The organism is Arcicella aurantiaca (genome assembly GCF_003148625.1).
Taxonomy (GTDB): domain Bacteria; phylum Bacteroidota; class Bacteroidia; order Cytophagales; family Spirosomataceae; genus Arcicella; species Arcicella aurantiaca.
Genome location: NZ_QGGO01000009.1, coordinates 115,344 through 173,014, shown reverse-complemented (window position 1 = coordinate 173,014; position 57,671 = coordinate 115,344). Strand labels below are relative to the sequence as shown.

The 57,671-nt window shown below is 35.6% G+C and carries 38 protein-coding genes (2 of these 38 cut by a window edge); 18 read left to right on the top strand and 20 right to left on the bottom strand.

The genetic code is table 11. The features are described from left to right. From LV89_RS10650 to LV89_RS10640, 3 genes are all read left to right on the top strand, one after another. Window positions 1-130, top strand: partial view of a vanadium-dependent haloperoxidase gene (locus LV89_RS10650; RefSeq protein ID WP_109742875.1) — the 3' portion only. 1,208 nt of this gene lie to the left of the window's left edge; 130 of the gene's 1,338 nt are visible here — the last part of the coding sequence; the start codon falls outside the window, past its left edge; the stop codon is at window positions 128-130. Beyond that, window positions 127-1,962: a CRTAC1 family protein gene (locus LV89_RS10645; RefSeq protein ID WP_109742874.1), complete on the top strand. Its 1,836-nt coding sequence runs from the start codon at window positions 127-129 to the stop codon at window positions 1,960-1,962. Before LV89_RS10650 ends, LV89_RS10645 begins: the two co-directional genes overlap by 4 nt. Before the next feature lie 82 nt (window positions 1,963-2,044). Next, window positions 2,045-5,371, top strand: a complete 3,327-nt coding sequence (locus LV89_RS10640; protein WP_109742873.1) for a VCBS repeat-containing protein — start codon at window positions 2,045-2,047, stop codon at window positions 5,369-5,371. 87 nt (window positions 5,372-5,458) lie between these two features. On the opposite strand, the gene LV89_RS10635 is transcribed toward LV89_RS10640, so the two are convergent. After that, complete coding sequence (locus LV89_RS10635) at window positions 5,459-6,709, bottom strand: hypothetical protein (protein ID WP_109742872.1); 1,251 nt, start codon at window positions 6,707-6,709, stop codon at window positions 5,459-5,461. A gap of 61 nt (window positions 6,710-6,770) precedes the next feature. Next, window positions 6,771-7,898 carry an acyltransferase family protein gene (locus LV89_RS10630; RefSeq protein WP_109742871.1) on the bottom strand — a complete coding sequence of 376 codons (1,128 nt, stop codon included), beginning with the start codon at window positions 7,896-7,898 and terminating at the stop codon, window positions 6,771-6,773. Between the two features lie 400 nt (window positions 7,899-8,298). Between LV89_RS10630 and LV89_RS10625 the strand changes: the two genes are divergently transcribed. The 3 genes from LV89_RS10625 (at window position 8,299) to LV89_RS10615 (ending at window position 11,327) form a co-directional block, all read left to right on the top strand. After that, a complete protein-coding gene (locus tag LV89_RS10625) occupies window positions 8,299-9,963 on the top strand; it encodes a dihydrolipoyl dehydrogenase family protein (protein ID WP_109742870.1) in 1,665 nt (554 codons plus the stop codon). 217 nt (window positions 9,964-10,180) lie between these two features. Continuing rightward, on the top strand, window positions 10,181-10,966 hold the full coding sequence (locus tag LV89_RS10620; RefSeq protein ID WP_109742869.1) for a HipA family kinase: 786 nt from the start codon (window positions 10,181-10,183) through the stop codon (window positions 10,964-10,966). Beyond that, window positions 10,944-11,327: a DUF3037 domain-containing protein gene (locus LV89_RS10615; RefSeq protein WP_109742868.1), complete on the top strand. Its 384-nt coding sequence runs from the start codon at window positions 10,944-10,946 to the stop codon at window positions 11,325-11,327. Before LV89_RS10620 ends, LV89_RS10615 begins: the two co-directional genes overlap by 23 nt. Before the next feature lie 74 nt (window positions 11,328-11,401). On the opposite strand, the gene LV89_RS10610 is transcribed toward LV89_RS10615, so the two are convergent. The 3 genes from LV89_RS10610 to LV89_RS10600 all read right to left on the bottom strand — a co-directional run bounded on the left by LV89_RS10610 (window position 11,402) and on the right by LV89_RS10600 (window position 17,325). After that, a complete protein-coding gene (locus tag LV89_RS10610; RefSeq protein ID WP_109742867.1) occupies window positions 11,402-14,521 on the bottom strand; it encodes a DUF1508 domain-containing protein in 3,120 nt (1,039 codons plus the stop codon). A gap of 339 nt (window positions 14,522-14,860) precedes the next feature. Then, complete coding sequence (locus tag LV89_RS10605) at window positions 14,861-16,588, bottom strand: GMC oxidoreductase (RefSeq protein ID WP_109742866.1); 1,728 nt, start codon at window positions 16,586-16,588, stop codon at window positions 14,861-14,863. Window positions 16,589-16,785: 197 nt separating this feature from the next. Next, window positions 16,786-17,325, bottom strand: coding sequence for a gluconate 2-dehydrogenase subunit 3 family protein (locus tag LV89_RS10600; protein WP_109742865.1), 540 nt, complete (start codon window positions 17,323-17,325; stop codon window positions 16,786-16,788). A 243-nt stretch (window positions 17,326-17,568) separates the two neighbouring features. Between LV89_RS10600 and LV89_RS10595 the strand changes: the two genes are divergently transcribed. Beyond that, a complete protein-coding gene (locus LV89_RS10595; RefSeq protein WP_146199139.1) occupies window positions 17,569-18,504 on the top strand; it encodes a hypothetical protein in 936 nt (311 codons plus the stop codon). Between the two features lie 135 nt (window positions 18,505-18,639). On the opposite strand, the gene LV89_RS10590 is transcribed toward LV89_RS10595, so the two are convergent. Further along, window positions 18,640-19,350, bottom strand: a complete 711-nt coding sequence (locus LV89_RS10590; RefSeq protein ID WP_109742863.1) for an SDR family oxidoreductase — start codon at window positions 19,348-19,350, stop codon at window positions 18,640-18,642. Between the two features lie 101 nt (window positions 19,351-19,451). On the opposite strand from LV89_RS10590, the gene LV89_RS10585 reads away from it, so the two are divergent. The 3 genes from LV89_RS10585 to LV89_RS10575 all read left to right on the top strand — a co-directional run bounded on the left by LV89_RS10585 (window position 19,452) and on the right by LV89_RS10575 (window position 21,538). Then, window positions 19,452-19,748 carry a hypothetical protein gene (locus LV89_RS10585; RefSeq protein WP_109742862.1) on the top strand — a complete coding sequence of 99 codons (297 nt, stop codon included), beginning with the start codon at window positions 19,452-19,454 and terminating at the stop codon, window positions 19,746-19,748. A 397-nt stretch (window positions 19,749-20,145) separates the two neighbouring features. Continuing rightward, window positions 20,146-20,730: a Crp/Fnr family transcriptional regulator gene (locus LV89_RS10580; protein WP_109742861.1), complete on the top strand. Its 585-nt coding sequence runs from the start codon at window positions 20,146-20,148 to the stop codon at window positions 20,728-20,730. Between the two features lie 76 nt (window positions 20,731-20,806). Continuing rightward, on the top strand, window positions 20,807-21,538 hold the full coding sequence (locus tag LV89_RS10575; RefSeq protein ID WP_109742860.1) for a DUF8737 domain-containing protein: 732 nt from the start codon (window positions 20,807-20,809) through the stop codon (window positions 21,536-21,538). Between the two features lie 245 nt (window positions 21,539-21,783). Here LV89_RS10575 and LV89_RS10570 read toward each other — a convergent pair whose 3' ends face one another. The 6 genes from LV89_RS10570 to LV89_RS10550 all read right to left on the bottom strand — a co-directional run bounded on the left by LV89_RS10570 (window position 21,784) and on the right by LV89_RS10550 (window position 30,526). After that, complete coding sequence (locus LV89_RS10570) at window positions 21,784-23,244, bottom strand: APC family permease (RefSeq protein WP_109742889.1); 1,461 nt, start codon at window positions 23,242-23,244, stop codon at window positions 21,784-21,786. A gap of 173 nt (window positions 23,245-23,417) precedes the next feature. Further along, complete coding sequence (locus LV89_RS10565) at window positions 23,418-24,050, bottom strand: Uma2 family endonuclease (protein WP_109742859.1); 633 nt, start codon at window positions 24,048-24,050, stop codon at window positions 23,418-23,420. Between the two features lie 32 nt (window positions 24,051-24,082). After that, the gene (locus tag LV89_RS25160) at window positions 24,083-24,250 is read right to left on the bottom strand and encodes a hypothetical protein (RefSeq protein ID WP_158279563.1); all 168 of its coding nucleotides are present in this window, start codon (window positions 24,248-24,250) and stop codon (window positions 24,083-24,085) included. A 143-nt stretch (window positions 24,251-24,393) separates the two neighbouring features. Then, on the bottom strand, window positions 24,394-25,674 hold the full coding sequence (locus LV89_RS10560; protein ID WP_109742858.1) for a hypothetical protein: 1,281 nt from the start codon (window positions 25,672-25,674) through the stop codon (window positions 24,394-24,396). Window positions 25,675-25,692: 18 nt separating this feature from the next. Further along, complete coding sequence (locus LV89_RS10555) at window positions 25,693-27,747, bottom strand: M10 family metallopeptidase domain-containing protein (protein ID WP_109742857.1); 2,055 nt, start codon at window positions 27,745-27,747, stop codon at window positions 25,693-25,695. Window positions 27,748-28,099: 352 nt separating this feature from the next. Then, window positions 28,100-30,526 carry a zinc-dependent metalloprotease gene (locus LV89_RS10550; RefSeq protein ID WP_109742856.1) on the bottom strand — a complete coding sequence of 809 codons (2,427 nt, stop codon included), beginning with the start codon at window positions 30,524-30,526 and terminating at the stop codon, window positions 28,100-28,102. A gap of 467 nt (window positions 30,527-30,993) precedes the next feature. Here LV89_RS10550 and LV89_RS10545 point away from each other — a divergent pair, with 467 nt between their 5' ends. The 4 genes from LV89_RS10545 to LV89_RS10530 all read left to right on the top strand — a co-directional run bounded on the left by LV89_RS10545 (window position 30,994) and on the right by LV89_RS10530 (window position 34,004). Beyond that, window positions 30,994-31,605, top strand: coding sequence for a hypothetical protein (locus tag LV89_RS10545; protein ID WP_146199138.1), 612 nt, complete (start codon window positions 30,994-30,996; stop codon window positions 31,603-31,605). 129 nt (window positions 31,606-31,734) lie between these two features. Further along, the gene (locus LV89_RS10540) at window positions 31,735-32,268 is read left to right on the top strand and encodes a hypothetical protein (protein ID WP_146199137.1); all 534 of its coding nucleotides are present in this window, start codon (window positions 31,735-31,737) and stop codon (window positions 32,266-32,268) included. Between the two features lie 223 nt (window positions 32,269-32,491). After that, window positions 32,492-32,764, top strand: coding sequence for a hypothetical protein (locus LV89_RS10535; RefSeq protein WP_109742853.1), 273 nt, complete (start codon window positions 32,492-32,494; stop codon window positions 32,762-32,764). Between the two features lie 328 nt (window positions 32,765-33,092). Further along, on the top strand, window positions 33,093-34,004 hold the full coding sequence (locus LV89_RS10530) for a DMT family transporter (protein ID WP_109742852.1): 912 nt from the start codon (window positions 33,093-33,095) through the stop codon (window positions 34,002-34,004). Window positions 34,005-34,209: 205 nt separating this feature from the next. On the opposite strand, the gene LV89_RS10525 is transcribed toward LV89_RS10530, so the two are convergent. Next, window positions 34,210-36,609, bottom strand: a complete 2,400-nt coding sequence (locus LV89_RS10525) for an alpha-L-rhamnosidase-related protein (protein WP_109742851.1) — start codon at window positions 36,607-36,609, stop codon at window positions 34,210-34,212. Window positions 36,610-36,826: 217 nt separating this feature from the next. Here LV89_RS10525 and LV89_RS10520 point away from each other — a divergent pair, with 217 nt between their 5' ends. Further along, window positions 36,827-37,582 carry an SGNH/GDSL hydrolase family protein gene (locus tag LV89_RS10520; RefSeq protein ID WP_109742888.1) on the top strand — a complete coding sequence of 252 codons (756 nt, stop codon included), beginning with the start codon at window positions 36,827-36,829 and terminating at the stop codon, window positions 37,580-37,582. Between the two features lie 149 nt (window positions 37,583-37,731). On the opposite strand, the gene LV89_RS10515 is transcribed toward LV89_RS10520, so the two are convergent. Together LV89_RS10515 and LV89_RS10510 are read right to left on the bottom strand one after the other, a co-directional pair. Further along, the gene (locus LV89_RS10515; RefSeq protein ID WP_109742850.1) at window positions 37,732-39,921 is read right to left on the bottom strand and encodes a B12-binding domain-containing radical SAM protein; all 2,190 of its coding nucleotides are present in this window, start codon (window positions 39,919-39,921) and stop codon (window positions 37,732-37,734) included. A 65-nt stretch (window positions 39,922-39,986) separates the two neighbouring features. After that, complete coding sequence (locus LV89_RS10510) at window positions 39,987-41,177, bottom strand: ATP-binding protein (protein ID WP_109742849.1); 1,191 nt, start codon at window positions 41,175-41,177, stop codon at window positions 39,987-39,989. A gap of 292 nt (window positions 41,178-41,469) precedes the next feature. Here LV89_RS10510 and LV89_RS10505 point away from each other — a divergent pair, with 292 nt between their 5' ends. The 3 genes from LV89_RS10505 to LV89_RS10495 all read left to right on the top strand — a co-directional run bounded on the left by LV89_RS10505 (window position 41,470) and on the right by LV89_RS10495 (window position 43,675). Beyond that, entirely contained in the window at window positions 41,470-42,747 is a 1,278-nt protein-coding gene (locus LV89_RS10505; protein ID WP_109742848.1) for an asparagine synthetase B, read from the top strand. A 71-nt stretch (window positions 42,748-42,818) separates the two neighbouring features. After that, window positions 42,819-43,139 carry a hypothetical protein gene (locus tag LV89_RS10500; RefSeq protein WP_109742847.1) on the top strand — a complete coding sequence of 107 codons (321 nt, stop codon included), beginning with the start codon at window positions 42,819-42,821 and terminating at the stop codon, window positions 43,137-43,139. An 89-nt stretch (window positions 43,140-43,228) separates the two neighbouring features. Beyond that, on the top strand, window positions 43,229-43,675 hold the full coding sequence (locus tag LV89_RS10495; protein WP_109742846.1) for a hypothetical protein: 447 nt from the start codon (window positions 43,229-43,231) through the stop codon (window positions 43,673-43,675). A 115-nt stretch (window positions 43,676-43,790) separates the two neighbouring features. Here LV89_RS10495 and LV89_RS10490 read toward each other — a convergent pair whose 3' ends face one another. From LV89_RS10490 to LV89_RS10470, 5 genes are all read right to left on the bottom strand, one after another. After that, window positions 43,791-44,759: a PorP/SprF family type IX secretion system membrane protein gene (locus tag LV89_RS10490; RefSeq protein ID WP_109742845.1), complete on the bottom strand. Its 969-nt coding sequence runs from the start codon at window positions 44,757-44,759 to the stop codon at window positions 43,791-43,793. Window positions 44,760-44,904: 145 nt separating this feature from the next. Further along, window positions 44,905-47,037, bottom strand: a complete 2,133-nt coding sequence (locus LV89_RS10485; RefSeq protein ID WP_109742844.1) for an Ig-like domain-containing protein — start codon at window positions 47,035-47,037, stop codon at window positions 44,905-44,907. Window positions 47,038-47,191: 154 nt separating this feature from the next. Next, the gene (locus LV89_RS10480; protein WP_158279562.1) at window positions 47,192-48,109 is read right to left on the bottom strand and encodes a T9SS type B sorting domain-containing protein; all 918 of its coding nucleotides are present in this window, start codon (window positions 48,107-48,109) and stop codon (window positions 47,192-47,194) included. A 184-nt stretch (window positions 48,110-48,293) separates the two neighbouring features. Continuing rightward, window positions 48,294-54,794, bottom strand: a complete 6,501-nt coding sequence (locus tag LV89_RS10475; RefSeq protein ID WP_109742842.1) for an Ig-like domain-containing protein — start codon at window positions 54,792-54,794, stop codon at window positions 48,294-48,296. Between the two features lie 283 nt (window positions 54,795-55,077). Next, window positions 55,078-57,671 carry the 3' portion of an Ig-like domain-containing protein gene (locus tag LV89_RS10470; RefSeq protein ID WP_158279561.1) on the bottom strand. 1,855 nt of this gene lie beyond the right edge of the window, so the window shows 2,594 of its 4,449 coding nt (coding positions 1,856-4,449); its start codon lies beyond the right edge, outside the window; the stop codon is at window positions 55,078-55,080.

Below are 57,671 nucleotides of genomic sequence, written 5' to 3'. Positions count from 1 at the left end.
GGAAGTGGCACAAGAAACAGCTAATTCACGGTTTTACGGAGGAATTCACATTCCGCAAGACAATGAGCGAGGCTTAGAAAAAGGCAAAGAAGTAGGCGAAAATATTAACCACTTAATTTGGAAAAAATGAGATTTTTAGAGAATTTATTACAAAAAATATTATTGTTTAATTTTAAAAAACCTCACCCCCAACCCCTCTCCGATAAAGAGGGGAGCATTTGCCTCATTTTTACTCCCCTCTCTTTTGGAGAGGGGTTGGGGGTGAGGTTTTCATTAAAGTTATCACTGTTTATAACATCATTAATAATATCGTTAAATATAGAATTATCCGCCCAAAACAGCCTACCAACTGCTTTTAAAGACATCACAAAAGAATCTGGCATTAAACATCAATTTCAAGTCTATGAAGGTTTTTTAGGTGGAGGAGCTTGCGTTTTTGACTTTAATAATGATGGCTTCGACGACCTTTTTTTAACAGGTGGAATGGCAGACGATATTCTGTATCTGAACAATAAAAACGGAACATTTACCAATATTTATCAAAAATCAGGGCTAACAGGAACAAAGAATTTTGTGACACAAGGAGCAGTTTCGGCAGATGTAAATCGTGATGGATTTGTAGATTTATACATTACGACAATTACCTCAAAAGGTGCAAAAAAACTGATTCCAAGAGCGATAAATTTATTGTATCTAAATAACGGAAACAACACTTTTAGAGATGTTACCAAAGAATTTGGCTTAGATAAATTAAATTCTTTCAGCACAGGAGCGTGTTTCGGAGATTTTAATGCAGATGGTTTTCCAGACCTTTATGTAGGAAATTATTTTACGGAATATCCGGGAGATTTAAGCACAATAAATGATGCCATGATTGCGAGTGCTAACCAAATTACGGAAGGATATTTATTGATAAATGAAAAAGGAAAAGCCTTCAAAAATGTTTATCAAGATTATGGACTAAGCCACAAAGGATTCGGTTTTGGCGGTGTTTTTACAGATTTTGACAACGATGGCGACCAAGACCTTTTTGTAAATCATGATTTTGGCTATAAACGCACGCCAGACTTATTATTAGAAAATCAATCGCCTTGGAATTCTTTCAAAGATGTGGCTCCGCAGTTGGGTATGGATTTGAAAATAAATTCAATGGGAACTGCCGTTGGAGATTATAACAATGACGGTTTGATGGACTATTTTGTGACGAATATCCGTTTCAATAAATTTATGGTTAATCAGGGAGTTGGTAAGCCTTTTTTAGAAAAATCGCAAGAATTGGGATTGGGAATGATGACGATTAGTTGGGGGGCAAATTTTGCCGATTTCGACCACGATGGCGACCTTGATTTATTTGTAGCCAACGGAGATTTAAACCCAAATTGTACGCCCATTGCAGATTATCTTTTCGATAATGTCAACGGAAAATTCATTGACAAAGCACGTGAAAAAGGCTTAAATGATTATGGAATAGCTCGTGGTTCAGTAACGTTGGATATTGATAATGACGGAGATTTAGATTTATTGGTTGTGAACCAAAAACCTGTTTTAGATTTTCCAACTGTTTCAGAAACACATCTGTACCGCAATGATTCGGCACATGGGAATTGGATTAAAATTGCGTTGAAAGGTCTCGAAGCGGAAACAAGAGGTTTGGGTTCAAAGGTGGAAATTGTCGTAAATGGCAAACATTATTTTCAAGAAATTGACGGAGGAGGTTCAAGTCATTTATCGCAAAACGCTCCGTATGCACATTTTGGTTTAGGCAATGCTAACAAAATCGACGAAATCATTATTCATTGGACAGGAGGCAATACGCAAACGCTTAAAAATCAAAAAGTTAATCAATTGATTACGATTACAGAAGAAAAATCAAATACCAATAGTTCAATCATACCTTGGATTGCTATTGGGGTAGCTTTATTGGGTGGAGGTTTATTCTTCCAAAAAAGGACATTAAAGTAAGAGAGGTTTCCAACCTGCTAAAAAAACAAATTGATAGGTCGAAAATCTGTCCTACTAAAACATCAAATTCAGTTTATAATCTATGAAAATTTCTAAACAATATATTCTCTTCATTGCTTTGTTCTTCACGCTGAGTAATTGTAAAAAATCAACTCAAACAGAAGAAAATGATGGTTCTGAGCCATTATTTCAATTACTTCCTGCCGAAAAAACACACGTAGATTTTCAAAACGTTATTCAAGAAGGTTTAAATACGAATGTTTTGATGTACGAATATTTCTACAATGGCGGCGGAGTAGCAGTTGGCGATGTCAATAATGATGGACTTGAAGATTTATATTTTACTTCAAATATGCAGGTCAATCGCCTGTATTTGAACAGAGGAAATATGTCTTTTGAAGACGTTTCGGCACTTTCTGGTGTAAAAGGTCGAGAAGGTCCTTGGAAAACAGGGGCTACAATGGCAGATGTAAATGGAGATGGTTTATTGGATATTTTCGTGTGTTATTCGGGAGCTGTTCGTCCTGAAAACAGAATGAAACAACTGTTTATAAATCAAGGAAATGATGCAAATGGAATTCCACAATTTGCTGATAAAGCCGCTGAATATGGTTTAGACAATGTTTCTACAAGTACGCAAGCCTCCTTTTTTGATTATGACCGTGACGGAGATTTAGATATGTTTCTCTTGAATCATAACATTAAATCATTGCCAGTTCTCAATGTTTTGAACACGACAGAAACTTTAAAAATTGAAGACCCAATTAGTGGCGTTCGCCTTTATAGACACGACAAAGGCAAAGACGGTCAACCCCATTTTACAGACGTAACCAAGCAAGCACATATTTCAAGCTCGCCCCTCTCCTACGGTTTGGGCATCGGAATTGCCGATTTTAACCAAGATGGTTGGCAAGATATGTACATTTCAAACGATTATACCGTGCCTGATTATTTGTACATCAACGACAAAAAAGGTGGTTTCATCAATCAAATCAACGATAAATTGGGGCATAATTCCATGTACTCGATGGGCAATGATGTTTCAGACGTGAATAATGATGGACTGATGGATATTTTCACGCTTGATATGTTGCCAGAAGATAATCGTCGGCAAAAATTATTAATGGCGACAGACAGTTACGAAAAATTCAATTTTAATGTGCAAGTGGGTTTTGGCTATCAATATATGCGAAATATGTTGCAAATAAATGGTGGAAACAATGTTGAAAATGACAAATCTTTTCTATTTAACGAAGTAGGACAATACGCTGGCATTTCCAATACAGATTGGTCGTGGGCTGCCCTTTTTGCCGATTATGATAATGATGGTTGGAAAGATTTATACATCACCAATGGATATTTGAGAGACTATACAAATCTTGATTTTATTAAATACATGAATGATTTTACGGCTCAAAATCAAGGAAATATGAACCGTGAAAGAGCCTTAGAATTGGTAAATCAAATGCCTTCGAGTAATGTAACCAATTATCTTTTCAGAAATAATGGAGATTTAACATTTTCCGACAAAGTTACCTCATGGGGAACAAATCAAACCTCAAATAGTCACGGTGCGGCTTACGCAGATTTGGACAACGATGGCGATTTAGATTTAGTTGTGAATAACGTAAATCAACCTGCTTTTATCTACCAAAATCAGTCGAATAATAAAAACAATTACCTCAAACTGAAATTAGAGGGTGACGGCATGAATCGTCAGGGAATTGGAGCAAAAGTTACGGTTTATAGTCAGGGTAAAATACAATTTCAAGAAAAAATGCCCACGCATGGCTATCAATCAAGTGTTACTAATTTTCTTCATTTCGGACTTGGTAAAAACACGCAAATAGACTCTTTAAAAGTAGTTTGGCTTACAGGAAAATCCGAAACGCTAAAAGCTGTCAAAGCCAATCAAACGCTAACGATTTCGGAGAAAAATGCAAAAAATAGTGCTTCAAAAAATATAGAATCAAAAAGTAATTTTCAAGAAATACAAACGCTTGTTTTTGAGCATAGAAAGGATACAATTAATGACTTCAAACGTCAATCGTTAATGACTAACCCAATGTCTTTCCAAGGTCCTTGTATGGCAAAAGGTGATGTAAATGGTGACGGTTTAGAAGATATTTTTGTGGGCGGAGCAAGCAATCAAGCAGGAGAAATTTATCTTCAAAACAAGACAGGTAATTTCACAAAACAAGTTCAAAAAGCCTTTGAAATTGACAAAGCAAGCTACGATACTGACGCACTTTTCTTCGATGCTAATGGTGATAAATTCTTAGATTTATACGTTTGTAGCGGCGGATATGGCAATTATCAAGCGAACGACAAAGCTCTGCAAGACCGACTTTATCTAAATGACGGCAAAGGGAATTTCAATAAAACAGCTTTACCGCAAATGTTTACAAGTACGAGTTGTGTACGTGCAGGCGATGCAAACGGCGATGGGAAATTAGATTTATTCGTAGGCGGGCGAGTTGTCATTGGAAGTTATCCAACTGCTCCCAATAGTTATGTTTTAATCAATAATGGGCAAGGAAAGTTTACCAATCAAACGCCCGAAGAAATTAAGCAAATCGGCATGGTAACAGATGCTGCTTGGCACGATTTGGACGGTGATAAAAAGAATGAGTTAATCATTATAGGTGAATTTATGCCAATAACCGTTTTCAAAGTTGAAAAAGGTCAATTTGAAAATGTAACGGATAAATATTTCGAGAAAACTTACTCAGGACTTTGGAATAAATTATTGATTGATGACTTCAACGGTGATGGTAAAGCGGATTTAATTGTAGGAAATTTAGGACAAAACTCGCAACTGAAAGTTACAGAAAATCAGCCCTTAGACCTCTATTTCAAAGATTTTGACGAAAATGGTTCGGTTGAGCCAATTCTTTGTTCATATATTCAAGGTAAAAGTTATCCGTATCTCACTCGTGATGAATTATTGGAACAAACGCCAGTTTACAAAAAAATATTCACGGATTATAAAACCTATTCAGAAGCAACGATTGAGGATATTTTCAAAAATGGAGAATTGGATAAAGCAGGACATTTAACTGCGAACTACTTGAAAACGATGTATTTTGTAGGAAATTCTTCTGGAAAATTTGAAGAAAAATCTTTACCAAAAGAAGTTCAATACGCACCGATTTTCACGATTAGTGTACTTGATTTTGACCATGATGGCAAAAAAGATTTAGTTTTAGCAGGAAACATTCACCATGCAAGATTAAGATTTGGAAATTATGATGCCAACAAAGGATTTGTTTTCAAAAATGATGGAAAAGGGAACTTCAATTATAATACTTCTTTAGGCGTAAAAGGTGATGTAAGAAGTGGATTAGTAATCAATAATGTGCTATTCTTAGGGTTGAATCAGGGAAAGGTTAAGGCTTTTAAGTTTTAAATTATTAAGAGTTGCCTCAGGTAGGGACGAATAGCATTCGTCCAACTGCACAACGATAGACGAATGCTATTCGTCCCTACCTAAAATTTACTTTATTTCACTTCTCAACACCTTTATTAACCAATAAATCACTCCTACAAAAACAACCATTTCTAAAGTATATTCTACGGCAAACTTTGCACCTAAAAGGTTATCAAATCTTAAAAATGGTTTTCCAATTCTAAACCAAAATGAAGGTTGTACTGTTGCAAAAGATTGAACTAAAAACGTGATAATCAGGAATGTTTTATTCTTGAAGAAGTTAAAACCGAAAATCAAAGGCATAGCAAAAATGAAAATATAATTGGCATAAGCTCCAATTTGCACAACCATCATCACGCCAAAAATTAGCATCCAAATTTTAGGCATAAATTGCTGAATATCAAGCGATTTATCTTTCATTGTTTGCCAAATCGCAATGGATAAAATAACGAAAAGTCCTATCCAATTCAACAGTTTAATATCCGATGTAATGCCATAATTCCAAATCAAAGGATTAATCACCGACCACATATTTACCGCCATTGGTTCTTGTGCCAAACGAATAGGCATTAAAAATGAAGTGCTACTCAATACATACAAAAACAACAAAACAGGCAACCCGACGACGGCATTTCCAAGCACAAATTGTACTTTGTTTTTCAGTTTTAAGAATAATAAAGGAAGCAACAAAACGAAAAACGCCTTCGTGACCAATAAGCCCAAACCTGTAATAATTCCCAAAACGAAATCTGACTTTTTTCTTTGCCAAGCATAAACCACCAAGCAAGCAAAACCCCACATCCAAATATCTTCTTGTCCACCCAAAACACAAAAAATGTAAGGTGCGGGCAATAACAAATAAATCAATCCTTTAAACAAAGTTGAAGCCGAACTTCTATCAGGATACGTTTTCATGGTAAGCCATAAAACTGCCATTTCAATTAAAATCATCAATAGCGTTACGGCACGAGCAGTATCCCACAAAAACAAAGGTAAAGCAGTTATGTAAGCAAAAAAAGGAGAATATAACGATTCAAAATCACGATAAACCAATTTTAATTTGGCGGCTTGTTGAGCTGATTTCCAAAAAATTTGAACATCCGACTGGGCATCGTAGCCATAATACACGTAAACAATCAAAAATGGAAGAATACGCAAACAAAAAGTTATCAAAAAGAAAGATTTTCCTTTTCCAAAACGAGCAAAAAAACTTTCAATTTCACTTCTAAAACGAAATGCGATAACTGCCAACAAACACAGAGTAGCAGAAATATATGCTTTATTGTAAACTACTTCGTAAAGTTCGTAATCTGTCATATTTATAAGTCACCAAGGTTAAATACTCTTAGTCTTAAATAATTAAAAAATTAAGGATTAGTTATTTTCCACTTTTAACAGTCGTGAATTTATCTTTGAGCGTTAAAAATGGTTTTTCAAAAAATTCGTAAGAAATAGCAGAAATAATAATTGTCAAAACGTAAGTAATCGGATAACTCACCCAATTACTTTGATTGTAAGCCATTGAAATTTTTACGCCAATAACCACCGCAATCGTATGATACATATACATTCCGTATGTTATTTTCCCTAAATAATCAAAAACAGGATTTTCCAAATTCAGAATATTGTCTGGGTTTTTAGCCAAATTCATCAAAATAAGCGTAAAAATAAAAGCATAAACTTCTTGATTCACTCCCGGTAAATAAACGCCAATGATGAGCATTCCAAGTAGAAGTGCATATAATCCGATTTGAAAATATCTGTGAAATATCAGTTTAACTAATTTTGATTCAAGATGATAATAGGTAAAATATGCTCCAATTGCACCCAAAATCATACAGGTCAATCGTAAAGATTTTATAAATTCATTCAAATACTTCCACAACCCAACTTCTGGCATATACAAAACCGTAAGCGAACGAACGATGTAAATAGTAACCAAGAAAAAAACCATCACTACTAATAGACGTTTGGGTTTAGTCTGACGAATCACCCAAGGCCAAAAGTAATAAAATTGTTCCTCCACTCCTATCGACCAATTTTGAGACAAATATGGAATGTGCTTAAAAACACCTGTAACAACATTTGGAAGAATTAAAACATAGAGAATTATTTTCTCCGTAAAATCAATGCCAATACTTGCCGTTTCATCTGGAATATCAAGAAAAGGTATTTGGGGTAATACAAAAAGTCCTAAGATAACCGTCAAAAAATATAAAGGCCAAATTCTAAGCACTCGTCTCATATAAAAGCTTTTTATATCAATGGTATTCGTTCGTTCTTTTTCAACAAATAATAAAGATGTAATCAAGAAACCGCTTAAAACAAAAAATAAGAAAACGCTTAAAGGACCAATCATTCTTATAAATCGTGTATAAAATATATGATTGGCAAAACCGAACTTATCTTTAAATTGTTCTATATGATGTATAATAACCCAAAAAGCCGCAATAAAACGAACGCCATTGAGATTAGGAAAAAATAAAGAGTTTTTGGTTGAAGACATTGAGGTCTGTTTTTTCAGAACTACAAAATTAAACGCTTTGTGGTCGTTTACCAAGATATTCTCTTGGGATTTAGGTAACGGTATAAAATATCGGAAGGCGTTTTGAGAAAATTACACTTTAAATTTATGTGGTTTTGAGTATAATTTGTCACGATTATTTCTTTGTCAATTGACAAAACAAAATTGGGAAGTGCGAATAATTTTATAATATTTAGAGAACATAAAAACATTCTGAACATCAAAAAACAGGAAAATTTCAAGAAATTATCAAGACAAATTTATATTTTTTCAAGATAGCTTTTGAAAGCAATGGTTTAGCCTTATTTTTGAATTTTAAATCGAACAATATACTCAAAAGGCAAATATTTTGCTGAAAGATTAAATTCCTATACAAAGAAAAATGGTAGAAATTATAACCATGCCCAAAATGAGCGACACCATGACTGAAGGTGTTGTGGCAGAATGGCTCAAAAAAGTTGGTGATGTCTTAAAACCAGGTGACGGATTATTAGCTGAAATCGAAACAGATAAAGCTACAATGGAACTTGACTTAGACGAAAGAATGGATTTGAGCAATTTTAAAGATTGCCGTCTATTATACATAGGTTTAGAAAAAGGTAAAGCAGTACCTGTTGATAGTATCATTGCTATCATTGGTGAAAATGGAGAAGCATTTGAACACCTTATCGGAGGTGGTTCTGCCACTTCAGCTCCTGCACCAGCAGCAGTTGAAACTCCCGCAGCAGCACCTGCACCAGTGGCAAGTACACCTGCGGTTGATACATCTTCAATCAAAGCTGAAATCATCGGAATGCCAAAAATGAGCGATACGATGGAAGAAGGAACTTTGGTAGCATGGGTTAAAAAAGTAGGTGACGTTATCAAACCTGGTGATACATTATTAGCTGAAATCGAAACTGATAAAGCTACAATGGAATTTGAGTTAGATAATTTCTTAGATGTAACAAAATATAATCCTTGTACGCTTTTATATATTGGTATCGAAGCAGGTAAAACCGTTGCAGTTGACCAAGTAATTGCAATTATCGGTGAACCTGGGGCTGATTTCCAAGCATTATTAAGTGGAGGTACTCCTGCGGCAGCTCCAGTAGCAGCTCCTGCTCCTGTACAAGCGGCGGCAGCTCCTGCACCAGCGGTTGAAGCAGTTGCAGTAAGTGATGCAGATGGACGTGTAAAAGCATCTCCATTGGCTAAAGCTTTAGCAAAAGACAAAGGCATTAACATTGCTCAAGTAAAAGGAACTGGAGAAAATGGACGTATCGTTAAAGCGGATATTGATAATTTTGTTCCTGCTGCAAAATCGGCTGAAGCTCCTACAAAAGCAGCTTCAAGTTCAGTTCCTGCTGTTAGCGGTGTAGAAAGTTTTGAAGAGATTCCATTAACGCAAATGCGTAAGGCAATTGCAAGAAGTTTAGCTGATTCTCAATCTACTGCTGTTGATTTCCAATTAACCATGGAAATCTGTATGGACAAAGCCATGCAAGCAAGAGAAGTAATGAACAGTGCTTCTCCAGTGAAAATTTCATTCAACGACATGATTTTGAAAGCTTGTGGCGTTGCTTTGAAAAAACATCCAAACGTAAATTCTTCATGGAGAGAAGACCACATCAGACGTAATAGCCATGTACATATCGGTATGGCGGTTGCTATCGCTGAAGGTTTGGTTGTTCCTGTAATTCGTTTTGCTGATACTTTACCATTATCTGTTTTAGCAGCAACTACAAAAGATTTGGGCGGAAAAGCGAAAAACGGAAAACTTCAACCAAAAGATTGGGAAGGTAACACTTTCACAGTAAGTAACTTAGGAATGTTTGGTATTGAACAATTTACTTCAATCATCAACAATCCTAAAAACGAATCTTGTATTTTATCAGTAGGTGGAATTAAAGAAACGGTTGCCGTGAAAAATGGTCAATTCTATGCAACAAATATTATGAAAATCACGCTTACTTGCGACCATAGAGTAGTTGATGGTGCAAGCGGTGCGGCTTTCTTGGTATCATTAAAAGAATTACTTGAAGAACCTTATAAATTATTAGTTTAATTTAAGGTGTTAGGTTTTAGGAGTTGGGTATTAGAAAATGACCTTAGTGTATTTTCTAACTTGACATATTTCCTTAAATAATATTCTCAAAAAAGGGTGACGGGTAAATTTATCGTCACCCTTTTTTGTTTAATAAAGACAAGTGTTTATGAGTATGGGCAACCAATCCGCTTTATCGCAAATCGCTTTTCCTTAGAATATTAATCCAAATCAACAAATGATAAATCCAGAATTAAGAACTGTCAATGTAACTCGCTACGTAACGCCCTTGCGTGAAGGTGGTTCATTGCCTGCCATCGTTGAAGCAGACGACGGTTTTCTATATGTTTTAAAATTTAGAGGAGCAGGACAAGGCGTAAAAGCTCTTATTGCTGAAATTATTGGAGGGGAATTGGCTCGTGCCTTAGGCTTAAAAATGCCAGAAATCGTATATGCTAACTTAGATGACTCTTTTAGTAAAACCGAACCTGATGAAGAAATCCAAGACCTCCTCAAAGCAAGTGTTGGCTTAAATTTAGCGGTTCATTATCTTTCGGGAGCAATCACCTTCGACCCTATCGTAACAACCATTGATGCAAAGACTGCTTCAAAAATTGTTTGGTTAGATTGTCTCTTAACAAACGTTGACCGCACGGCAAGAAATACCAATATGCTGATGTGGCACAAAGAATTGTGGCTTATCGACCACGGAGCATCTCTATATTTTCATCATAACTGGGAAAATTGGGAATCACAATCTTTACGTCCCTTTGCACAAGTAAAAGACCATGTTTTGTTAGCACAAGCCACAGAACTCGAAGCCATAAACACAGAAGCAAAAGCAATTATTACCCCAAAACTTATCAAGCAAATTCTTTCGATAATTCCAGATGAATGGTTAGAAAATCGTGAAGAATCAGCCGAAGAAGTGAGAAATGTATATGCAAAATTTTTAGAAAATAGAATTTCAATATCAGATTTATTGGTAAAAGAGGCTAACCATGCAAGACAAACAAATATATGAATATGCCGTCATTCGGGTAGTACCGAGAGTAGAACGTGAAGAGTTTTTGAACGTTGGTATTATTCTCTATTGCTCGAAGCAAGGCTTTTTACAAGCAAAATATCTTTTAGACAAAGAAAGAATTTCCAGTTTTTCAAAACTCATAGATTTGGAAGAATTAGAGAAATATCTCCAAACTTGGGAAAAAATCTGCAAAGGAGGAAAAAATGGAGGTTCAATTGGAGCATTACCAATTGCATCACGGTTCAGATGGTTAACCGCCACCCGAAGCACCATTGTACAAACCTCAAAAGTTCATCCCGGACTTTGTGAAAATGCAGAACAAACTATGGATTGTTTGTTTCAAGAGTTAGTTGCTTGAATATAAAAAGAGTCTTATAATACAAAAAAGCCGTCTCGATGAGACGGCTTTTGGCTATAATATAACGAGCAAGATTATTCTTTTACAAAACGTACATCTACAATTTCAACACGTCTTTCTTTTGAAGGTGCTAAATCATAAACTGAAAGTTTTACATTTTTATTATCATCGCTCAAACCTGAAACAGAAGAATCTTCTCCATTCGCTTGTTGAGTAATTGAGATTTTATCCATGTGTTTTTTCAAAATACCATCTTCATAACTTTCTAAGTAATTCTGAATACTACTTACACGACGTTTTGTCAAGTTAATATTATAATCATTTTGTGCCAATGGACTTGCAAAGCCTTTCACGGTAATGGTCACTTTCTCTCCTTTCTGAACTGCTTCTGCAATTTTGGCTGTCAAAGCTTTTAAGTCTTCATAACCTTTTTTAACGTTATTATCGAAGAATCCTTCAACCGCAGTTTTTGCTTCTGGCGTATCTTGTTCTTTGGCAAAAGTATTTTTCAATCTCATATATTTCTCAAAAGTTTGAGTATAAGTCAATTGAGTGCTTTCAGCCTTAGAGTTTTTATTTGGTTGGTCGTTATCAAAGTATAAAACCACAGGAGCAAATCCTTCCATTTGCTCTCCAACTGGTGCAGGAGTAGCTGCGACTTTTACAGTATCAGTTGTAACTGCTGACGAATCTACCATAGCAGGAACTTCCGTTGTAGCCGCAACGGGTTCTTTCTGACAACCACGCATTAACCACCAAAGTAAAGCTCCCAATAAAGCAATTCCCAATATAGGCAATAACCATTTTGGTAAACCTCCACCTGCTACTGCTCCATCAATATCTCCATCAGCCATTGCTAAAGGGGCAACTTTTGGCGTTTCTACCACAGGTAAAACTTTTGCATCTGCATCAGGCATTAACGCCGAAGCTCCTAAAGCTGCTGCACCCGCTAAACCTGCTCCAATTACACCCGCTCCGATACCATCATTATCTTTTTTAATATCTTCAATCTTTGCGTCGGCATCACCAGATAATCCGCCTGCGAGTGCCGCTGCACCTGCTAAACCTGCTCCAATTACACCTGCTCCGATACCTTCACTTTCTTTTTCAACTTCAGTTGCCAAAGCCGATGCCCCTGCAATTTCTCCTGTTCCTGCGGAAGCTCCAAAACCAAGTCCTGCTAAACCTAAGCCTAAAATTGGGAACAATGCCCAAAGTCCTGCTTTGTCTTTTGAAGGACAACTTCTTGCAATTTCTTGATGATTTCCTGCTTTTAGAATAATATAATGTAAGCCATCTTCTTCAATTTCGGCATAACGTTCTTTAATCTCACGGTTTTTGATAACTGAGGCTACGCCATTATCTCTTGCACCTTTGGTTGGATAACCTTCACTTCTCATGATTACGTCACCATCGTTATTGACTACTGAGAAATAATATTCACCGTCTTTTTCGTTTTGAAAAGTACGAATTCCCTCCGCAGGAGACTCTTCATGTCCTTTGTAAGCATCACATGGCAAATAATCGTCAATTTCTCTATCTGAAGAATTATCACTAACGGTATCGTCAAATGAAATAGCAGCGGTTGAACCTGCTACCATAAATGGATACAAACCAAATAATTCATCTTGAATATCAAATGGGCAACTTCTGGCAATTTCTTGATGATTACCTGCTTTAAGAATTAAGAAATATTTTCCACCATCTTCAACAACACTGTAACGTTCTCTCAACTCTCTGTTTTTAGTTACAGAAGCAATACCATTGTCACGAGCAGCAGTTGTTGGATAGCCTTCACTTCTAAAAACTACTTTTCCAGATTTACTTAACATTGTAAAATAATGTTCTTTGTTTTCTGGATTTTGAAAAATTCTAAAATCTTCGGCTGGAGATTCTGTATGTCCTGCATAAGATTCACAAGGTAAATAGCTGTCAATTTGCATATTTGTATTGGTTTTGGTTTCTGAGTTTGCTTCCCCCGAAATGGGTGTTGGCATATCAATGGTAAAAGATTCGGTATTTTCAGTTACAATTTTTTGAGTTTCGTAAACTACGCCATATTGTTCAGCGTAAGAACGAGCATTTGCTAATAACCACGCTAAAGCGGTATCTCGTTGTTCAATTGTTTCAAAATCGGGGCTTTTCGCAATTTCTTGACGGTTGCCTGCACGGAGTATAAACGAGAATTTTCCGTTTTGGTCACTTTTTTCGTATCTCGTTTCCTCAATACTATTCTTAATTACTGTTTTGATACCATTGTCTCTTGCATTGCCAGAACCATAACTTTGTGAAAACAACACAGGTAAACCTGAATCGTCTTTCACAACAAAATAGTTTTGTTTGTCTTCTCCTTTGATTGAGTCAAAACCAGCGTTGGCGGACAACGGTTTTATATCAAAATTATAATGATTTACACTTTTTCGTTTTGTAGGCTCTGGATGTTCAGAAGCATACGTTGGTGCATTCGTCTGAACGAATTGTAATTGGGTTTCTGCTTCTTCTCGTGTAGTAAATTTTCTACTTCTTACAATTTCAAGATTATTTCTTTCTTTTAAAATAAAATAAAAAGCTCCCCCTTCCTCTTTTATCTCATAACGTTGTACTTTTTCAGAAGCCGCAATAACTTGTCGAATTCGTTTTTCTTTCTTAGCATTTGTGTCAAAACCTTTGCTGAATAAAAGTGCTTTCCCATTTTCATCGTTAAAATGAAAGTAGTGAGCATTTTTATCTTCACGATTAAAACTTTCAAAACCAGCTTTACCAGTTGGTGAAGCATAATCTAAATCGTAAAGCGAATCAAAATCAATTTCATTCAATGAGGGCAATACTACTTGTTCTCGTTTTACATTGGTTGTTTCAGTTGAAAAAGTATGGACTTCAACTGAATATTGAGGTTCATCGGAAGTATCTTCACTTAAAGCATCTGCGGCATCTGAAGCAGATGCATCATCAGCAAAATTTGGACTGCTCGCTACTGTTTGTCCAGCTACTAAAACATTAAAGTTTGATTGCCCTTCATTTGAAACTACTTGATAATTTGCCCGATTGGGTAAAACTTGTGTAAGCCCACGAATTGCCTCAATACAGGCATCACGGTCATTGAAGAGAATACTCGACAATACAAAACTGGCTTCATTGTCGGTAAGATTGAACGAGAACTTTCCGTCCTCTTGCTGAGTAACTAAAAATTTCATTGAACGTTATTTAGGAAGGTATGGGGGGATTTGAAAATCAAGAAAAGCACTTTCAGCCTATAAAAAAGTATAAATCTTAATTTTACAACCAAAATAACGATAAGGTTCTCATTTACAAAGGATTATTAGAAAAATTTATATTTTAAAATACAATTTTCTATGTTTATTCCTAAATGAGAATGTTTTTGAAGTTTTGGTATAAGTAGGTACAACCGTCGCTCGGTTAGGATTTAAGATGCTAATGAAAACAAACACCTTACAAAATTTCAAAATTAGTTTATAAAAGAAAAGCCCTCATTCAGAAATTGAATAAGGGCTTTTCTAATTTATTAAAAACTATTACGCTTTCAAATCACCTTTTTTCAAAGCATTTACTGCAAAATCAGCGGCACGAGCTGTTAAAGCCATGTACGTTAACGATGGATTCACACATGAAGCCGAAGCCATTGCTGCACCATCAGTTACAAATACGTTTTCAGCACCCCAAACTTGGTTGTTTTTATTCAAACAAGAGTTTTTAGCATCAGTACCCATACGAGCTGTTCCCATTTCGTGAATCCCAATTCCTAAGTGTTTTGTTTCGTCATCAAATGTTGAAACGTTTTTCAATCCTGCTTTTTCTAACATTTCCGCAGCGTCATTTTTCATGTCGATACGCATTTTCTTTTCATTATCTCCGTATTCGGCATCAAATGTTAAAAGAGGCATTCCCCACTTATCTTTCTGTGTTCCATCAAGATACATACGGTTATTTGGATTTGGAATAACTTCTCCAAAGCCCATAATATTGAAATTCCACTTGCCAGGATAGCTCAAAGAATCTTTGAAGTCGGCACCAATACCTTCTTGTCCTGCACCACGTCCCCAATCTTCACGAGAACCTCCTCCTTGATAACCAAAACCACGAGTGTAATCACGTTTGTCATCACCCCAGTTACGGTAACGTGGAATATAAATACCATTGGCACGACGACCATAATAATATTCATCTTCCAAACCATCAAAATCACCTCTTGCCCCTACGCCTAAGTGGTGGTCCATGATATTACGCCCTAATTGGTCAGACTCATTACCTAAACCATTCGGGTGACGTTGAGATTTTGAGTTCAACATAATACCTGTACTACCAAAAGCAGAAGCATTTAAGAAAATAACTTTGGCAAAATATTCAATTGATTGTAAAGTATTTTGGTCAACAATTCTTACACCAACTGCTTTCCCTAATTTATCGTCATAGATAACTTCTTGAACGATTGCATCTGGACGAAGGGTTAAATTACCCGTTTTTACAGCCGCAGGAAGTGTTGAAGATTGTGTTGAGAAATATCCACCGTAAGGGCAACCCATCATACAGCGGTTACGGAATTGACATTGAGAACGTCCTAAATCGTAAGCAATTTTAGATTCACCAGTCAAGTGAGCAGTACGTCCCATGATAAAGTGACGACTTGGAAATTCTTTTTCGATACGCTTCTTTAAATCTTTTTCTAAAGCGTTCATATTCATAGCTGGCAAATAATGGTCTCCGTGTGGTAAAACATCAAGTCCATCTTTGCTACCGCTAATACCCGCAAATTTCTCTACGTGGTCATACCAAGGAGCAATATCTTTGTAACGAATTGGCCAATCTGTACCGATTCCTTCTTTTCCATTTGCTTCAAAATCGGCTTCATTCCAACGGTACGACTGGCGTCCCCACATTAATGAACGTCCACCCACATGGTATCCACGAATCCAGTCAATTGGTTTCTTTTCAATAATTGGATTTTCAGTATCTTTCTCAAAATGGTCTCTCCAAGGTTCATTTACGGTATAGCCAGTACGGATACCGATGAAATGCTCTTCGGCAGATTTATTATCTACACGCCCACGATGAGGGAAATCCCAAGGGTTTTTAGTAGCATTTGTATAATCTGTAACGTGTTTAATATCACGCCCACGTTCAAGCATGATAACTTTTAATCCTTTCTCACAAAGTTCTTTGGCAGCCCAGCCACCTGATATTCCAGAGCCAACCACGATGGCATCGTAGGTATTAGCTTTTTGTCCTGTTCCTGTAATTTCCATTATCTTTATTATATAGTATAGTAAGCGAAAAGCGATTTGCGAAAAGCGAATATACCAACTCATTTATTGGTTTCTTTCCTCACAATCAAAATGGCGAACCATTTTGAATCTTTTCAGACTAAATCTTTTAAGTAATTTTAAAATGAATAGTTATCAACTGCATTTAATTACTGTTAATTGATAACTGTTAACTGAATCTATGACATTGCCCAAGCTTTTTGCCCTTTCTGCAATTTGATACCTTCATATTTTCCAGGTACTTCTAAATATTCCAATGCTTTTGTTGCACCGGGTTCAGAAGTAAAGTAACCTAAAACAGTTAAATCCTTCATTGTACTCCAGAATTCAGATTTTTCTTTGGCAGAATCTTCCGCTTTAATCAAAGCTAATTTTTCTTCAGCAGTAGCTTTCATAAAACTACCTTTTGCACCTTCATTCAATTTATCTAATCCTGCAAAGAAAGCTTTTTGTTGTTCATCTTTATAGCATTCTTTCAACATAAACTGGATAAACTCAGGCACTTTTGCTTCTTTCGCACCAGCAGTAGATGTTTTTGGCAAAATAATCTCAGCAATCTCAGCAATCATCTCACCGTGTTCAGGGGTAATGGCAAAATCTTTACCAACAGTTGACCCTCCGCCAGACTTACAACCTTCTAAAACAGTTGCCAAAGTACCAGCAGATAGCATTCCTCCCATTAGTAGAGCTACTCGGGATATTGCGTCTCTTCTTTTCATATATTTGTTTTTGTTTATTTTCTAAAGATAGCTTCTAAAGCGTTTTGATTCGCTTTTAGGATAATTAATATACTTGTAAAATTACACTTAAATTGTAAAATTTTGCACTATTTGCCTACATTCTCACAAAAATATACATACAAAACATCACAGATAATTTTACCGATAACGAATTCATCAAAATATTATTTGGTCGTTTTCGTTTTCTGTGCCTAATTGCGAAAATTTTAATTAAAAAGACAAATGAAAGTTAAACTATTGACACTTCTGTGTGTATTATGTTGTTTCACAACGATGGCACAAAAGAAGAAACCCACTAAGAAAACGCCTCCAACAAAGAAAATTGCTGTTGATTCAACTGAATTACTAAATAGAAATCAGCTTAAAACAGGGCAGTTACAGGCACAAGATGAGATTGAAGCAAGTCTTACAGGAAAAGATTTAACGGCATCACAAAACGGAGAAAAAAGATTTTACGATTCTTACAAATTATTCTTACACGCAGGTGAAGAATTAACGCTTGAACACTCTTCTGATAATTTCAGAGTAATGTTGAGTTTAAAAACCCCTACGAAGGATAAACAAGAAATGAGTTATGACTCAAAACCGTTTGCAGGTGGAAGTTATAACAAGTTTTTTTATGTTGCTCCTGCTACTGGAACTTATACTTTGTTAGCTACGTCAATGGATGCAGGGCAAACTGGGAAATACAAAATCCAGAAAATGATTACGCCACCAAATGCCGTTGAAGCTCAATTAGACCCTGTTTTCTCAAAACAATTTAAAACATTATTGAATGCTAAACAGGATAATTTCAAAGCAATTACAGGCGAAAAAATCAAAAAAGATAAAAAGGATAAATCAGCAGGACAAGAACGATTTAAGGCAACGTTAGAAATTGTAGTAGGTAAGCCAGCACTTTTGATTCAAGAAAATGCAGGGCAGGCGGTAAATTATAAATCGGTTATTTTTGAATCTGAAAACGAAGAAGAAGCAAAACAGTATTTTGAGAAAATAAAAAAACAACTTCAAGTATTGGCTCGTAGTTGGACTGAACAAAGTAATACTGACAATAATTACAGTGCTTCAACAGATAAAGAAATCGTTACGATGACTATTTCGTCGGAAGAAAGAAAGAAAAAGAAAATGGCATATTTGGTTAATTTCGTTTTCAATTAGAATATGTATAGACCACAGATTTTAGGGATTGAACAGATTTTCACGGATTTTGTTATTACTTTATCTGTTAAATCAGTTCAATCCCTAAAATCTGTGGTCTATTTTTATTGCCGATGCAGAAGCATCAGGATACATTTATGCAGGCATTGTTGGACGAACTTCAATTTTACTTGGTAAAGTACGAGCTGGCATTTTAATTAAATCAGATACAATTTGTCCAATATCTTCTGGTTGAATTTTCCACGCATCTTTTGCACTTGGCGAATGTCCATTAAAATACGTTGCCACCGAACCTGGCATGATAGTCGTAGCCTTAATTCCATCTTTACGCAAATCCATCATGATTGCTTGTGTAAAACCAACAACGCCAAATTTTGACGCATTATACGCACCTCCGTTCGCAAAGAAATTTGTTCCTGCCAAACTCGAAATCGTAATAAAATAGCCTTGCGTTTCTTTCAATTGTTCGTAAGAAGCCTTGATAGAATTGAAAGTCCCTGTTAGATTAATGTCAATCGTTTCTTGCCATTGCTCAGAAGTTAAATCTTGAATCGGAGCAAAATGTCCAACACCTGCATTAGCAATGACATAATCCAAACGTCCCCAAGCTGACAAAATCGTTTTAACCGCTTTTTCTTGCGAAGCTAAATTTCTAACATCAGATTCTATCCCGATGGCATAGCCTTCTTTAATTTTATTCAATTCAGCGGCAGCTTCATTGGCACTTGCTTGCGTGCGAGAAGTAATCGCTACTTTTATTCCGTCCTTAATTAAAGCCTCTGCAACTCCATAACCAATTCCCTTTGAACCGCCCGTTATTAAAGCTGTTTTTATTGTTGTTGACATGATTTTTTGTTTAGATTTTACTATATTTGAACCGAGTAATACCCTAAATAGTTTCGTAAAATAAATCTCATTTAATCTATAACACTAAAAAATCTACTAAAATGGCTCGTTCTATATTTGAAAAACAAATCAATCAATTAGACATCATTAAGGACAATTTTACACTTCAACACCAACAAGACTACAAGTTTGATTCTCTTGAAAAAACGCTAAAAATTCTTCAAGAAGATAATAATCGAGGACTAATCTCAATCAATATTATGGAGAAAGTCAATCAGATATTCAAATTAATGCCATCTCATGAAAAATACTTTGTTAAAGTAAACCCTCAAAATCATCAAAAATATTTAGGTTTAATCGAAGAATTGGAAAATATTACGGAAATATGTACTTATTGACGCAAGTTAAATTTGAGTCACAAAACCTCACCCCCAACCCCTCTCCGATGGAGAGGGGAGCGTTCGACTCCATTTTTCTCCCCTCTCCATCGGAGAGGGGTCGGGGGTGAGGTTTTGCGTCAATAAGTATATAAGTCCGAAATATTATTTCCATTCCATACCAAAAAGAAGCTATCAAATTTAAAGGCTATCTTAAAAAATTAGTTAGTATTTTGTTTTGGGCAAATTTATGTTTCTATTTCATTAAAGATTTTATTCCAACAAAATATGGCTCATTTGAGGATATTTATCACAATGCTTTCATTGGAATAAATATAGCAAGCATAACTTTACTTATCACTACACAAATAATGTGGCAAGTAAAAAAACATAAAATGACTTCACTAAGAATATCATAATGCCACACGAAAAACTAATCAATTACCTCCAACAAGTTTTACCAATGCCTACTGAAAAGGCAACACAAATTGCTGAAACCTTTAGGATTAAAGAGGTTACCAAGAATACGTTTTTAATTGAAGAAGGGAAAATTTGTAATACTTCGCACTTTATCATTGATGGTTTTGCACGGATGTACACTTTTGATACCAACGGAAATGATGTAACAACGATGATTTTTAGTAATTCTATGTTTGCTAACGACTTTACTTCCTTTTTCAAAAGAATGCCTGCTTCTGAAAGTCTAATCACAATGACGGATTGTTTGACTTGCTATATATCATTTGAGGACTTACAAAAGAATTTCCATACAATTCCCGAATTCAGAGAATTTGGCAGAATGATGCTAATTAATAATTGTATTAACCTGAAACAGAGAATGTTATCCATGATTCAGCATACAGGAGAGCAACGATACACGCATTTAATAGAAACTCATCCAGAAATACTACAAAATATTCCTCTGAAAAATATTGCCTCTTATTTGGGCGTTACGGATACTTCTTTGAGTAGAATTAGAAGGGATTTTGCTACAAAAAACTAAACTTGTCTTATGTCAAGTAGTTTCAATATTTCAGTTGATAATTTTGGCTTAATATTTAACCAAATTATTAATCACGATGGAAAACTACTTTTCAAATCTTCCTGCTTGGGTTTCATTATTGTTTATCCCAACTTTCCCAATAACAATTTATATAATTTCTCAAATAATCAAACGTGGCGGAATTGATGCGGGATTATCTCAAAAACAAGTCAATAATATTCAATTAAGCATTGGGGGATTTTTCACTATTTATCTTTTCTACACGTTTTTACTTTCAACCACAGGGCTTTTAAGCGAAAATACTTTACCGCCAAGAGTGCTACTTTTTACGGCTATTCCACTTTTATTAGTCCTTTTGGGCTTCATTTTCAACAAACCACTTTACTGGAAAATCTTAGATAAAATCCCGTTAGAATCTTTAATCAAAATTCATATTTTTAGATTTGTAGGCGTGTTTTTTCTTATAGGAGTATATTATAAAACCTTACCTGTTCATTTTGCTGTTATTGCAGGTTTTGGAGATATTGTAACGGCTATCGGAGCAATATTTGTTTCAAGATGGGTAAATGAGCAGAAACCTTGGAGTAAAAAAGCGACCTTGATTTGGAATATTTTCGGTTTGGCAGATATTGTTTCTGTCATTATTTCAGCCATTTTAACGACTAAGAATTCCTTAGAAAATAATACGCAAAGTGTTATTGAAATCACAAAATTCCCTTTCGTTTGGATTCCTGCTTTTGCTCCTGCGGTAATTATTTTTTTACATATTTCTGTTTTTAAGAAGTTGAAAAGGGACGCATCTATCTAATCGAGCCTATCTGAACTTAGATTTTTAGGTTTTTTGAATTTTAGGATTAATTATTTAATAAAATTAATGTCATTGATTTGTAGTGGCGTATAGCATACACCAAAAATTGTCAAAACATTGACGTATGCTATACGCCAAACATAATGTCAAATAATTTATTCATAACACTTAAAATCCTAAAAATCACAGTTCAGACAGGGTCGCTCAGACAGGGACGCTTACTCAGGCTCGCTTAGAAAAACTTCTTACGCTTCTTTCTTTTTCCAAAAATAATAAACAGGAATACCCAAAGCAACAATACCTACACCAATCCAAGACGGTACAGGCTTGTAAATCAGCAAATTAACACAAAGTGCTGTGGCGAAAAGTAAATAAATAGCAGGTATGATTGGATAACCAAAAGCTTTGTATGGACGTGGCGTAGTTGGTTGTTTTTTACGCAAAATGAAAACGCCTGCAATCGTTAAAATGTAAAATACCAAAATGGCAAAAACTGTGTAGTCTAATAAATCACCGTAAGTACCTGACAAACAAAGCAATGAAGCCCAAACACACTGCATTATCAACGACGAAGCAGGTACGCCTTTCTCATTCAATTCTCCTGCTTTTTTGAAGAACAGTTTATCTTTTGCCATGGCATAATATACTCTCGCTCCCGATAAAATGATTCCGTTGTTACAACCAAAAGTAGAAATCATGATGAAAATTGCCATGATTATCGTAGCAGGATTACCAAAAATCATTTCTGCAGCTGCCGTTCCTACACGGTCGTTGGTTGCCCACATAATACCACGCCCCAAAGTATCGACGGCATTCGGATGTCCTTGCACGGGTAATAACATTAAATACGCAATATTTGCCAAAATATACAGAAAACTAACCGTCAATGTTCCGTACAATAAACTCAAAGGAATATCTCTTTTTGGATTTTTCATTTCGCCTGCGGTGTAGGTTACATTGTTCCAAGCTGACGATGAAAATAATGGACCAATCAAAGCTAAACCCATTGCCGACCACAATCCGATTCCCGAAAGGTATTCATAATCAATGATTTTTCCTTTTTCCCAAATAATTTTCACAGGACTCCAAAAATCAATGCTATTAATTGCCCACATTCCTTTTTGGGGATTCAAACCGACAATTATTCCAACAACTGCCAAACCTAATAAAGCTCCAATTTTAGTAACTGTAAAAATCAACTGTACCAATTTGGCATTTTTTACGCCTTGAATATTGATAAAAGTAAGCAAGACAATCAAGGCAATGGCTAATATTTGTTGCGTATTAAAAATCAGAAAACTATGTTCTGTTCCAATATAATCAGGTAAAAGCACCCCTGTATATTTAGCAAAAGCTACTGCAACCGCCGCAATTGTTCCTGTTTCAATTACTAAAAAAGTTGTCCAACCAAATAGAAAACCAACTAAAGGATTATAAGCCTCACGCAAATACACATATTGTCCTCCTGCTTTGGGCATCATTCCTGCCAATTCGCCATAAGAAAGTGCTGAAATTAAAGTAATTATGCCTGTTATTCCCCAAGTGAGCAATAAATATCCGGGAGAACCCAAATTTCGAGTAACGTCTGCCGAAACAATAAAAATTCCAGAGCCAATCATTGAGCCAATTACAATCATGGTGGCATCAATAAGGGATAATTCTTTTTTAAGTTCTGAAGTATTTGATGAAGTAGTTTTTTCCTGCATATTAGGGGTTATTTTTTGTATGTAACAAACATAACGATTTAGGCTTGAAATCCCAAAATTGAGAGGTTTACGTAAATACTCACTCATCAAATTTGGACATACTTAAACGTTATCAAAAAGAATAGCCAACCCTTTGTGAGAGTTGGCTATTATAAGCATAATTTATCTAAAAATTATTGTTCAAAGACTATTTTACGATAAATATCAGTTAAAGAAATACTTGCCCCTTCAACCGTAATCGAATCTTCAAGACTATAAAAATCTTGATTTATCCAAGCATTCGGAGTTTCTGAACGAATGAAAGTAGAAACACTTACTTTTTGTGGATTCACATAAATGACTTGCTGAAGGCTCTCAATTAACTTATATTCTGGTAGTTTTTCCGATAAATCAAAGGCTTTTGTCGCAGGTGAAAGTACCTCCACAATTATGTACGGATTGGTAATAATCGCCGTAGAGTTTTCCTTGAAAACTGGATTTCCTTTAACTATTGTAACATCTGGCATATAGTATCCACCCTCAAATTTGGGAATTTGGACACCTGAGTTACTTCCGAGAACAAGAATCTCGTCATTTCTAAAAAAGAGAACATTCAGAATTCCCCCTAAATTCATTATGATGGCTTCATGCCATAGTGATGCTAAACCCATTGTTACAATTTCATTTTCGTGGTATTCTACCTTGAAAGGTAATTCTTCTGCCAAAGCAAAATAATCTTCTTTCGAGGCAGGAATACGCACTAATTTTTGCGTAGCCACTTCCGACAAAATGGTTTCTTTTATGTTTTTATCAATAACCATAGCCATATTTTTTATTAAATATAGGGAAAATAATTTAATCAATCCTCATTACACCCAATTGGAGCTCCTGGAGGTAATTCTTTGTGAACTGCCACTTTTGCAGCCGAAGGATTTTTCATTCTTTCCAAAGCGTAATCTAAATGTGCTTGATAATCAGCATCTTTGGTGGTTTTCTTGGTTTCGAGTTTCCATAATAATTTGGACAAATTGACGGCTACCTGCCATTCTTTTTTGAAGAATATTTATTTCTGATTTTACAAACATAATATTTTACTCAATGTATTGAGTAAACCTAAATATATAGGTAATTATTTGTGTTCTTGTAAGAACGAAGGTGTTTACAACAATTTTAAAATATCAAAGCAACACTTGCGTTAACCGAATTCATTTTTGTAGATGTAAGTGGATTTTCATTCGTTTTATTTGGGTAATATTGTGATGGAACAAAAAATGAGTTTATTTTATCTACATTCAAAAAACTACCAAAGCCTTTGTTAAATTTTAAAGCAAGTTCCACTTTAAGTTTTTTAAATATTTTCTTCTGATAAGACATCCCTACCATACCACTATACCATGTATTAGCTATATTATCTCCATTATTCAAATATCTATTTTCAAGGTTATTATAATATTTCATTGCTCTTATTTGGTGAATGACTCCACCCAATGAAATAGAAAATACATTAGTCCCAAACAAAGATTTGATTTGATAATTAGTGTAAATAGGAATATCAGTGGTTTCGATATTAAAATCTTCAAGATTTATTTTTCTTTCCGTTGAATAGTAGAAAGTATTAAATTTATATTCAGCTAATCTATATTCAGTTGAAAATGAAAAATGAGAAGTTAATCTACCCAATGTAACTTTAATACCAATAAATCTTGATGGCTGTAAATAAATTCTATCAAAAGTACCATTCAGTGAAGTTAATTCAGGCAATGCATAACCTATTCCTGTTATGACTCCAAAATGAATTATGCCACCTTTTAATTTAACACTGTCTCTACTTAATTGCTTAACAGCATAAGAATAGTTAAGTTTTTCAAGACTATCTATCAGTTTTTTTTCAATAGTAATAGTGTCTTTTTTATTCAAATTGAGTTTACTGAGAATTTTTTCGGTAGTGAGTTTTTTACTATTTACAATTTCTGAAATATATTTAACCTTGTTGAAAGTTGAATCTAATTCTTGAGAATGATTCAAATATTCATTCGCAACTGCGTAGGCTTTATTTCTAATAGCCTGTTTCCTTTTTTTAATGTAATAAGACAAAAGCCTTTTTTTTAATATCTTATTATCTGGAGAAATTTTTAACATTTTCTCCAAAAAAACAACTCCAATATTTTCCCTACCCTCCAACAACGCTGTTCTCGCTTTTTTATCATAATCAATGATAAAATTACAATTAACGATATTATTTTTTAGTATATCAATTGAATCCTTTGAGGTACCTTTTTCTAAAGTAAGAAGGTAAAGTTTTCGTGCTGTATCCCATTTTCCTCTTTTAAAAGCCAAAATAGCTTTTTGATATAGTGTTAATTGTATTGTGACTTTTTTAGGTTTTTGCCCATTTACCGAATAAATAATCAAAGTGGACAAGATTACAACCAAGTATTTCTTAAATGCCATTTTACGAGCAGGTTAGGTTTATGGAATATACTTCCAGATTGTTTTAATTTGATAATTTGACACATTATCAACATATTCAGCAAATCCAGCATAAATAAATTTATCATCGGAAAACATGAAAAATCCAGGGGTATTTACTGGTTTTGATAAAAAATTTCGGCTAATTTGTCTTGGTAAAGGCTTTAATGCTTTACAGGAATTATTATTCAAATCAAACGATAGTAACACTTGCCTATCAAAATTATATATGTTCGACTCAATTGCTTTAAAAATATTAGGAAAATATTCATTAAGATATAGACTATTGTTTCCGTTCGGAATATATTGAACATTTGGTAAATCAAAAAGTAGAGAAATCATTTTATTTTGAAAACTGATATGTGTACTTTCATATCCTCTTGAATAGTAAAAAGATGAAATAGACAGCAAATTATCAGGAAGTAAGGTTTCTGTATTACTAAACGTTTTGTCGTATTCAAACCAAGTATTACTATTAATATCAAACACTGTAGCAGGGATTTTCTCATAAGGTAAAAAAAATAATTGATTATTCTTTCTTGTAGGAATTACCCTATAGTGATTAAGAGAATAGTTGAAGTTGGTAGGAGTATATGATAATGTTTTCCAAGAATTATTTTGAGGAGTGTATTTAAAAAAGTAGTTTTTTTTGTTTTCAATGTTTCCACTTGTCATATAGATTGATTCTCCATCTGAAAAAATAGTTGGAACAACCTTACCTAAGAAAGTTACTCTGTCAGGAGTCATTAATACATCTGTTTTTAGAGTTGTTAAGGATATTCTTACGAATTTATCAACAAATCCAGGAGTATTATACTCTTTCGTATATGAATATTGATAAAGATAGCCATTTAAACAAAAAGAAATTATTGAATAAATACCAGGAGAGAAATAATTATCTGAAAGGCTATTAGTAAATGACTCGGAAAGCAATTGCTGAGAGTTTAAATCTAAAGAAATTAAATTGCTTACTTTAAAATAAGGTCTTGTTACATTCAGATAAATTTTACCATTATATACAAAAGGAATAAAGGAATTATTTTCAATTGATTGTGGAAGTGCTATTTGTACCCATTTATCATGGTCTTGATTAGGTGTTTTAAATGAAATAAACTTATCACTAAAAATGATTCCATTTACATCCACAGAAAATGCCCTTGCATAATATTTAGTTAAAGCATTTAGGCTTTCTACTTTCCCTGTAAAAATTGTGTTATCAGTATTTGGTTTATTGAAAATATAAAATGGATTTCTCTCTAAAGATAAATCTGTAGAATCTTCACTGATGATAATACCACAACTTAATGGCTTAATTTTGGAGTTTTGGTTATCATATTTGATTGAAAAATTAGCAATTCCATCTGAATTTATAGTTGTAGAATTTATGCTTACTGTTGCCTTACCACACTCGGTAGGATGTAGTTTTTTTAAATTTCTAATATCTTCTTCTGTTATTTTACCATCAGTGTCATCCTTTACCAAGTACGGGTACATATAAGAAGACCTATCTTTTGAATCTGGAAGCCCAAGGTATCTACCTACTCTATACATTAGTTCTCTCTTGGCTTGTTTATTTGTAATAAGTGCAGAAAACAGGTTATTTGGAATAAAAATAATAGAACTATTTTTGGTCAATATATTTATTTTATTTGTAGGATAAGTATATGAAGGATTCTGAATATTACCATCAATCCGAATTAAGCCAAACTCATCAGTATTTTTTTGAGGAGGTGGAAAATTATAACTTTGGAAAAGTAAATTACATTTATTTAGTTCTTTTTGAAAGGTAAAGTGAACATTAGACTGTGCAGAATTCCATTCTTCCATTGCCTGAAAGATGGGATTACTTTGCAAACCTCCACTATAAGTAGATGCTGAGTAAAGACTCACTTCAAAATAATTAATTTCGCAAAGTTGATTTAGCATTTGTGAGTCAAAATATGGAGTTGGTTCTAATATTAATGGTTCTTCTGAACCAAACGGTAATAACTCTCCTTGACAACTTGAAGCGTATAAGAAAATGAAAAGTAAAATGCAGTTTAAAAACTGTCTCATAAAGTAGATAAATATTAGAATTGGTGGATATTGCTTTTAAAGATGTTAAATTATGAAAGTCCGAACAGATTAGCAATTTAATATTAACCCTCTCCAATAATTTCCACAACTAAGCTATCAAATAGATTCTTTCGAGAATGTCAGGGAAGGAAAGATTAGAAATCAATTAAAACAATTTGTAATATAAATCATTTAAAAAAGATGTCCATCTTGTCATTGCGAACATAGCGAAGCAATCTGTTGGATTGATGGAAGGGTGTTTGAAATCCTTTTCTCGTAAGCTAACAGATTGCTTCGCTACGCTCGCAATGACAGGGTGGACACATTACTCGCAATTATAGGAGGGTAAAAATCAATCCTCCTCTCCACACCCAATTGGAGCTCCAGGAGGTAATTCTTTGTGAACTGCCACTTTTGCCGCCGAAGGATTTTTCATTCTTTCCAAAGCGTAATCTAAATGAGCCTGATAATCAGCATCTTTGGCGGTTTTCTTGGTTTCTTCCAAATACGCTTTCAATTCTTTAAGAGCCTTTCCACAAACGGCTTTTACTTGATAATTTGCCGCTTCGTTGGTACTCAACGCCATTAAATGCGTTAATACAATTTGCTCGGTTTGAAATTGCACTTTACGATTCAATCCTTGATTTTTAGTCGTTTTGAAGGTTTTATCCAACACTTGTGTAATCATTTCTTCCAAACCTAAACCTCCATTTCTGGCTTCATATTCAATCATGCGAGACGCACGTTCTGGATGAAATAAAAATTGTAAAGGAAAATCCGTCGCCGATTCTGCCGCCGCCAATGGGTCGAATGCTAAACCTGTACGTTTTTTGAATAATTCTCTCGATGACATATATCCCGCAGGACGTGGAGGAATTAAGGAAATAATATTTTCTGGCAAAGTCAAAAAATCCGCCGAAAGACATTTCAAGGCAGTTTCTAAGGCTTTTTGTTGCGTTTCTTTTGAAACGGCTTTGGTAGAAAACTGACCGTCGCCACGCACTGCATAATGATAATCCATCGAACCAACTAATTTCGACACGGCTTCAATTTGATAACGATGAATGTTGTAAAGTGGCACTAAAGCATCTTCTAAAAACGCCATCGGAACGCCCGTTTTAATCGTTTTTTCACCAAAACTTTTTAGTCCTTTTTCTCTCACTTTCATCAAATTTTCTAATTCATCAATCGGATTTTTCCCACCGTCCCACAAATGAGCCGTTGGACTCACAGAACCCGCTGAACGAGCATCTTGGTCGGTCAAAAATAACAATCCTTTATCGTGCGAATCCTTCAAAATTTTGTTTAAAGCCACTTTTTCATCCGTTCCTTTCGGGAAATCTTGATAACCGTAAGCAATTGAAACTTTATCCCATTCGCCAATTCCTACGGCATAAGCATCGCTTAAATCCACTTCGCCTTTGGCATCTAATTTTACAGATGGATGCGGATAGTCCATCACCGAAGCACGACTGTTGATACTTGCCGTATAATTGTGCATCAAACCTAAGGTATGTCCCACTTCATGAGCCGCCAATTGCCGCAAACGAGCCAAAGCCATTTTAAGCATCGGGTCTTTTTCAGGGTCAAGTTTTTGACCATTTTCAAAAGGGGAAAGCAAACCTTGGGCAATCAAATAATCTTGACGAACCCGCAAAGAACCTAAACTCACGTGTCCTTTGATGATTTCGCCCGTGCGTGGGTCAGTTACAGAAGCACCATACGACCACCCACGAGTGGAACGGTGAACCCAATTGATAACATTATAACGACAATCCATCGGGTCGGCATCATCGGGCAATAATTTAACTTGGAAAGCATTTTTATACCCTGCCGCTTCAAAAGCCTGATTCCACCAAGCCGTTCCGTCCATCAAAGCCGAGCGAATTGGTTCGGGCGTTCCGTTGTCCAAATAATAAACAATGGGCTTAACGGCTTCCGAAATTTTAGCCGTTTGGTCTTTTTTCTTCAAGCGGTGACGGATAATAAAATACTTTTCAATCGGTTCGCTCACGGGCGTTGCGTAATCCATGTATCCCAAAGCATTGAAACTTGAACGTGGGTCAAAAACTCGCTTTTCGTATTGATTATCTGGCAATTGCACAAAACTGTGGTGAACACGCAAGGTTATCGCATCTGAACTTGGCGTTACTGATTTTACGAAATTTCCTGCATCGCTTCCGCCCGTGAAAGTCAAGGTAACTTCAAATTCAGAGTTCAATGGAAAGTTTTTGGTACGTGCCAAATACATCGCCGAACGTGACTTATCGGGAGCGTAACTTCCTTGTTTGGAGTCTTTTAAACGGTCAGAAATTCCCATGGGGTCGTTCATTAAAAAATCGGTCGCATCTACCAAATACTTGCCATTTTCTTCGGCTTCAACGGTGAACCCCCAAAGTGTAGATTGTGCAAAAGATTGTTCGATGGCACGTTTTTCATTGGCATCGTTGGTGATGGCACGGTATCTCAAATTAGGTTGGATGAGCATAATTTTGCGTCCAACTTTGTTGAAAAATACTACTTTTTCATCACCCAAAAGTCCACGGTCGAGACCAATATCATTTGAACCCAAACCTGCAGGAAGTGAGGAAACATACAAGAAATCTTGATTAAGAGAAGAAATTTCAAGCCAAATTTTACCCGAATCTTCATCCCAATAAAAAGGCATAAAACCTTCATACTTCTTCAAATTAGCCGTTTTCTCGGAAATGGATGGGAGTTTTTGAGCAAATCCTTGCAAGGAAATTAGTAATACACAGAGGAATAATAGTTTTTTCATAAATGCTGATTTTGTTGATGAAAATTTTCATACAACTTCCCCCTAAATATCGTAAAAAAATCCCAATTTTGTAGCATTGATAATCAATATTAACAAGTTAAAATTTGGGCGAGACTAATTACACTTTATTATACGTTTGTTGGTATATAATTTTTGCAAAAGTGACATCTTACTGTTTTTGCACCAATAACATTTGTGTTAGCATCCTACCAACAACGGCTGAAATAGGTCAAAATAAATTATGAAAAAAATACCTAACAAACTTGATAGACTTTTAGTAAGTGCATTATTATGTACCGGACCATGGATTTTACTTCTGTATGTATGGAATGTGTTAACTGGAGAATCGTCCATAGTACTATGGCTAATTTGTACAATTATATGTTATGCAGTATTTGCACGGCATGATTCTAAAAATGAAAATTGATTAATTTATTTTAACAAAATTTTATAGACAAATACTTATGTTGATAGAACGAATTGAAAAAAAAAATAAGCAAATTGAATATCAGTTTACAGCTCATATTGGATTTGTAGACAATGATATGGTATTATTTAGTCAGTATAATTTTGCCATCAATATAATTATTAAGTTTTTGAAAGAGGAGAGTTTTGGAATAGATGTGGTATCTCATCCTGTATTGTATATGATGAGACACTCACTTGAATTGGGTTATAAAGCAAATTTTGAATATTTGAAAAAGTATAGTAATTTAGAAACTCCTCCGAAGGTTGCTAAAAGTCATAAATTGAATATTCTTCAAAGTCATCTTAAGGAACATTTTGACAAACTTTCATTTACATTAAATTTTGATAACAAAATTAATGATGAGTTTAAAAAACTATTTGTTTCAACGGGTACGCTTATTAAGTATTTGGGTTCTGGTGAAGCATCTGCTTTCAGATATACTCGTGACTTTAACGAAAATTCAATTTTTGAAAAGAAAGAAAAAAGAGATATTGGTAACATTAAAGAACTCTACGACAATGCAGTTACCATGCTTTCTTACACAGCGGATTTAATTGCACCCTATACTGACTACTATGATTTAATGAATTCACAAACGGATAATAATTAATTTAATAATCTTTAATGAAAGTTAAGAAATACTACATAGATTCGATAATATACATACAATAACTTTCTTTTTTAAAGGTAAGAATCCCAAATATAAAATATGATAATTTACATTAACCAAAATACCACTATGAAATTTCTCATTTTAATATTAGCATTTACAAACTCCTTAGTTGCACAGAGAAATAATACTACATTGAAGGAAACAGTCAACTGGATGTCGAGTAAAGTAGAAGGGGAAATAGAATACTTTGGGGATACAGAAATTTATCATTATGTGAATCTTTCTTGGGATGATAAGAGAAATTTATTGAGATTTACCACATATTCTAAAAGTAAAAATCCAAGTCAAGGATTGCAAGGTGGGGGATATTGTGTTGAGTTTGATCCGAAAAATATTGACCCAAAAAGTTTCTCTATTAAAGATGAGGAAACATACATTAAAGTTTTTTTTTATTGTAATTCAGGGAGCGGTTGTGTAACACAATATGATTTAATTAACTATAATAAAGATTGGAAAGATAAAGGAGTTAGTGGATGGAGAGGAGACCATATTGACATATACAAAGGTACTCTCAAGAAGAATGAGAACCTACCTGAACGATTTATTCAGGCTTTTAAACATCTAATTCAGTTAAGAGGAGGAAAAGGAGAAGTATTTTAAATGTGGATATGAACAAATCTTTTTGCCGTTGTCAGTGTCTCCACTGACAACTTTTTTTCGTCTATTAGGATATAGTTAACAGTAAAAATAGTAAAATCATTGGTTTTAAGGCTTTAGTCTTTTGCAAAGGTTCAAGCGAGGACGCTTGAACCAGATTTAAGGCACTTTTTTTGAAAGTAAATTTTCGCAAATCAAATTCTGTTTGAGTATAAATCGTAATATCATGCAAAAAATCTCACAAATTAACTTTACAAAATTGATAGGAATATCTATTTTGATGATAGTTATTACAGAAGTTATCCCAAATCATTTGATTAAAAATCCAGATTGGGGATTTATTTACAAAATAGCTTTTTTAGGTATTTTAACAATCCTAACTCTTGCTTTTGCGATTATGACGTATCGTAAAAAAGATTTTGCAGATATTAATAATACAGCAATTCTTAGCTTATTGAGCTTTTGGACTATTTATTCGTGGATTCAATATTTAAGTTGAAGGGAATATTATTTTCATAACCTTTTTGCCGTTGTCAGTGTCTCCACTGACAACATTTTTTTCGTCTATTAAGATATAGATAATAGTTAAAATAGTTAAATCATTGGTTTTAAGGCATTATTCCAAAGGTTCAAGCGAGGACGCTTGAACCAGATTTAGCGAGGACACTTGAACCAGATTTAGCGAGGACACTTGAACCAGATTTACTTGTTGTGTATTTTACATCAACAATTACAATTAAACCTCAATCCAACTATTTTTCATGAAATTGTAAATTGCTTGTTGATGAAATTCTCTAAATATCGCAAAAAAACGCCAATTTTGTGTCATGAATAATCAAAATCAACATTTAAAAATCTGGGCGGGACTTATTACGCTTTATATTATTTGGGGTTCTACTTATCTCGGTATTCGGTTTGTCGTGGAGAGTTTTCCTCCTATGCTAATTTCTGGATTTCGTTTTTTCTTGGCAGGTTTTACGCTTTTAGTTTTCTCGATATTGACTAAAAAATATCAGAAACCAAGTCGTAAAATGATTGTAACTAACATTTTATCAGGATTCTTTTTACTTACACTTTCAAATGGATTTTTCACGATTGCTGCCAAATGGATGCCTTCGAGTTATTCAGCTTTATTTTCGGCATTAGGTCCTGTTATCTTAGTGATTTTACTTTGGATTTTTGAGGGTGAAAAACCGCAAAAGAAGGTAGTTTTTGGAGCTTTTTTAGGAATTATTGGCGTTGGAATTTTGATGAGTTTAAAATCGTTGGCGATAGATGGTTACGAAAACTATTATGTAAAAGGAATTTTAACCCTTTTCGGAGCAGTGTTATTTTGGAATGTTGGCGTTGTTATTGTCAAAAAAGCCAATATCACAGAATATCATGCTACTCAATTGGCAGGAACTCAAATGATTTTAGGCGGTTTACTTTCGTTGGGAATCAGTTTTATCATTGGTGATTTTGACAAATTAAATCTTCATCAAGTTACGCCAAAAGCGGCATGGGCATTTGCTTATTTGCTGACGTTTGGGTCTATTATCGGCTTTTTAGTTTTTAGTTGGTTATCAAAAGTGGCTTCTCCAACGTTGGTAGCAACTTACACATACGTCAATCCGTTAGTAGCGATGTTTTTAGGTTGGTTATTGGCAGGTGAAAAATTGCATCCTCTTATGATTGTTTCTGGTGCAATTATCATCACGGCGGTGATTTTGATTACTTCGGTGAGTCGTAGGTCATAGCCTTTTTAACCTCTCCCCTTTCAATGCAGGCAGGGTTTGAACCCTGCCTGCGTTAGACGGATAAATTCCTTAATAAGATAAATATGTTCAGCTATACGCCAATACAATTACGTAATATCAACTATATTTATTCTTGATAATTGCTTAAAAAATCCATAAAATCTGTGTTACTTGTATCTGCGTCATCTGCGTGCCAAAACCATTATCAATCTATCGAAACTGTCTGCTTCCCTCCTTTCAATGGTTCGGTTTTCCCATTCCAAACAAAACGTCCTTTTAGATTTTGAGGTAAATTAATTTCTGCTGAAATTCCTGTTTTGCCTTTACGCTTTAAATTCACTTTTATTTCTCCTTGTGGATGTGGCATTTTTCCTTCGGCATCATCTAAAATGCCTAAAGCAGGCTGAATAAGCACTTCTTCAAAAGCTGGTGCATCGGGCATGATGCCACAAATGGTCGCTAAAAAATCATAATTTGGAGAAGCCGACCAAGCATGACAGTCGGAACGAGTGGGTTCTTCTTTTTCTGCAAAAGTGGTTAATCCCATATTTATCATGTCTCGCCAAGGTTGCAAAGTACCATGATAACGGTCTGCCATTCCCACTTTTTTCAAAGCCTGTGTCAAGTAAAATTTAAAATAAAATGTTGCTTGAATAAGTGAATTATCGTTAAGAATTTTATCCATTATTGCCTTTTCATTGGCTTTTGGAACACTATTAGACAACAAAGCCATGATATTGGCGTGCTGACTAAAAGCCTTCTTTTCGGGCGTATCGGCAACTTCTCCTTTTGTGGCATCATAACACAATTCGTAAGTCGATTTTGAGATTAAATCGGCTAAAGTTCTGCAATAAATTGCTTTATCTTTTTGACCATAAGTTTCAAAAATTGCTGCTGCCTGACGAAGAGTATAAGCATATTGAAATGACAAAATGGAAGAATTCCCCTTCGTTGCTCCACTTGGCACGCCACCAATACCTGCCATTTCGTCCCATTGCCAAGGTTTTGCCCAATCTACAAATGGCCACCAATTTACGGGTCCTAACATATTTTTTTGAGCGTCAAATTTGCGTTCGTACCAAGCTAAAACTTTTTCAACATTTGGTAAAAGCGATTTTACAAATTTGTCATCTTTACGGTGCATCCAATAATCATAAGTCATTGACACCCAATACAATGAAAAAGGAGGAATTAATTGAGGCGTATTTGATGGGTACCGACTTTGGGTTAATCCTTCCGAAATCGTTGAATTGTCAAAGTCCGTCAAAGCCTTTCGTACAAGGCGGTCATCTCCCGAAACATACAAAGAAATTAAGGCTTGAATACGAGTATCGCCCGTGTATTGCAACTGCTCATAATACGGACAATCGAAATAATTTTCACCTCCGCAAAGCCTTGCCGTTTGCCAACCAACTTTCCAAATATTACTTAAAGATTGGTCGTCTTTACTTGAAAATGACGCTTTTTCTTCAAAAGGATAACCCGTTTTTAATCCGTAAAAAGAATTAATGGTCAGCGGGTCGGCTTTTGTTTCAATTTCTAATTCGATATACCTAAAAGTTCTAAACCAAAGCGTTTTGAAAGTTCTTTTTATCGCTCCGTCTGGTCTAAAAATATCTGCATTTCCAATCATTTTTCTTCCCGAAATTTCATTTCTATTTCCCTTTTGACGTTTATCATCAATCAAAGCTTCGGCGTACATTAATTGTATCGAAGCACCTTTCCCGCCCGAAACCGTCATTTCTGGATACGCCACTGTTTCAAAATTTTGGTCGAGCAAAATAGTAGTTTTAGTATTAGCAGGAATCGTAATTACACCTGTTCCTTTCAGCCATTTATCAGTCATATTGGCATCAGAAATATTAGAAAAACGACGAATTTCTTTCAATGGTTGGTAAATTTCTTCCATTTGTGGAATCGTTCGTGGCACTAAATACCAACCCGCACCAGAACCACTACCTGTGGCATATCCAGCTTCTAAAGTTTTGGCAATTTCCCAAGATTTATCGTCAAAATCAGTCTTCTCCCAACCAAAAGGATATTTTGAAGCATCAACTTCCTCTCCACAACCCACAACAATATAAGTTTGCAACTTTGCTCCATCAACAGGAATAGGCTTGTAGGCTTTGTTTTGCGTTACTTTCCAAGTTTTATTGGTATTCACAACTGCCTCAATTGTTGAATTTCCTTGCACAATAAAACCTGTTTTATTACTCATTTGAGCCACAGGCATATAGTCGCCAAAATTCCAAACTACGGCGGCAATCGTATTTTTTCCTTGTTGTAAATATTGGGCAATATCGTATGTTTCAAAATTCCAGTGCATCAAATCACTACGTGCTGGCCCTGCTCCAATATAATTTCCATTCACAAAAACACGATAACGGTTATCACCCGAAACATTGATAATAAATTGCGTTGGTTTCTGCGAAAGTTCAAAGTTTTTACGAAAATGATAAACGCCAAAATCCTTCAAATTCACATTTTGTGGAGCAATCCAATCTGCTCTCCAACGACGATTTAATAGATTGGGAGCAGGTTCTTGGGCGGTGATTTTCGAGAGAGTTAATAAAAAAAGTAAGAGCAAAGAAAAGTATTTATTCATCGTAATTTGAGATTAGGTAAATCAAAGTTCTAAAATAGTCTTTATTGTACGGATTTCTATAATAACTTGTAGTATAAATTGCTGCATACGACACGTTAAGTATGTAATAATAAGTTATCGGGAATCGGAAATAAGAAAAATACAGTTTTCTTTTTGAAAAATTACTCGATAAATTTTTAAAGTGCATTTAAGAGATAAAACACAAAGAAATAAAATAATGATTAAGTCAGACGACCGCAGAGAATTTTTAAAAAATAGCCTTATTTTAAGCGGAATGCCCATATTTTCAAAAATTCCGACTCCTACAAGTTCACTCGAAAGCGGAGAAAACTACACATTTCTTTTTCAAGGAGATTCCATAACTGACGGAAATAGGACTCGTAACAACGACTGGAATCATGTAATGGGACACGGTTTTGCCAATAATATTGCCAGTAAACTTTGGTATAAATTTCCCGAAAAGAAGTTTCATTTTTTCAATCGTGGCATTAGTGGAAATAAAACTACCGACCTTGAAAAACGTTGGAATGAAGATACATTATCCCTAAAACCTGACTTATTAAATATTTTAGTAGGCATTAACGAAACCGAAATGTGGCTGAAAGGCGATACCAAATATTCGGTTGAGTTTTACGAAGAAAGTTATCGAAATTTGCTAAAAACCACGAAAAATGCTTTACCAAATATTCAGTTTGTACTTTGCGAACCATTTATTTTGCCCGTCGGAAGGGTGAAAGATAAGTTGGAGATTTATACAGAAGACATCACAAAACGGCAGGCAGTTATTAAGAAATTAGCCATCGAATTTGACGCAATTTACATACCTTTTCAAGCTATTTTTAACAAAGCACTTGAACGTGCAGAAGCTGATTATTGGATTTGGGACGGTATTCACCCAATGCCCGCAGGACACGAACTGATGGCTTTGGAGTGGATTAAGATTGTGAGTAAAAAAGTAAAATTTATCAGGTAATATTTCATTTGTCACATACAAATTTAGACCACAGATTAAACTGATTTTACGGACTTGCACAGATAATATCAGTTTAATCAGTGGTCTATCGTTTATAAAATATTGGGCAACGTGAATTTAGAAAATAATGTTTACTCAATACTTTTCAATTACAAAACTAACAAGCCATAATCTCGTAAAGTATTGACTGATTTACTGTACCAAAAAAGTTCAAAATCATCTAAACCAGCAGTTTCATAGTGTTTTTTAACTTCTTGAAACGTATAAACTTTAGCGTTTTTGGGAGAAATGAGGTTTAAAATTTCAACGAGCCAATCGCCATAAATTTTATTTACTTTAACTGAAAATGTCTCTTTTTTATCATGAAAAGTTAGTAATGACAATTCTCCTTTTTTAGAAACGGTTGTTTCAACCATCGGTTTTTTCCCTAACCAAACAATTTTAGAACTTGGTTTTACCATGAAATCATCGTCTTCCGAAAGAGCAATTTCTATATAGTTTTTCGGGATTTTAGTTCTCGGAATTTTAAATTCAAACCAATCTTGTAAGGGCGAATCAAAGCCGATTCCGTGCATATAATTGAGTAAGGATTTCTTTAAACCATAGCTAAAAGTTTCATGGTTTGTGCCTTTGGGGTCGGTAAAAACAAGGTCATTATTCGCAAAAGTACCAATCAAATCTGTGTCTTTTTTTACCGAAAACTCCTCAGGATACATTCCTACGGGACTATGGGCGGTCATAGCAAATTGATGCCAAAATCCAGATTGAAGAATGCCTAATTCAAACATTTGTCGCACCATTTCCAGCGAATCAACGGTTTCTTGGGCAGTTTGTGTTGGAAAACCATACATCAAATACGCATGAACCATGATGCCCGCTTCGGTAAAATTGCGTGTCACCTGAGCAACTTGAGCAACCGTTACGCCTTTCTGAATTAAGTCTAAAAGTCGGTCAGAAGCCACTTCTAAACCACCCGAAACCGCAATGCAACCAGAGGCTTTTAACAACTGACATAAATCGTGCGTAAAACTCTTTTCAAAACGAATATTTGTCCACCAAGTAACCGATAATTTTCTGCGGATTATCTCCAAAGCTAAGGCTCGCATGAGAGCAGGCGGTGCGGCTTCATCTACAAAATGAAAGCCATTTTCACCCGTTTGGGCAATCATTTCTTCCATTCTATCGCATAATAATTTGGCGGTTACAGGCTCATAAATTTTAATATAATCTAAAGAAATATCGCAAAATGTACATTTTCCCCAATAGCAACCGTGTGCCATTGTAAGTTTATTCCAACGTCCATCACTCCACATTCGGTGCATTGGATTGACAATTTCAATCACCGAAATATATTTATCCAAAAGCAAATCGGAATAATCAGGCGTACCTACTTCCGACTGTTTATAATCTTTCGTTGTGCTATTGTTGATGTATTTTACAGTACCATCAATTAAGGTAAAAGTGCGTTTCAGTTGTAACGCTCTCTCCTGATTTTCAATCGTTTTTAAGAGTTCTTCAATTGGTGCTTCGCCGTCGTCGAGTGTAATGAAATCAAAAAACTTAAAAACTCTTGCGTCAGAAAGTGAGCGTAATTCTGTATTGGGAAAACCTCCACCCATCGAAACTTTAACGCTTGGATAATGCTTTTTTATCCATTGTCCAATCCGAAAAGCACTGTATAAATTACCGGGAAAAGGCACAGAAATCAAGAATAATTTTGGCTGAACGAGCATCATTTTTTCCGCCAAAATCTTCATTAACAGATTATCAATGTAGGTAAAATCCTGTTGTAAAGCACCGTACAATTCATCAAAACTATTAGCAGAACGCCCCAAACGCTCCGCATAGCGACTAAATCCAAAATGAGCATCGACACATTCCATGATTAAATCAGAAAGGTCTTCCAAATAAAGCGTAGCTAAATGTTTGGCTTTATCCTGCATTCCCATCGAGCCAAAAGCCCAATCCAAATCTTCTTCCAATTGAGCAAAACGAGAGGCTTCTGGCAAAAAACTTTCCTGACAAATCACATGAGAAAGCGTTGGATTTTTACCTTGTAAAAACAAAATAACCGCCTCTATTGAATGAATATAATCATCTTGAAGGGCTACAATTCGCTGAGCATTTTCAGATAAATCAGTAGATTTATGCTCAATAAAAGCAAACAAATCTGTCAAACCCCGCTTTGAAAACAAGGCTAAAATGACTTCAATGCCCAAATCAGCGTGAAAACAAGAAATATTTTTAGTATTCAAAAACCCCTTAATGTACGCCGTTGCGGGGTACGGCGTATTGAGTTGGGTAAACGGTGGCGTTATAGCGAAAACGGTCTTTTGCAATTTCTTAATTCTATTTATAAACTTTTGTCAATTTGTTATTTTATCAAAATCCTGATACTTTTCTCTTACATTTCAAACAATATATTGACATCAGATTTCAAGAAATTTTGCCAAGGGATACCACTATTTCCAATTAATAAGACTTTGTCATGACGAACTTTTTTCTCAAATGCTGTAATCCCTTTAGCACTTTGCGTTCTTCCACTTTTTACTTCAATACCAATCACATTATTAGATTTTTTCAATACAAAATCAATTTCATCATTTCCTTCACGCCAATAAGTTACTTCTGTGCGTTGTAATCGTTGCGACCTAATTAAATGAACACCCACGGCAGTTTCCACACAACGCCCCCAAATATCTGGATTTTGTTTACATTGCTCAAAACTGTATGGATTATAAACGGAAGAGAAAGCTGTATTTTGAACTTGCCATTTGGGAATAGACATTTTTTGTCGGGCTACATCAGGGGCGTATTTTTCAAGCCCTGTCAATAAACCTGCTGAATCTAATAATTCTAAATAATGCGACAATGTGGTAGTATTTCCTGCATCTTGAAGTTGCCCTAAAAGTTTTGTCATGGATAAAATTTGTCCAGAATAACCACAACCTAACTCAAACAATCGTCTCAAAAGTGAAGGTTTATCTACCCTACTCATCATTAAAATATCTTTTGAAAGTGTTGTTTCTATCAAACTATGAAGAACATATTCTCGCCATCTTTCTTCATCATCAATCAACGAAGCCGCCCCTGGATAACCCCCAAAATAAACGAATTGTTCTACCGAAAAATCAAATGCTTCCTGCATTTCAGCAAAAGACCAATGCGTCATTTGGATAATTTCAAACCGTCCTGCCAAAGATTCGCTCAAACCACGTTGTAATAATAGTCTGGCTGAACCCAACAAAACCAATTTAATATTTTTGTTTTCAATGCTATCTTTATCCCATTCCATTTTGATAACTTCTGCCCAATTATCAATTTTTTGAATTTCGTCAATTATCAAAATGCACTCCTCTGCCCCACCACTAAGTAACTGAAAACGAGCAGATTGCCATTGCTGACTAATCCATGTGCTATTGGCAGAAGCTACTCCATCAGCCGCAACAAAAACCGTTGGCACTTCCAATTGAGCAATCAATTGTTTGACCATAGTAGTTTTCCCAACCTGTCGAGGTCCCATAATAACTTGGATAAATCGACGGCTATCCGCCATTCTTTTTTGAAGAATTGATATTTCAGATTTTACGAACATAATATTTTACTCAATGTATTGAGTAAAATTACTAAATGTATTGAGTAAAAACAATTTCACCAATAACTCTCAATGTAAAAAGAGTAAAAAATAAAACAGACCTATCTACAATTTGTTGCACGATAAAATTAGACCACTGATAAAACAGATTTTCTTTAAATTTATCTGTGTAAATCCGTTGAATCAGTACAATCTGTGGGCTAATTTTAGTTTGCGACAATTTGTAAATAATTCCAAAATAAAATCCCTATTTTTATACCAATAAACCCTTCACTATCAAACCATCTTGCCCATGAAAAAGTGGTTTTTGCTTCTGATTTTTCTTTTTGGTTTTGGTAAAATATATGCCAATTCTATCTTTATTCCGATGGATGAAAGACAGGCTAATCACCTCAAAGCCTACGGAATTGCTTATTGGATTTTGAAAGCTGACCAAGAAGTAAAATGGCTTGTCAATTATCAAGGAGGCAGTTTTTTGATGAATTTTACAGCTGAATTAGAAACGGAATGTCGTGTGAGAGGTGTTACGTATGAGGTAATTTCTTCTGCTGATGAAGTGGCTTTACTCAAATATATTGCTGACCCAAATCTTAATATGGATGCGGTTAATTTGGTAAAATCTGCCAAAATTGCAGTGTATTCTCCCATCAAAATCAGTAAAGCAAGTTTTGAAGATACCGATGCCGTTTTATTGGTTCTCAAATACGCAGAAATCCCTTTTGATGTGGTTTATGATGAAGAAATCATGCGTGGCGATTTAGTAAAATATGATTGGCTTCACCTCCACCACGAGGATTTTACGGGACAATATGGCAAAAATCTTTGGAGAATTTCGCCAGAAGACATCAAGGCTCAAGAAAATATCGCTAAGAAATTCGGATTCAATAAAAACTCAGATTTAAAGTTGGAAGTCGCCAAAAAAATTAAAGCTTTTTGTGCGGGCGGTGGCTATTTATTTGCGATGTGTTCGGGAGCAGAAACGATTGATGTGGCTCTCGCCGCCGAAGGTATCGACATTGTTCCAAGTGAGTTTGATGGTGATGGCATTGATAAAGACGCACAAGAAAAATTGGATTTTAGCAAAACCTTAGCTTTCGGAGATTTTCTCTTGGAATTAGGAAATGAGTCGGGCGATAGACGCATGAGGTCATTTTCAAATATTAATTCAGCATCTGGAAAGGGCGGTTTTGGAGGTTGGGGCGAAGACGAAAACGAAACCTATTTTAACTTATTTAGTTTTTCTGCCAAATGGGATATTATTCCTGCTTTGCTTACTCAAAATCATGAATTTCAGATTCGGGAATTTATGGGACAAACAACGGCTTTCAACAAAAAAACAGTCAAACCGAACGTCTTGGTAATGGGCAGTAGTAAAACTTCCGACCGCTATATTTATGGAGAAGTCGGCAGAGGACAATTTGCTTTTTATGGTGGTCATGACCCTGAAGGCAGAAAAGGTTTTCACCGCACTCCTACCGACTTGAATATTCATCCTCATTCTCCCGGTTATCGTTTGATTCTAAATAACGTTTTATTTCCTTCGGCTCGAAAAAAGAAAAGAAAAACGTAGATTTCGTTAAGGGATAATTCCTTCCGACTTATCACCTAAAGATTTACCCCCTATCTTTGTAAAAAAAACAAATGACCAATCAAGAAAGAATTGCCCAATTAGAAGCCTATAAACTCAAAGAAAAATTCTTAATAGAGGACTTTGAAGATTATGAAGAAGTGCCTCCGCCAACAGAAGCGGTTATCAGAATGAGAAAAGAAGTTGACCGTTTTACAGATTTTTTGATAAAACGTTTGGTCAAAGATGTAGATAACATTCAAGAACAAACACAGCAATTTTTTAAGGATTGGGACAACGAAGAATTTACCCAAGAAGAAACCGAATTTATCGTAGAAGTTGAATACGAAGCTATGCGAATTGCGGGTGTCAAAGCCGATGATTTACTCATCTAAAAGATTACGATATTATATGATTTTTCTCATAAAAATCCCTTCAAAACACTCGCATTTTTGTAGGTGAATATGGCAAAATCATTGATTTTATGAAAAATTGGACAAAATACATACTGATAATATTCCCTTTTATTTGGGCAGGTATGCTTTTGGGAATTTCATTTTTAGAAGCTCCTTTAAAATTTCAAGCACCTAAAATAACTTTAGAATTAGGTTTAGGAATTGGGAAGATAGTTTTTGAAGCTCTCAATCGAATAGAAATAATTTTATTGACGGGGATAGTTTTGGCAAATATTTATGATGTTGCTAAATCTAAAATTACAGTTAGCATCATTATTTTGATTGCCATTTTAGGAATTCAGACCTTTTATTTATTACCAATTCTGTCCGAGAGAATAGTTTTATTTCAATCTGGAAAAACGCCTGAACCAAGCAATCATCATTTTATTTATATCGCTCTGGAAATCTTAAAGTTACTTACGCTTTTAGTTCTGGGATTAAGTAAAATTAAACAACTTCTAATTCGTCAAAATTAATTTGGTACGATAGAAAACTTACCGTTTTCTTCAAAATATTGGTCTAAAACAAAATTGCCGTCTGCGTTTATTGATAAACACAGACGGCAATTTTGTTTTAGAAACCGTTTGATTCTTACTTAAATCTTGGGTCAACAACCGTTTCTTCCTGGCTTTTTAAGAAACGAAACGAAAGCATAATTTCATGAGAGCCACTATCGTATTGCCCTTTTGTTGTTGAAATATTATACGCATATCCAAAACGGATTTTTGGTGTAATTTGTACTTCGGTAAAAGCTAAAAATGCGTCACCCAATCGGGTTTGTGTACTTACTTCATTAAATTTTGCATTGGCAGTTCTGAGCGAACCTCCCAAAGTAAATTTGTCATTAAAACTGGCTTTTAAATTATAGTCAAATGCCACAGGAGCGTTTTCAACTACTTTTGCCAAAATATTTGGAGAAATTTTTATTGACTTATTTATTCTAAAATCATACCCAAACATTGCAAATAAAAAACGAGAATTGGCAGTGCTATAATTGGCATTTGGATTTTCAACCAAACTTAAATTTGTTCTAATAATTTGTGGAACAGAAATAGCTAAAAACCATTTTTCATTACTTAAATTTATACCTGTACCAACGCTTGGCAATATTTTATTGATATTCTGCCCAAAATTTGGGTCTTTCGGGTCAATCAATTGAACACTTGTTAAGTTTGCACGATAATTGGTAATTCCTGCTTGAATCCCCATCGTCAAACTCAATTCATCATTAAATTGTGCTTTGTAGCTATAAATTCCGTATCCTCCCGTAGATTTTATAATTCCTGCAATATCATTATACAATTGAATACCTAAATTCATTTTTTCATTCGCCAAAGGCAAATCAACTACTACCGTTTGTGTTTGGGGGTCACCTTCAAAATCTCCACCCATAAACTTTTTACGATAAATGATTTTTGTAGTTGCTTCGTTAGTTTTAGACGACATGGCAGGATTAATTGCCAATGGATTGAATAAATACTGTGAATACATCGCTTCTTGTTGAGCTTGTACCGAATAAAAACTAATAAATGCGATAATTGATAAATATAACTTCTTCATGTTGGCGGCTTGAAAAGTATGTAAAATTGAAGAATCTGGAATAATTAGAAATTTTATTTCTAAATGAAAAGATTTGACAAATTATGGAATGTTATCACATAATTTGTCAAATCAATATCTTTGAATAAGCAATCAAGTTATAGGATTACTTTTTAGCACTTTTCGTTTTAATCACTGCATAAGGTACACATAATGTAGGTTTGCAACAGTCAATTGGTACAAATTCTGCTGGGCAACAACCACCCGCTGGACAAGTTCCTTCTAAAGTTGTAAATGTATAACTACCCACAGTTGATACCGTTAAAGTTGTGCCAGTTTCACCTGCAATTGGCGAACCGTTTTTATACCATTGAATACCTGTATAACCTGTCGGAACAGAAATTTCGTAAGCATCTCCGCTACCCGTACAAAGACCAATTGGCACATAGAAACAAGCAGAAGCGTTATCGTCTTCCAAAATAGGATTAGTTGGTTGTCCTGTCAATAATGTATTAGCAGGTTTCGAATCTGTATCTGATTCATTGCAAGTCCAAACTTCTGCACGATTAAAGAAAGTACCTTCGCCTTGAGCTTGAACCGTAATTACTAAGTTGATAGTTTGTTGACCAGAGATATTTCCAATCGTCCAAATACCCGTATTATTATTATATGTTCCCGTTGAGGTAGAATAGCTTTTGTATAAAACTCCCGCAGGCATATAATCTTTTACACTAACACCCGTAGCAGTATTTGTACTTTGGTTGGTTACAGAAACGGTAAAAGTAATTAAATCACCAACTGTTGCTTTTTTGATACTTACCGTTTTGATTAACGATAAGTCAACAGGATTGGTTGGTGGTGTTGCTCCATTTACTGTAAATACAACCCATGCTTTTCCGCAAACATTATTTCCGTTACAAGCTTCATATTGAATAGAGTCTTTTCCGACATATCCTGCTGTTGGGGTATAAGTAAAAGCTCCGTTTGTTGATAACTGTAAACTTCCGTGTAATGGTGTTGGGAATGGTGAAATTTTAACGGTTAATCCACCCGTTGGCGTATCATTTGTCAAAACATTTCCAGAAACTGGCGTACCTGCATTAGTCGAATATGTATCAGGATTTACTACTGGAGCTGCCCCTGTAATGGTAAATACTGCCCATGCTTTTGCACAATTATTGTTAGCGTCACAAGCTTCATATTGAATTGAATCTTTCCCTACATAACCTGTTGATGGAGTATAAGTAAATACGCCATTGGTAGATAATTGTAAACTTCCGTGTAATGGTGTTGGGAAAGGCGAAATCTTAACCGTCAAACCACCTGAAGGTGTATCATTCGTAAGGACATTACTTGAAATTGGCGTATTCATCGGTGTTGTATAAACATCTCTATTTACTGCCAAACTTGGTCCTGTTACAGTAATTACTAACCATGCTTTACCACAAACATTTGACGCATCACAAGCTTCATATTGAACAGAGTCTTTTCCTACATAGCCCGTTGTTGGTGTGTAAGTATATGCTCCGTTAGTAGATAACTGTAAACTTCCGTGTAATGGTGTTGGGAATGGTGAAATTTTAACCGTTAATCCACCTGTTGGCGTATCATTTGTCAAAACATTTCCAGAAACTGGGGTATTCATCGGCGTAGTTGCCAAATCTTTATTTATTACAGGTACACATAACGTATTTACACATACGTTATAGTTTTCAAAAACACCACCTGCTGGTACCGAAGGATTGGTATAATCATAAGGGTCAGCGGAAGTTTGGATAATTTCATTCATCCCTGTAATTGGGAAATCATTATCAGTGTGCCATTTAAAATTAACACATCCGTCAGTTTTAATAACATCAAATTCAATACAAGCAACAGTTATATAATCAACGCCAACTTGTTTTGCTCCAGCATTACTTCCAGAATAAAGTACATTCAACGACACAATACCTTGTGTGCCATCGGTGCTTACTTTTGACCCTGTAAGCGTTTGTGCAGAGTAATTAGCATCACTTGCAGGTGCGATATTAGAAAAGGTTTCTTGACTAATATTCTTTGGATTAATTACGACTGTTGGGTCATAATCAAATCTAAAGTTGGCATCGCCTAACTTAAAAGTAGAGTTGGCATCGTGAGCTTTTACTTGAACTTGTAAAACAACCTTTTTAGCAACACAATTATTGCTTTTCAGTTTAAGTCTTACATCAAATTTACCCACTGGTGTTGTTTGTGCAAAAGATGGTATTGCCCAAAGCAACACTATCAGACAAGTTAAAGTGGCGGCTAAAACTTTTCTCATGTTTGTATTTATTTAATTGTAATTAAGCTGTGTGCTTATCTAATTTTAGGCTATCAGCAATATGCTTGAGCTTCAATATTTTTTACAAAGGCAGATTTTCTACACTTTCCGAAAGGCTATTGACACTTTCGGAAAGTATAATAATATTCTTTTCTTAATAATTAACAGTCATAAATCGAGTAAATGTTGTACCATCGGCACGTTTTACTGCGTAATAATATGTTCCTCTTCCAATTGGGCGACTGTTGTCAAAACCTTCTTGGTTAGGTCTTCCATCCCAATCATTTTTATAGTCATCTGATTTATAAACCAATTTACCAAAACGGTCAAAAATCGAAACGCCCATATTTATTCCTTGTGGATTTTTGATTTCAAAAACATCATTCACACCATCTCCATCAGGTGAAAAACCTTCTGGAATAAAGAAACTTTCATTGGTAGGGTTTGACTTTAAATCTGCCGAACAGGTTTCTCCTAAATTAATTTTCAAGCCCTCAAAACTACCTGTTGCATTGGTGTTATATAATTGATAATCAATCTCACCACTTGCATTTTTAGAAAATTTCACTTCATTCATTCCTGTTGCAGGAAAACTCTTACCTACACCTTCATTCCATTTAATTTCGACCGAAGATTTCAAATCAACAAGGTCAAAGCCAATGGTTGATACAGTCAAATATTCCGTTCCAACTTCAGTAGCATTTTCGCCAGAACCACCATAAAAAGTGTTTAAAGAAACGATACCTTCTTTCATTCGAGCCACACTTCCATTCAAGTTATGCGTACCATAATTTGGGTCAGAAGATTCACCTCTTGACGAGAAAAAGCCCTGTTTTTCGAGGATTGGGTTATTAAGAATTGAAGGGTTGTAAGTGAAGCGATAATTGGCATCACCCATTTTGAATTTTGTTTTTTCATCATGAGCTTTTACCTGTACATCAACCAAAAGTTTTTTGGTGGCACAGTCCAATTTATTCGTGGTGATTTTTACATCAAACACACCACTTTGAGCTTTCAAGGTTTGAGAACCTATCAGGGAAAGCCCCAATATATAAAGAATTTTTTTGTTCATGTCCATTAATTTTTGTGCCTTCTGGCGGTTCGAGAACAAAGTTCATGGTCGGTATAGATTAAGCAAATACCAAGCCAGTTTTTTGATTGATGAATAGTTAATAGAGAATAGTTAATAGCTGTTGCAGTAAAATACTGACTTCTGCAACAAACTATTAATTATTCTCTTTCAACTATTCACTTTTTTAGTGTAATACACCAGAGAAACGTCCGCTATTAGCTTTCCACAAACTGTTATCCATAAAGTTTGAGTCGGCATCAAGGTTGAAGTCACTTAATAAATAGACATCAAAACTTCCTGATAAAGATTTCCACAATAAAGAATCTTTGAAGTTGACATCATAGTTATCATTGATAGTAGATTTCATACCTTCGCCCGCAAACATTACGAATTTGCTTCCAACTGCTTTTTGTCCGAACGATGGAGGGTTTGTCAATTGATAGCTTTGTGCTGCTGTAAAGTCATAAGTAATTTTTCCAGCAGTTACAGGAACTTTCGTTGCTGACATTACCCCCATGTGGTTACGATGTTCTACCACTACATAATATGAACCATTTGGTATCACAAAACATGGATTTGTGAATGAAATGTGTCCATCGTTATGTAATAAACCTGCTGCTCTAAATACCTGACCCAATAAAGTTGAGTCTGAACGAAGAGACACCAATACCCAGTCCACAACTGTACTTGCATAAGCTGTCATTACTTCTGTACCAGCATAGCTAAATGGTGCTAAATTGAACGGTTGTCCGCCAAGAGTTGGCACAGCAAAGCTTCCGACAGGCGTTTGTCCCGGTAATAAACCACGTTGATTTAAAGTAGTATTCATCAATCCCGTAGAAGAATTGTATGGTCCTTCAAGTAACACTTTAAAGTCAAACGTAATACATGGTTGGTCAAGCACTGTAATATAAGCCGTTGCATTAGTACATAAACTTGGGCTTCCGTTGTCACAAACTTTATACGTAAACATATCCGTACCAATAAATGTAGCATTTGGGGTATAAGTAAATGTTCCGTTTGGAAGGAAAGTTACTGCACCATTTGTCGGATTAGTCAATTTAGTAAACGTCAATACTTGTCCAGCATCAGGGTCACTATCATTAGCAGCCACTGTTGAAGAAACAGGAGTATTTTTAGTTGTTAATTTATAATCGTCAATCGCTACTGGAGGATTATTTACCACTACTGGTACAGACGAATTAGGGTCTTTCACAGTGATTGTTACCACAGCCGTATCACATTTTGCCGTATTGGTAGCATCACAAACTTTATATTTGTATGAATCAACACCTACAAAAGTTGAATTTGGTGTATAAGTCATTGTACCATTGGCATTTGTAATCACAGTACCATTGGTTGGATTGGTAACCGCTGTTGGATTACCCAATAAACCAGCCAAATAAGTATCATTTACTTTTACAGGAATGCTTACTGCAACACCTATTAAAGTAGCAGAATTATCATCTAACGCAATTGGTAAAGTATTAAGCGGTAATGGCAAAAGAGGGTCAACTACCGTAAAATATACTGTTGCATTAGTACACAAACTTGGCGTACCTGAGTCACAAACTTGATAGGTAAATGAGTCATTACCCACAAATCCAGCGTTTGGAATATAAGTATAAGTTCCGTTTGGAAGGAAAGTTACTGTACCATTTGTTGGATTTGATGTATTGCTAAAAGTTAATATCTGACCTGGGTCAACATCATTAGCTGAAACCGAAGAAGTTACTGTTGAATTTTTATTCAACGTTTTAGCATCATCAGTAGCAACTGGTGGTTCATTTTTAACAATATTATTTGGTTCTGTCACCGATATAACTACACTTGCAATACTACAAGCTGATGGAGAGCCAGAATCACACACTTCATATTCAAGAATATCATCACCTGTTGAACCCGGATTTGGCGTATAAGTAACTGAACCATCAGGATTTACAACTGCTGTACCATGTGTAGGAGGTGTTGCAATTGTTGGTTTTTTCAATGGCGTACCTTCAGGGTCACCGTCGTTTGGCAATACATTTACCGTAACTGGCTTATCCTTAGGCGTTGACGTTGCATCAGGGTTTACCACAGGAGGTAAATTACTACCCGGAGCCAACTGCTGAGTAATGGTAATTGTTACCGTAGCAGTATCGCACAACGAAGGCGTTCCATTATCACACACTTGGTATTTAAACTTATCCGTACCTGTTGCTCCTGCATTAGGCGTATAAGTGTACGTTCCATTTGGATTAACAACTACTGTTCCTTTTGTTGGAGCTGTACCTGCCAATGGACCCGTTACTGTTAATGGATTTCCATCAGGGTCAGTATCATTTGTCAATACATTTCCAGAAACAGGAACTCCTACTGTTGTTGAGTTCAAGTCGTTTTTAGCAATTGGAGCATCATTAACAGGTGTTACCACAAATGGCACATTTACTGTTGTACAATTTCCAGCGGCATCACAAATTTTCACACAAACAGTATCTTGTCCGTTGTAATTTGGAAGTGGTGTATAAGTCACACATACTTTATGCGGTATTGTGCTGTTATTTACCGTTACACTGCTTGAACCATGTTTAGGAGCTGCACATAAAGATACAGTATGAGTATCGTTAGCGTCAGGGTCAGTGATAGGTAAACATACCGTTACTGTTCCATCTTCAGGTAATGAAGTTGGAGCTGGAGGAGTTACCACTGGAGGGTCTGGTACTGGTGTTACAATTACAGGAACTTTGATTGTAGTACAATTTCCATAATTATCACAAACTTTTACACAGATAGAATCTGTACCTGCAAAATTTGGATTTGGCGTATAAGTAGCACAAACTTGGTGTGGCGTTACTGCATTATTGATTGTATAAGTAACATTTCCATTTAAAGCACCACATGGCGTAACAGCGTGAGTATCACCTGCATCTGGGTCAACAATATTCATACAAACAGTCAATGGTGTTCCATCTTCAGGCAATGTTGGCGTCGTTGTTGGCGGAACAATCACTGGAGCTGTCGAATTAGTATTAGTTACCGTCAAATAAACAGTTGCATTACTACATAAACTTGGCGTTCCATTATCACATACTTTGTAGGTAAATTGGTCAGTTCCAACAAAATTGGTATTTGGTGTATAAGTATAAGCACCAGTTGTTGGATTAAAACCTGTAATAGTCCCATTAGTAGTTGTTGTTAATTGCGTAAACGTCAATGTTTGTCCAGCATTAGGGTCAGTATCATTAGTAGCTACTGTACCTGAAACTGGTACATTTTTAGATGTTTGCTTGCTATCATCAACTGCAATTGGAGCTTCATTTACAATACCTGTTCCTGTATTTTTAGGCGTAAGCTCAACAGTTACAGTGGCAGAATCACATTTTGAAGGCGTACCATTATCACAAACAACATATTTGAATGTATCAGTACCTGTTGCCGTTGGGTTCGGTGTATAAGTTACCGTTCCGTCTGGATTAACAACGGCTGTACCTTTTGAAGGTCCAGAAGTTGGTACAAGCGTAGGCAATCCTAATGGATTTCCGTCTGGGTCTGTATCATTTGCTTTTACTGCAATTACAATTGGCGTACCAGTTGGCGTAGTAACGTTATCATTCAACGCAACTGGATTTCTGTTTACACCTGGAATAACCGTTGGGTCTGTCACTTCAACAACAACCGTTGCGGTATCACAAAGAGAAGGAGTTCCATTATCACAAACTTTGTACTTAAATGAATCAGTACCAACAAACAATGGATTTGGCGTATAAGTATATGCCCCATTCACTCCTAAAGCTACTGTACCATTTGCAGGTGCTGTTACTGGAATGGTTGAAACCGTCAAAGTTTGTCCTACATCAGGGTCTTTGTCGTTTGTCAACACATTACCAGATATTGGCGTTGCTTTCTTGGTTAAATTAACATCATTGATTGCCAAAGGTTTATCATTTACAGATGTTACCGTAATTGGTATTTTTACGTCTGTACATAATCCTGAAGCATCACACACTTTTACGCATACAGTATCCTGACCAAAGAAATTGGTAAATGGAGTATAAGTAACACAAAGTGTATGTGTTGTATTATTAACCGTAGTCGTTACAGTTCCATTTTTAGGAGTTGCACACGGAGTAATTGTATGTGTATCTCCTGCGTCAGGGTCTGTAATTGGCATACAAACTGTTTTAGAAGCAGAATCTTCAGGCATTGTGAATGGAGGTACAATAACCGTTGGAGCATCAGGTACAGGTGAAACTGTAATTGGCACCATCACATTTGTACATTTTCCGTAAGAATCACAAACCGTTAAACAAACTGAATCTTTACCTGCATAATTAGCATTTGGCTTATAATTCAAGCATACTTGATGTGTTGTATTGTTTACGGTTGGTGTTGCAGTTCCATTTTTCGGAGCTCCACAAACGGTTACTGTATGTGTATCATTTTTATCAGGGTCTGAAATTGGTAAACATAAAGCAGTTATTGGTGAATCCTCTGCAACAGTTTGCGGGATTGGCGTAATAACAGGGCTATCAGCTACTTCAGTTACCACCACAGGAATCAATACGTTAGTACATAAACCTGCTGCATCACAAACTTTTACACAAATAGTATCTTGCCCTACATAATTAAGTGCTGGCGAATAGGTTACACAAATTTCGTGCGTAACATTATTAACTAACACCGTTGCCGTTGAGCCAGATTTTGGCGTAGCACATAAACCTGCAATATGTGTATCAGAAGGGAAATCTGGGTCTGTTATTGGTAAACAAATCGTTTTCGCTGCTGAATCTTCTGGCATTGTTATTTGCTTCGGAAGTAATACTGGAGGGTCATTTACAGGAGTTACCGTAACTGGAATTTTCAAAGTAGTACATCCACCATTATTATCACAAACTTTCACGCAAATAGAGTCTGTTCCACTAAAGTTTGCATTTGGCTTATAGCTCAAACAAACTTGTTTTGTAACAGGATTGGTACTTGCAATCGTTGTTGTTCCATTATTTGTACCACAAACTGTTGGTGTGTGAGTATCTGTTGCATCAGCATCTGAATACGTTACACAAACCGTGATTGGAGTAGTTGCATCTTCTGGCGTTGTTGGTGTAACGGCAGGAGGTGTAATTACGGGCAAGTTGTTCGGAGCTGCTGATACTGTTAAATATACAGTTGCCGTATCACACAATGAAGGTGTACCATTATCACAAACTTTATATGTAAACTTATCAGGACCTGCATAGCCTGTGGTTGGCACATAAGTATAACCACCCGTAGGAGTAATTGTTACTGTTCCGTGAGTTGGTGCTACAATTGGCGTAGTTGTATAAGTTAAAGTTTGTCCAGCATTTGGGTCTGAATCATTACCTGCCAATACACTTGTCAAAGTAGTATTTTTAGGAGTCACACCTATATCATCACCAGCAATTGGCTTATCATTTGCCGTAGTTGGATTATTATCTACTGTTACATCAATCGTAACCGTAGCATTACTACAAGCCTGAGGAGTAGCATTATCACATACTTTATACGTGAAAGTATCTTGCCCACTAAAACCAGCGTTTGGTGTATAAGTGTAACTTCCATTAGGCAAAATAGTTACTGTACCATTTGTTGGGCTACTTACAGGCGTTGTACTTGCCGTAAGTGTTTGTCCTGCATTTGGGTCAACATCATTTGCTAAAAGATTTCCAGTTACGGGTACACCAACAGTAGTCTGATTAACATCAGGCATTGCCACTGGCGGAGCATTCACCCCACCAGTCGGAGGGTTTGGCAATACAGTAATTGAAACTAAAGCTGTGTCACATTTCTGGGGAGTAATATTATCGCATACTTTATATTTAAAGGTATCAGTACCTGTAAAACTTGTATTTGGAGTATAAGTATAAGTTCCGTTGGTATTCAAAACAACTGTACCGTTGGCTGGGCTACTTATAGGAGTGGTATTCACAACTAATCCCGAACCAATATCATTTGTCAAAACCTGACCACTAACTGCTGTATTAATCTGCGTAATATTGATGTCATTTACTGCCAAAATGGGCGAACAATACGTAGTCATACACGAACTAACATTTCCAAAATATCCACCTGCTGCTACATTGGCTTGTTTAAAGTCAAAGGCAGGGTTAGTTGAAATGTCATAAACCTCATTCATACCTGTTACTGGGAATGTCTTGTCGTCATCCCAGACCAAATCAAAGCAATTATTACCTGCCACCACATTAAATTTGATGCAGGCAACCGTCATCCACGATGTTCCCACTAATTTTGCTCCCTGATTTGAACCAGAGTAAAATGTGTTTAAAGAAACAATCCCTTCTGTAGGACCTTCTCCAGAACCGTTTAGGTTCTGAAAACCATAGTTAAAATCGCTCGACGGTGCTTTTGCCGAAAAATTTTCTTGACTTACCAAACTGGTGGCAAAAGTGGGCGAAGTACCCAAAAGCCTTAGCTGAGTAGTCTTAAATCTAAAACGGTAATTGGCATCTCCCATTAGGAAGGTGTCTGCGATTGATGTAGCCCGAACTTGTACTGCAATGGTGAGCACTTGGGGTGAGACAGAACAATCAACATTTTTGACTGTAAATCTCACATCGAATTTCCCCGCTGCTACGGGATGCACACCACTCTGAGCCCGGGCGGAACTAATGACTCCCCAAAAGAGAAGCATAGCTGGGAACAGCATTGATAGCAGTTTTTTCATGTGACTGAATTGTTTAGGTTGTTACTAATTTGTATAAAAATATCCACTTTCATCTGGCAGGAAAAAGTGTCGGATATACGTTTTTAGATGTGAATTATGATTTATGACTAAGTGATTTCACACAAATTCATATAAAAGCATTTACTAAAACGCTTGCATAAATCCACAAAAAAGAAAAAGATTATAAGTTTTTAATGAATACTTAGAGAGGAAAAAATTGATTTATGAATTAGTGATTTGATATAAACTTCAATCACTAATTCATAAATCGTTACTAATTAAATTAATGTACTACACCCGAGAATCGTCCATTATTGACTTTCCATAAGGTATTATCAGCATTATTTACATCTGCATCAAAATTGTAGTCGCCATACATATATCGGTCAAAAATACCTGACTGCCCTTTCCATAGGTTTGAGTCAGCGGCATTTATATCAAAATTGTCATTTGTAAGAGCCTTTTTAGGGTCACCTGCATAAAGAACATATTTTGTACCAACCAATTTCTGACCATACGATGGAGGGTTTGTATGAGCATAAGAATCCCTAACGGTAAAGTCATACGTCAATGTTCCAGAAGTTACAGTAACTTTCTTATCGCTCATAACTCCCATGTGGTTACGATGTTCTACCAAGATATAGTATGAACCATTTGGAATACTAAAACATGGACTTACGAAAGTAATAGTACCATCTTCACGCAGTAAACCTGCTGCTCTGAACACTGGCGTACTTGTCAAAGAATCTGTTCTCAATGAAACTAACACCCAGTCAACTACATTGCTCGGATACCCACCAATTGGCATTGCCTCTGTACCCGAATAATTCCAAGGTGCAGTTGAATATGGTTGTCCATTTGGCGTTGCCACTCCATTGATACCCACAGGCGTTTGTCCCGGTAATAAACCTCTTGTATTAAGGAATGTACTCATCAATCCAGAAACTGAATTTAAAGGTCCTTCCAAAATTGCTTTTAGACTAAACGTTACACAAACCGTATTTAAAGGGTCTGTAATGTTGATATAAACCGTTGCAGTATCACACATGGCAGGTGAGCCATTATCACAAACTTTATACAAGAATACATCTGTACCAACAAAAGTTGCATTTGGTGCATAACTAAATGTACCATCAGAATTTACAGAAACGATACCATTAGATGGTAAAGAAACCGTAGTATAACTTAATGTTTGTCCAGTATTTGCATCATGGTCATTTAATGAAATATTACCGTTTACCCCTACCCCTTTACCTGTTGTATAAACATCATCATTAGCAACAGGTTTAATGTTTCCACCTGCACTATTATCAGGCGTAACTTTAATTGTCACATTGGTAGATGCACATTGTACTGGCGAACCATTATCACAAGCTTTATAAGTGAAAATATCAGTTCCTACAAAACCATTATTTGGTGTGTACGTATAAGCACCTGTGGTAGCATTAAATGTTACTGTACCATTGCTCGGATTAGTAAGTTTTGTAAAACTCAATATTTGTCCAGCGTCTGGGTCACTATCATTATTAGCTACTGTACCACTTACAGGGGTATTTACCAACGTCTGATTTACATCTGCCATCGCAATCGGAGGATTGGTAGGCGTTGCACTTGGGGCATCCGTTACGGTAATATAAACCCAAGCTTGGTCACAAACGGCAGGAGTTTGGTTATTACAGATTTGGTAACGTACTGAATCTTTACCTACAAAATTGCTATTTGGCGTATAAGTGTAAGCTCCAGCAGTTCCTAAAGTAAATGTTCCATTTGCCGCAGGTGTCAATACTGTAATTGTTAATGGCAAACTACCTTTATTGTCGTTCGTTAAGATATTTCCAGTAGTAGCTGTATTTTTGGGCGTAATGTTTATGTCATTAATAGCCAATGGATTATCAACATTTAAACACGTTGCTGCACCACGTAATACATTACTACAATATCTATCAACACCGTCAAAACTAATGGCTTGACCTGGGTTATAACTCAAATCTGTACCCGTCCAAGTATCAGGTGTTGCTGACCCTTGATTTTCGTATAGCTTCAAGTCTCCTGTACAAGTGTTCGGGCAACCAGTCATTTCAAACAAAACATATTCTGTATTCGGAGTAATATTTTGCAACACAGGAGCAGACGATTTACCAATCACGAAATAATCGTCAGGTAAAGCCGTTGCACTTGCCGTAGCAGTACGAATACTTGTAAATAAAGCAGTAGAGGCAGTATTTGGGTTTGTGTTATTTGCCACAGAAGTAGCTCCACCCCAATCTCCAATTTTTGTATTGATATTACAAATACTGAATTGTTTTCCACCAACGCCTTTAGGAGCTTTGATAGTTACTTGCCCAGTATTGAAATACACATTATTATATGTATTTGGAGAAATCATACCTACTTCAAAGGTATTTGTTGTTCCTACTTTTGTTCTCACAAACAAACTAATCTCACAAGTTGGAGCTGGACCAACTTGAATACTTACCGTAGCCGAAGCACAAACTTGTGGTAAAGGAGTATTCTTACAAACTTGATAAACCACAGTTACGGTTGAACCCGCTTCTGCCGCTGTTGGTGTGTAAGTCATCATTCCTGTAAGAGGATTAAATGCCACTGTACCCGCCGCCGTACCACCTGTTTGGGTAATACTTAGGTTTGCACCAGCCAAGAAATCATCATTGGCTAAAACATTTACTACTGAAGGAATTCCCAATGGAGCATTCAACGCATCGTTGGTTGCCGTAGCTGTTCCTTTGTTAGGGTCAGAAATATTTGGATTACCATCGCTATCACAGTCTGCACTATTCCAAGCAACCGAAGGCGTTAAAGTTTGACTTGATTGAATGAAACTACACATATTTAATGGGTCTGTTCCATCAATTTTTT

Coding starts and splice junctions, on each gene's coding strand:
- LV89_RS10535 (WP_109742853.1), top strand. CDS start 32,492: ATGCAAAAAATCTCACAAATTAACTTTACAAAATTGATAGGAATATCT.
- LV89_RS10620 (WP_109742869.1), top strand. CDS start 10,181: ATGATAAATCCAGAATTAAGAACTGTCAATGTAACTCGCTACGTAACG.
- LV89_RS10610 (WP_109742867.1), bottom strand. CDS start 14,521: ATGAAATTTTTAGTTACTCAGCAAGAGGACGGAAAGTTCTCGTTCAAT.
- LV89_RS10605 (WP_109742866.1), bottom strand. CDS start 16,588: ATGGAAATTACAGGAACAGGACAAAAAGCTAATACCTACGATGCCATC.
- LV89_RS10615 (WP_109742868.1), top strand. CDS start 10,944: ATGCAAGACAAACAAATATATGAATATGCCGTCATTCGGGTAGTACCG.
- LV89_RS10525 (WP_109742851.1), bottom strand. CDS start 36,609: ATGAATAAATACTTTTCTTTGCTCTTACTTTTTTTATTAACTCTCTCG.
- LV89_RS10510 (WP_109742849.1), bottom strand. CDS start 41,177: ATGTTCGTAAAATCTGAAATATCAATTCTTCAAAAAAGAATGGCGGAT.
- LV89_RS10565 (WP_109742859.1), bottom strand. CDS start 24,050: ATGGCTATGGTTATTGATAAAAACATAAAAGAAACCATTTTGTCGGAA.
- LV89_RS10580 (WP_109742861.1), top strand. CDS start 20,146: ATGCCACACGAAAAACTAATCAATTACCTCCAACAAGTTTTACCAATG.
- LV89_RS10570 (WP_109742889.1), bottom strand. CDS start 23,244: ATGCAGGAAAAAACTACTTCATCAAATACTTCAGAACTTAAAAAAGAA.
- LV89_RS10480 (WP_158279562.1), bottom strand. CDS start 48,109: ATGAACAAAAAAATTCTTTATATATTGGGGCTTTCCCTGATAGGTTCT.
- LV89_RS10530 (WP_109742852.1), top strand. CDS start 33,093: ATGAATAATCAAAATCAACATTTAAAAATCTGGGCGGGACTTATTACG.
- LV89_RS10630 (WP_109742871.1), bottom strand. CDS start 7,898: ATGTCTTCAACCAAAAACTCTTTATTTTTTCCTAATCTCAATGGCGTT.
- LV89_RS10585 (WP_109742862.1), top strand. CDS start 19,452: ATGGCTCGTTCTATATTTGAAAAACAAATCAATCAATTAGACATCATT.
- LV89_RS10540 (WP_146199137.1), top strand. CDS start 31,735: ATGAAATTTCTCATTTTAATATTAGCATTTACAAACTCCTTAGTTGCA.
- LV89_RS10640 (WP_109742873.1), top strand. CDS start 2,045: ATGAAAATTTCTAAACAATATATTCTCTTCATTGCTTTGTTCTTCACG.
- LV89_RS10625 (WP_109742870.1), top strand. CDS start 8,299: ATGGTAGAAATTATAACCATGCCCAAAATGAGCGACACCATGACTGAA.
- LV89_RS10575 (WP_109742860.1), top strand. CDS start 20,807: ATGGAAAACTACTTTTCAAATCTTCCTGCTTGGGTTTCATTATTGTTT.
- LV89_RS10645 (WP_109742874.1), top strand. CDS start 127: ATGAGATTTTTAGAGAATTTATTACAAAAAATATTATTGTTTAATTTT.
- LV89_RS10635 (WP_109742872.1), bottom strand. CDS start 6,709: ATGACAGATTACGAACTTTACGAAGTAGTTTACAATAAAGCATATATT.
- LV89_RS10505 (WP_109742848.1), top strand. CDS start 41,470: ATGAAAAAGTGGTTTTTGCTTCTGATTTTTCTTTTTGGTTTTGGTAAA.
- LV89_RS10490 (WP_109742845.1), bottom strand. CDS start 44,759: ATGAAGAAGTTATATTTATCAATTATCGCATTTATTAGTTTTTATTCG.
- LV89_RS10550 (WP_109742856.1), bottom strand. CDS start 30,526: ATGAAAAAACTATTATTCCTCTGTGTATTACTAATTTCCTTGCAAGGA.
- LV89_RS10520 (WP_109742888.1), top strand. CDS start 36,827: ATGATTAAGTCAGACGACCGCAGAGAATTTTTAAAAAATAGCCTTATT.
- LV89_RS10590 (WP_109742863.1), bottom strand. CDS start 19,350: ATGTCAACAACAATAAAAACAGCTTTAATAACGGGCGGTTCAAAGGGA.
- LV89_RS10560 (WP_109742858.1), bottom strand. CDS start 25,674: ATGGCATTTAAGAAATACTTGGTTGTAATCTTGTCCACTTTGATTATT.
- LV89_RS10595 (WP_146199139.1), top strand. CDS start 17,569: ATGAAAGTTAAACTATTGACACTTCTGTGTGTATTATGTTGTTTCACA.
- LV89_RS10500 (WP_109742847.1), top strand. CDS start 42,819: ATGACCAATCAAGAAAGAATTGCCCAATTAGAAGCCTATAAACTCAAA.
- LV89_RS10485 (WP_109742844.1), bottom strand. CDS start 47,037: ATGAGAAAAGTTTTAGCCGCCACTTTAACTTGTCTGATAGTGTTGCTT.
- LV89_RS10555 (WP_109742857.1), bottom strand. CDS start 27,747: ATGAGACAGTTTTTAAACTGCATTTTACTTTTCATTTTCTTATACGCT.
- LV89_RS10495 (WP_109742846.1), top strand. CDS start 43,229: ATGAAAAATTGGACAAAATACATACTGATAATATTCCCTTTTATTTGG.
- LV89_RS10475 (WP_109742842.1), bottom strand. CDS start 54,794: ATGAAAAAACTGCTATCAATGCTGTTCCCAGCTATGCTTCTCTTTTGG.
- LV89_RS10600 (WP_109742865.1), bottom strand. CDS start 17,325: ATGAAAAGAAGAGACGCAATATCCCGAGTAGCTCTACTAATGGGAGGA.